This is a genomic window from Acidovorax sp. sic0104 (assembly GCF_019219095.1).
Lineage (GTDB): Bacteria > Pseudomonadota > Gammaproteobacteria > Burkholderiales > Burkholderiaceae_C > Acidovorax.
In genome coordinates this window covers 57,672-114,651 of sequence record NZ_JAHUWH010000016.1, presented here as the reverse complement: position 1 = coordinate 114,651, position 56,980 = coordinate 57,672, and the positions used below count along the sequence as shown (strand labels likewise).

Here is a 56,980-nt window from a genome sequence, read left to right as displayed (position 1 = left end):
GCCCAGCAGTCGATGCTGGTTTGAGAAGACACACATGGAGTTCGAACACGTCACCTTCGACCTGCCGCACGGCAGCTTTCACGCGCTGCAGGGGGGTGATCCCAACGGTCGGCCGACACTTGTCTTGCACGGCTTCCCGGACCATCCGCCGACCGCAAAGCCCTTTCTTGCCGAGCTCGGTCGCCGTGGACGTCGCGTCCTCGCCCCCTGGCTTCGCGGTTACGCCCCGTCCCCGACTGCGGGGCCGTTCGACATGGCAGCCCTCACCGGCGACGTGCTCGCGCTGATCGACCGCTGGTCTTCCGGGCGAGCCGTAGAGTTGATTGGCCACGACTGGGGCGGCGCGATCACCTACGATGTCTGCGTCACCGCGCCGGAGCGGATCGACCGCGCAGTCACGATGGCATTCCCCCATCCACTGACGTTTCTGAGCCAGCCGCGCCTCACTCAGCTACGCCGCAGCTGGTACATGGGGCTCTTCCAACTGCCGGGAAGCGGCTGGATCGTCAGCGCCCGAGATCTCGCCCTCATCGACCACCTATGGCGTCAGTGGTCGCCCGGCCTCTCGCTCCATCCAGCTGTCCAGGCGGAGCTGCACGAGACCCTGCGGGCGAGCATGCCTGCGCCCTTGCGCTACTACCGAGGGCTGCTGCGGCCCGGCATGCTTGGGGCGATGCGCCGCCTGTCTCAGCCGATCGCGGTGCCCCTGCTGCAGCTCCACGGTGCAGACGACGGCTGCATCCTCCCCCAGCAGGTCGACGACCGACATCGGTTCGCCGCATCGCACGCGCTGGAAGTCGTCCCTGACGTCGGTCACTTCCTGCACATCGAGGCCCCCGAGACGATCGCACAACGGATCGCGGCATGGGGCGAGTAGTGTCCTTTCAGCCCTGCGAAAAGAAGCCTCGAACGAAGCCCCTCCACGACGGGAAGTGACCGGGCTGATGCTCGGCCTCACTAAAGAAACGTCCATCCCTCTGAAAGTAAAGAAAAAGGAAGCAATCCTTATGAATACGACTAATCCTGGCGTCGCCCTGGTGACCGGCGCATCCTCTGGCATCGGTCTCGCCACTGCCAAAGCCTTGCGGAATGCGGGCTTTCGGGTGTTCGGAACGAGCCGCCGCGCCGCCGCGGAGAGATCCGACGGTATTACTATGCTGGCCTGTGACGTTACCGACGATGAGTCCGTGGCGAAACTGGTCGAGCGGGTCATGGCCGAGGCCGGCCGCATCGATCTGCTCGTCAACAATGCCGGCATGGGTTTGCTTGGCGCCGCAGAGGAGTCCTCGACGGCCCAGGCGCAGGCGCTATTCGATGTCAATGTCTTCGGGGTTCTACGCGTGACCAGGGCGGTGCTACCGGCCATGCGCCAGCAGAGAAAAGGCAGAATCATCAATGTGAGTTCGGTGTTGGGTTTGATCCCGGCTCCCTATTCCGCCGTGTATGCGTCGACCAAGCATGCCATCGAAGGCTATTCTGAATCGCTTGACCACGAGCTTCGCTCCTTTGGCATTCGTGTCGTGTTGGTCGAACCCGCCTATACAAGGACGGCATTTGAAGACAACCTCGCCAAGCCAGACCTATTGCTTGACATCTATGACGCCACGCGCGCCAGCATGGATGTGATCAATAAGAAAGCGATAGAAGCCGGCGACGCCCCGGAAGTCGTCGCCGGGACGATTGTCGAAGCGGCGACCACGATCGTTCCAAAGACACGCTACGCGGCGGGAAAAATGGCGCGACGGGTCAGTCTCCTGCGCCGTTTCGTCCCTGAATCCGCGTTCGACAAGAGTCTTCGAAATCAGTACGGATTGCCGGTCTGACAACGATGAGGTGATAGCAGCGACCGGATTCCGTCCTAAGCTGGGCGCGCTGAAGATCGATGGCGATCAGCATCGAGGTCAATCGGAAGGACCCAGATGCAAGCCGTGCGGCGATGTGCAGCGAGCCGCTGCCGCCCTGCAAGATGCGCCAGTGCTGCAGTTCGACAATAGGTTGCGTCTGCACATCAGGCGCCGGGCGGTCGTTGCCAAAGAGGGGGCGAAGCGTGGGGACCTCTCTCAGTTCTTCGTGACCAGTCGATAGTCGGCCATGTAGCGCTGCGCTGTCAGCGTGGCGGTATGGCGAAGCTCCTCGCCAAAGTATTCGAAGTCGGTCCAAAGAGTGGCGCTCAGGAAACGCACGCCTCCTATCGTGACTGCGGTGTCCTCCAGGAAGTGCACCTCATGCGCGTACGCAGCTTGTCGGATGTCCAAGAGCGCGACACTTGCTATCGACGCCATGAAGCACATTGCCGCCTTGAGGATGCTCTGCGGCCGAGAGCGCGGCGGCCTTGGCATCACAGAAGAAGACGAAGCCAACCCTTATCTCATCTCCTACCAGTACGAGCCTTGGAGCTCGGGCAAGCACAAAAGTTACGGCACAAGGCCAGTGCCAAGGTCGTACCAAGAAGTGTTGTCCTCTAATCCCATGCTCCTGGACCCGGCGCAGATCACCATCACCGAAGAGGATTTGCGAATCGCGCGAATGATTACGCCAACCTTAAATCCGGATGTTTTCAAGGTAGGGGCCATCTGGCCTTTCGGTTGGCATCAGCTGCGCCGCACTGGGGCAGTCAACATGCAGAGCTCGGGCCAGGTTGATGACTCATCGTTGCAACTGCAACTCAAACATCAGAGCCGTGAAATGACTCTCTACTACGGCCGTCACCACTCGCGCTTGGCGCTCAATGAAGAAGTGCGAATCCTCTATATCCAGACCATATACGAGGAGCAAGCACGTGCCATGCAATCCATCTCAGGCCCCCAGTTCGCCAGTCCCCTGGGTGAGACACGCAAGGCCTCCATCGTCAATTTGATAAGCGAGAAAGATGCCGCCACCCTCATCAAGTCTTTCAAAAGAGGCGAAGTCAGCGCCCGCAGCATCCGAGCGGGATTTTGCTTCAATGCACGTCCCTGCCCGTATGGCGGAGTTGAGTCCATCACGCAATGCCTCGGCGGCAGTAACGGCAAGGGCTGCCCCGACCTGTTGCTTGACGTGACTAAAGTTGACGACATCAATCGCTACGATAAGTCATTGGATGCTCAACTTGCTGTAGTTCACCCTGACTCGCCGCGCTACCGTGCGCTCCAATCCGAGAAGCGTTCAATCGAAAAGTACCATGCCCACGTTCAAGCCCAAAACCGCTGAAGCCAACTTCCGAGAGGCCTTTGAGCGTCTGAAGGCTGGCGTGCCCAACGTCTTGCCAGCCAGCAGTCTGGTAAGCCAAAACAATGTTGCCAAGGAGGCCGGTTGCGATCCCTCGGCGCTTCGCAAGGCAAGATTCCCGGGCTTGGTAAAGGAGATTCAAGCCTACCTTGCGACAAGCGGCCAAGAGCGCCCAATCTCTGAACGCCAGCTGCGTCTTAAAGCCCGCCAAGCCTCACGAAGCAAAATCGAGACCATCGCCAACCTCAAGGCACAACGAGACGATGCTGTTTCGCGACTGGTTGAATCAGACGAACTGATCGTCAATCTTTGGAACCGCGTCCGTGACCTCGAAGCCAGACTAGAAGACCTCCAGCCCAGCGCTAGTATCCTGCCCATGAAACCCTTTGCCAAGCTTAGGGGATGAGGAAGATTCGCTTAAAAAGCGATCCCGTTTAGAGCTTTGCTGCTCAAGCCAGATCACACCCGGCTAATGAATTGGGACATCCGAGTTGGGCACAGGTCGTGGAACATAAACGCCGGAATGTGCCTCCCCAGCATCAGGATGCTCAGTCGAAATCACACCGCAAGCCATGGACATCACCGTCCAGTAAAAATCGCAATCCAGACAACACTATGGACTTTCCTACAATCGTGAGGAGTGAGTGTTTTCAATGCTTTACGACATGTCCACAGTTGAGTACCACGCCGGTACATGGATGCGGGCGGCATCGTGTTCTATGCCAACTACCTCAAGTTCTTCGAGCGCGCGCGCACCGAGTGGCTGCGCTCGCTGGGCGTGGGCCAGCAGCTTCTGCGGGAACAAACCGGCGGCATGTTTGTCGTAACCGATGCGCAGTTGCGCTACCACCGCCCCGCCCGGCTGGATGACGAACTCATTGTTACCGCCGGCCTGCAGGCCGCAGGCCGGGCATCGTTGACAATAGTGCAGCAGGCGCTCCTGAAACCAGAGCAGATGACCGACAAAAGCCCGACCTTGCTGACCGAAGGCACCATCCGCATCGGATGGGTGGACGCAGCGACGATGCGCCCTGCAAGAATACCGAGCACCCTTCTGGAACAACTCACACCATGAACTCCCAAAACATGTCCATCATCTCCCTGGTGCTGCACGCCAGCTGGGTGGTGCAACTCGTCATGCTGCTGCTCCTCGGGGTATCGGTGGCCAGCTGGGCCGCCATCTTCCGCAAGCTGTTTGCCTTGAAGCGCGTGAAGACGCTCAACGACGACTTCGAGCGTGAGTTCTGGTCGGGCACCAGCCTGAATGACCTGTACGCCAGCGCTGCGCAGAACGCCAAGCAGGCCGGCCCCATGGAACGCATCTTCGCCAGCGGCATGCGCGAATATCAAAAGCTTCGCGAGCGCCGCATCGTGGACCCGGGCACCCTGCTCGACGGCGCGCGCCGTGCCATGCGCGCCAGCTTCCAGCGCGAGATGGACGTCGTCGAATCGAGCCTGTCCTTCCTGGCATCGGTCGGCTCGGTGTCGCCCTACGTGGGCCTGTTCGGCACGGTGTGGGGCATCATGCACGCCTTCACCGGCTTTGCCGGCATGGAGCAGGTCACGCTGGCCACCGTGGCGCCCGGCATCGCCGAAGCACTGGTGGCCACGGCCATCGGTTTGTTCGCCGCCATCCCGGCCGTGATCGCCTACAACCGTTTTGCCCGCGACATCGACCGGGTGGCCACGCACCAGGAGACCTTCATCGAAGAGTTCTCCAACATATTGCAGCGCAACCTCGGCGCACAACCCGCGCCCACCGGCCACACGGCCTCGGGCCACTGATCCGGGAGGCGCCACATGCCCGCCATGGCATCCCGCGGCCGAGGCCGCCGCACCATCAACGAAATCAACATGGTGCCCTTCATCGACGTGATGCTGGTGCTGCTCATCATCTTCATGGTGACGGCACCCATGCTTACGCCGGGCGTCGTGGACGTGCCCAGCGTCGGCAAGGGCAAGAACATGCCCAAGGTCGTCGCGCAGGTCATCGTGAACAAGGATGGCACGCTCCAGTTCAAGACGCCAGAGGCCACGCGAAGCCTGAACCAGCGCGAAATCGGCGATGCCGCCAGCCGCTGGCAGAAGGCTCAGGGCGCCGATAGCGCCAGCGCCGTGGTCATCAGCGCCGACAAGGGCGTGCAATACGAGAGCGTGGTGAAGGCGATGGACGCCTTGCAGAAGGCGGGCGTGCAGCGTGTGGGCCTCTCCGTCAAGCAGGGCGGTTGAACCGAACCCGCGCCCGCAACTCTCTCACGTCCATGCAAGCCCACAACGACCGCGACCAGTTTGCCCCGCCGCGCCCGCCCGCACGGCTGCGCGCCATCACGCTGGCCGTCCTGGCCCACGCGGTGCTGATCGGCGCCCTGACCTGGGGCGTGAACTGGAAGAGCAGCGCCGACCAGCCCGCAGTGGAAGCCGAACTCTGGGCCGCAGTGCCCCAGCAGGCCGCGCCGCGCGCCGTGGAGCCGCCCCCGCCCCCCCCGGCCCCGGCGCCCACCGAAGTTCGTCCGCCCCCCCCTCCGGCGCCACCGCCAGCACCACGCGCCGTGGAGCCGCCGGACACGCGCGAGGCTGACATCGCCATCGAACGCGAAAAGAAGCGCCTGGAGCAAGAGAAGAAAGCACGCGAGCAGCAGCAAGAGCGCGAAAAGCGCGAACGCGACCGCAAGGAAGAAGAGCGCAAGGACCGCCTGGAGCAGGAAAAGAAGGAACGCCTGCAAAAGGAAAAGGACAAGGAAAAGGAACAGCGCGAAAAGCAGCTGGCCGAGCAAAAGAAAGCCGAGCAGGACAAGCAAAAGAAGCTGGCCGAAGACAAGCGCAAGGCAGAAGAAGCGGCCAAGCGCAAGGAAGCGGACGACAAGCAACTGGCCAAGCTGCGCGAAGACAATCTGCGCCGCATGCAGGGCCTTGCGGGCGCGACGGGTGGCGAGACCGCCACCGGTACGGCGCAGCGCAGCGCAGGCCCTTCCGGCAGCTACGGCGGCAAGGTCGCAGCCAAGGTCAAGCCCAATATCGTCTACCCCGATGCGATTTCAGGCAACCCACGCGCCGAAGTGGAAGTGCGCCTGTCGCCCGACGGCACCATCGTCGGCAAACGCCTGGTGCAATCAAGCGGCAACAAGGCCTGGGACGACGCTGTGCTGCGCGCACTGGACAAGACCGAAACCTTGCCGCGCGATGTGGATGGGCGCGTGCCGTCTTCGCTGACCATTGGTTTCAGGCCCCAGGACTGATACGGGATCGCGCGCCGGCCATTCAACCCGATGAGGGCCGTGATGGGTCGCAACTGTGCTCGGCCTGAACGGATCTTGTACCTGGGACCAAGCCCTGCAGAAGCACCGCTTGAAAAACAAAAAACGCCCGGTGTCTACCGGGCGTTTTTTGCTATTTTCTTGGTTTCTTTTTGGCCTGTACCGCTTTCTGGACAAGCGCCAGAAGCTATCAAAACAGTAGCAAATCGCGTGAACGTCCTCCGCCAGGTCTTTACCGGTCCCTCCGCTCCATGCGGCGGTTCAGGTTCAGGGCACCCAGCGTGCAGGCCACGCCGGACAGCAAATACACCGTCACGGCCAGCAGGCCGAACTGCGACGAAAGGTACAGCGCGACCAGCGGTGCGAACGCGGCACCGATGATCCAGGCCAGGTCAGCGGACAGGGCAGCACCGGTGTAGCGGTACTGCGGCGAGAAGTTGGCCGTGACCGTGCCGGAGGCCTGGCCATAGGACAGCCCCAGCAGCACAAAGCCCAGGAGCAGGAACATGGTGCTGCCCACCTCGCCCGAATTGAGCAGCACCGGCGCCATGAAGCTGAAAACGCCGATCAGAACTGCCATGCCGCCCAGGAGCTTGCGGCGGCCCAGGTGATCCGACAACCAGCCCGACACCATGATGGCGCCAGCAGCGAGGAAGGCACCCACGATCTGAACGCCCAGGATCTGCGTAACGGGTTGGTCGGAGTAAAGCGTGATCCACGACAGCGGGAACACCGTGACCAGGTGGAAGAGCGCAAAGCTCGCCAGCGCAGCGAACGCGCCCAGCAGGACATTGCTGCCCTCGTCGCGCACCACGCGGCTCACGGACACGGGTTGCAACTCGCGCTCCTGCAACAGTTCCGTGTAGGACTGCCCCACCACCAGCCGCAAGCGTGCGAACAGCGCCACGACATTGATGGCGAAAGCCACGAAGAACGGGTAACGCCAGCCCCACGCCAGGAACTCCTGCACGGACAGGTTGCTGTACAGATAGACAAACAGTCCTGCCGCCAGCACAAAGCCCAGCGGTGCGCCCAGCTGGCCGATCATGGCGTACCAGCCTCGTCGCTCCTTGGGGGCCGACATCGCCAGGAGCGACGGCAGGCCGTCCCACGAGCCGCCGAGCGCCAGGCCCTGACCGATGCGCAGGATCAGCAGGGCGACGATGGCGACCATGCCCACGTCCTTGTAGCCAGGCAGGAACGCCATGCCGACCGTGCACACGCCCAGCAGGAACAGCGCGATGGTCAGCTTGGTGCCCCGTCCCCAGCGCCGCTGGATCGCCATGGAGACCGCAGTGCCCACCGGACGGACCACGAAGGCCACGGCCAGCAGCGCGAAGCCCATCAACGTGCCGTCCAGGCGCGTGAGGAACGGAAAGAGGAACGAAGGGAAGACCAGGACACAGGCGATCCCGAAGACGAAGAAGTCGAAATACTCGGACGAGCGTCCGATGATCACGCCCACGGCGATTTCGCTGGGGGTGACGTCCTCATGCGTATCAGCCCGCGAGAGAGAGGCGGCGCTTTCTTCAAAGCCGGCCGCAGGGTAAGTGGCAGTGGCGGGGCTGCTCATGAACAGGGCTCCTTCGTTGTTTGGATAAGACAGCCTTGTTCTACACCCAACTTCAGCCGCCCACAAGTGCGGTTTCACTATGACGGATGCAGGACGAAGCCGTAACCATCTGCTTTCGCACCATGCTGGGGCAGATGTTTTTTGACCTTGGACAAAATGTCCAATGTACAAAAAAGCTAGAGCTATTACATTCGGCGGCACTCCGTCATCCGCGTTTACCCTGAAGCAAACGCCCAGATTGCGTTCTTCCATGCCAAAAACTCCTCTCTCTCGCGTGCCTGTCTGGCTCGCCGCCATCGCTGCCCTGGGCAGCCTGGCCGGCTGCAGCAAGGCGGTCGTCCTCAATCCGGCCGGCGACGTTGCCGCGCAGCAAGGCCACATGGTCATCCAGGCCACGCTGCTGATGCTGATCATCATCGTGCCGGTGATCGCCCTCACCTTGTGGTTCGCCTGGAAGTACCGGCAGAACAACACGGCAAACACCGAGGACGACTACGACCCCGACTGGCACCACTCCACCACGCTGGAGCTGGTGATCTGGACGGTGCCGCTGCTCATCATCATCGCGCTGGGCGCCTTGACCTGGATCGGCACGCACAAGCTCGACCCCTATCGGCCGCTGGACCGCATTTCGGCATCCAAGCCGCTCGACGCGCAATCGACGCCCCTGGAAGTGCAGGTGGTGGCGATGGACTGGAAGTGGCTTTTCTTCTACCCCGAGCTGGGCATCGCCACGCTGAACGAGCTGGCGGCGCCGGTGGACCGCCCCATTCTCTTCAAGCTCACGGCCACCTCCACGATGAACGCGTTCTACGTGCCCGACCTGGCCGGCATGATCTACGCGATGCCGGGGATGCAGACGGAACTCAACGCGGTGATCAACAAGCCCGGCGTCTTCCCTGGCATGGCCACGCATTACAGCGGCTCGGGCTTCTCGGGCATGACGTTCAAGTTCCACGGCCTGAGCCAGGAAGACTTCGAGCAATGGGTAGCCAAGAACCGGTCCGAGGGCAAGCCGCTCACGCGCCAGGCCTACATGGATCTGGCGAAGCCCAGCGAGCGCGACCCCGTGCAGCGCTTCGCCAGCGTGGAAGAAGGCCTGTACGACAAGGTGCTCAACCGCTGCGTCGAGGAGGGCAAGATGTGCATGCACCACATGATGGCCATCGACGAGAACGGTGGCGACGCCTATGTGCGCGCCATGGGACTGAACCTGCCCCAGGACGTGTGCACCTCGCAGAACGCCGCCCAGGTGGTCGCCAGCCTGGAAGCCCGCCACGCCGCGCCCCGCACGGCCCCCGCCGCCCAATGATCCGCCCCTGACCTGCCGTGCTGGCGCGCCGTTCACCACGGCTGCGTCGGCGCTCTCCAAAGAGACTCTCTATGTCCTCCGTCACTGTTACTGACACCCACTGGGCCCTGGGCCGAATCACCTGGGACTCCGTGCCCATGGCGCACGAACCCATCGTGCTGTGGACCTTCGTCGCCACAATGCTCGGTGGCCTGGCCGTTCTGGCCGGCATCACCAAATTCAGGCTCTGGGGCCCGCTCTGGCGCGACTGGATCTGCAGCATCGACCACAAGCGCATCGGCATCATGTACATGATCCTGGGCCTGGTGATGCTGCTGCGCGGCTTTGCCGACGCCGTGATGATGCGCCTGCAGCAGGCCATGGCCTTCGGCGACAACCTGGGCTATCTGCCCCCGCACCACTACGACCAGATCTTCACCGCCCACGGCGTGATCATGATCTTCTTCGTGGCGATGCCGCTGGTCACCGGCCTCATGAACTACCTGGTGCCGCTGCAGATCGGCGCGCGCGACGTGTCGTTCCCGTTTCTCAACAACTTCAGCTTCTGGATGACCACCGCCGGCGCCGTGCTGGTGATGGTGTCGCTGTTCCTGGGCGAGTTCTCCACGGCCGGCTGGCTGGCGCTGTCCAACCTGGGGGCGCAGAACCCGGGGGTGGGGCTTGACTACTACATCTGGGCGCTGCAGATCGCGGGGGTGGGCACGACGCTGTCGGGCATCAACCTGATCGTCACCATCATCAAGATGCGCGCACCCGGCATGAACCTGATGCGCATGCCCGTCTTCACCTGGACGGCCCTGTGCACCAACGCGCTCATCGTCGCGTCGTTCCCCGTGCTGACCGCAGCCCTGGTGCTGATGTCGCTCGACCGCTATGCCGGCACCAACTTCTTCACGAACGACCTGGGCGGCAACGCCATGCTGTACGTGAACCTGATCTGGATCTGGGGCCACCCAGAGGTCTACATCCTGATCCTGCCTTGCTTCGGCATCTTCTCCGAGGTGGTGGCCACGTTCTGCAAGAAGCGCCTGTTCGGCTACACCTCCATGGTGTACGCCACGGTCGTGATCACCATCCTGTCGTACCTGGTGTGGCTGCACCACTTCTTCACGATGGGTTCGGGCGCCAGCGTGAACACCTTCTTCGGCATCACGACGATGATCATCTCGATCCCCACGGGTGCGAAGATCTTCAACTGGCTGTTCACCATGTACAAGGGCCGCATCCGCTTCGAGCTGCCCATGATGTGGACGGTGGCCTTCATGGTGACGTTCGCCATCGGCGGCATGACCGGCGTGCTGCTGGCCGTGCCACCGGCCGACTTCGTGCTGCACAACAGCCTGTTCCTGATCGCCCACTTCCACAACGTGATCATCGGCGGCGTGCTGTTCGGCCTTTTCGCCGGCATCAACTACTGGTATCCCAAGGGCTTCGGCTACAAGCTCGACCGCACCTGGGGCGTGCGCTCCTTCTGGCTGTGGGTCGTGGGTTTCTGGGTGGCGTTCGGCCCGCTGTACGTGCTGGGCCTGATGGGCGTTACGCGCCGTGCCAACCACTTCCAAGATGCATCGCTGCAGCCCTATTTCGTGGTGGCCGCCATTGGCGCCGCGATGATCGCTGCCGGCATCGCCTGCTTCCTGATCCAGATCGTGGTGAGCTACCTGAAGCGCGACCAGTTGCGCGACGTGACCGGCGACCCCTGGGATGCCCGCACGCTCGAATGGGCCACGTCTTCGCCACCCCCCAACTACAACTTCGCCTTCACGCCCGTGGTGCATGAGATCGATGCCTGGTGGGACATGAAGAAGCACGGCTACCAGCGCCCACTCACCGGCTTCGCCCCCATCCACATGCCGGCCAACACCGGCTCGGGTGCGGTCATCTCCGCGCTGTCGCTGGTGCTGGGCTTCGCCCTGATCTGGCACATGTGGCTGCTGGCCGGAGCGTCGTTCGCCGCCGTGATCCTGGTGTCCATCATCCACACGTTCAACTACAAGCGCGACTTCTACATCCCCGTCTCGGAAGTGACGGAGACGGAAAACCTTCGCACCCAACAACTGCGCGCCAGCCATGTCTGATATCCGTACCACCCCCGTCGCGGCCGGCGCCGCGAGCGCGGCGCTCCCGCTGCGCCAGTACCACCCCGCGCACGAGCCGCACCCCGAAAACGGCACAGCGCTGGGCTTCTGGTTCTACCTGATGAGCGACTGCCTCATCTTCGCTGCCCTGTTTGCCACCTACGGCGTGCTGGGCCGCAGCTACGCGGCCGGCCCCACCGGCGCGCAGCTGTTCGACCTCACGCTGGTGGCCATCAACACGGCCTTCCTGCTGCTGTCGTCCATCACCTTCGGCTTTGCCATGCTGCGCAAGCAGCAGAACGACGTGAAGGGCACGCTGCTGTGGCTGGCCGTCACGGGCTTCTTCGGCCTGTGCTTCCTGGGCCTGGAACTGTATGAGTTCCACCACCTGATCCACCAGGGCGCCACGCCCCAGCGCAGCGCCTTCCTGTCGGCCTTCTTCACGCTGGTGGGCACCCACGGCCTGCACGTGACCTTCGGCCTGATCTGGCTGGTGGTGCTGATGGTGCAGATCGGCAAGCACGGCCTGATCCATGAGAACAAGCGCCGCCTGATGTGCCTGTCGATGTTCTGGCACTTTCTGGACGTGGTCTGGATCGGCGTCTTCACCTTTGTGTACCTGATGGGAGTGCTGTAAATGAGCGCACAACACACACACACTCACTCCCACCCATCGCAGGGCGATCACGGCCACGGCCACGACGACCACCATGGCGACGTGGGCCCTCACAGCAGCCTGCGCGAGTACGCCATCGGCTTCGTGCTGTCGGTCATCCTCACCGCCATCCCCTTCTGGCTGGTGATGGCCAAGGTGATCGCCGACCGCAACACCGCCGTGCTCGTGCTGGGCGGCTTCGCGGTGGTGCAGATCCTCGTGCACATGGTGTACTTCCTGCACATGAACGGCAAGGTCGAGGGCGGCTGGACGCTGCTGTCCACCATCTTCACCGTGGTGTTCGTGGCGATTGCGATCAGCGGCACCTTGTGGGTCATGTTCCACATGAACAGCAACATGATGCCCGACCACCCCACGCCCACCCCGCCCAAGCACGAGGCTGCCGGGCACGTCACGCCTTGACCGCAGCCCCGGCCACCCAGCACCCTGCGGACCAGCGGCGCTTTGTACGACGCGCCGTGCTGCTGGTGGTCGGCATCGCGCTGTTCCTGGGCTTCGTGGCCCTGGGCACCTGGCAGGTTCAGCGCCGGGCATGGAAGCTCGATCTGATCGAACGCGTGGACCAGCGGGTGCACGCCGCACCGGTGGCCTTGCCCGCACCGGTCGAATGGCCAGGCATCCACGCCGACAGCCACGAATTCCTGCCCGTCACCGTGACTGGCCACTGGTTGCCGGGCAAGACCGTGCTCACCCAGGCCGTGACGGCGCTGGGCGCGGGCTTCTGGGTGGTCAGCGCCTTGCAGCAGGACGACGGCACCACGGTGCTGATCAACCGGGGATTCATCCCGCAGGAGAAGCGCGCCGAATGGGCCGCGCAGGTCGCTCCGGCTGCGGCTTCACCCAATGCCCCCGCTACCACTGACTCCGCCTCCCCCGTCACCGTACAAGGCCTGATCCGCATGACCGAGCCCAAGGGCGGATTCCTGCGCACCAATGACCCGCCGCAGCAGCGCTGGTTCTCCCGCGATGTGTCGGCCATCTCCCAGGCGCTGCAGCTGGGCCGGGCGGCCCCTTTCTACATCGATGCCGGACTGCCCACCGCCGGCACGCGAGCGCTGACCGCCGAGGCCGTCGAGGTGGCAGGCGCCGCTGCAGCGGCCAGCACCACGTGGCCCCGCGCAGGCATGACCACCATCCGCTTTCCGAACAGCCACCTGGTCTATGCCATCACCTGGTACGGCCTGGCCCTGATGGTTGTGGGCGCGGCCTGGCTGGTGGTGCGCCACGAGCGCCGCACAGACCTGAACGACGGCCGCGTCCCCGACGCAGGCCCCAACGGCGCGGGCCGGTAGACTCCCGCCACCATGCCTCTGCCACGCATCGCGAAAAGCGACGACATCCTGCGCGGCAGCCCACGCGCTGCCGATGCCGCCGCCGGCATCAAGAACCTGCAGCAACTCATCCAGTTGCGTTGGATGGCCGTCATGGGCCAGATCTTCACCATCGAGGTGGCGCACCACAGCCTGCGACTGACCATTCCGCTGGTGCCGATGCTGCTGGTGGTGGCCTGCCTGGCCGTGTTCAACGTGGTCAGCCTGCTGCGCCTGCGCATGGGCGTGGCGGTGCGCAATGTGGAGGTGTTCCTGGCGCTGCTGGTGGACGTTGCCGTGCTCACCACCCAGCTGTACCTGAGCGGCGGCACCAGCAACCCGTTCGTGTTCCTGTACCTGCTGCAGATCGCGCTCGGGGCCATCCTGCTGCGCGGCGCCTACATCTGGACCATGGTAGCCATCACGGCCGTGTGCTTTGGCGCGCTGGCCACCTACCACCTGCCGCTGGAGCTGCCGCAGGACCTGCACCAGGGCCTGTCCAGCCTGTACGTCATCGGTCTGCTGGTGTGCTTCGTGCTCAACGCCATCCTGGTCGTGGTGTTCATCACCCGCATCAACCTGAACCTGCGCGAGCGCGATGCCCGCCTGGCGGCGGCGCGCCGCCGCCGTGTGGAAGAAGAGCACATCGTGCGCATGGGCCTGCTGGCCTCGGGCGCCGCGCACGAGCTGGGCACGCCCCTGTCCACGCTGGCCGTCATCCTGGGCGACTGGCAGCACGACGCAGAGCTGATGGCCGACCCGGTGCTGCGCGAAGACATCGACGAGATGCGCACCCAGGTGCAGCGCTGCAAAGGCATCGTGAGCGGCATCCTCCTGTCGGCCGGCGAGGCGCGCGGCGAGCATTCGGAGCAGACCACTGTGTGCAGGTTCGTGGACGCCCTGGCCGAGGAATGGCGCACCACGCGCCCCATTCCTGCATTCTCATACCGCAACGAATTCGGGGACGACACGCCCATGGTGTCGGACACCACGTTGAAGCAGATGGCTTTCAATGTGCTGGACAATGCACGGGACGCATCGCCGCAGTGGGTGGAGCTGGTCATCTCCCGTGATGAAGCGTCGGAGACGCCCGCTCTGTGCATCACCGTCAACGACGCAGGCCCGGGCTTTGCGCCCGGCATGCTCGATCACCTGGGTGAGCCCTACCAGTCCACCAAGCAGCGCCCCGGCAGCGGCCTGGGCCTGTATCTGGTGATGAACGTGGCCCGCACGCTGGGCGGCAGCGTCAGCGCCCGCAACCGCGCCGCAGAAGGGGGGGCGCAGGTCAGCATCCGGCTGCCCCTGGCGGCCATCGCATTGCCCAAGGCGCACCGCCCGGCCTGAGTCCCAGGCCGCACCGCAGAGACAGGAGCCACCGGAGCACCGCCATGGACACGAGCAGCAGCATCAGTCGCAGCAACAACAGCCCCAACCCGCCGAATGCGGCAACTTCCGCACCCGGCGGCCCCGAAGCCGAGGCCTCCCACAAGCCGCTGCTGCTGATCGTGGAAGACGATGAAGCCTTCGCGCGCACGCTGACCCGCTCGTTCGAGCGGCGCGGTTACCGCGTGCTGCGCGCGGCCAGCCTGGCCGAGGTCGAGGCACTGCTGGTAGAGCACATCCCCGGCTACGCCGTGGTGGACCTCAAGCTCAAGGGCGATGCCTCTGGCCTTGCGTGCGTGCAGAGGCTGCATGCGGCCAGCGAGGCGATGCTCATCGTCGTGCTGACCGGTTTTGCCAGCATCGCCACGGCCGTGGAGGCGGTGAAGCTGGGTGCCTGCCACTACCTAGCCAAGCCGTCGAATACGGACGACATCGAGGCCGCCTTCGGACTGCGCGAGGGTGACACCCAGGTGGATGTGACCAATCGCTCCAGCTCGCTCAAGACCCTGGAATGGGAGCGCATTCACGAGGTGCTGGCGGAGACGGGCTTCAACATCTCCGAGACGGCGCGGCGGCTGGGCATGCACCGCAGAACCCTGGCGCGCAAGCTGGAAAAGCAGCAGGTCAGCCGATAGGGCCGGCGGCCGCCACCATCGCGCCTTCGGGGACAATGACTGCCCCTCTTGCGGACATGCCCGTGCCACATCCCCTCGCCCCGACACCCTCCTCACCGACAACTCCCAGAAGCTGGGCCCGGCAGCGCTTCATCGCCACCCCCGAGCAGCGGCGCGTGCTCGACTCCAAGGCTGCGGCCTGCATCATCAGCGCGCTGGCGGGCACCGGCAAGACGACGACGCTGTGCATGAAGGCCTGCAACCTGCTGGCGGGCCTGGGCGACCCCAAGCGGCCCGCGCGCATCCTGGTGCTGGCCTACTCCCGCGCAGGCGTCACCGCCATCCGCGACCGCATGATGCAGTTGCACGGCACCGTGCCGCGCAGCCTGGAGATCCTCACCATGGAGCAGCTGTGCGAGCAGTTGCTGCGCGAGCAGGGCGACCCGGTGAATACGCTGGACGACCCGGTGCGCCGGCGCTTTCTGATCCTGCAGGCCCACCAGGCGCTGCGCCAGGAGCTTGAGCGCAGCGCTGGCAGCGATGACCTGGGCGAGGAGCTGTTCCCGCACAGTGTGGACATCGACGCGTTCCTGGCCTTCGAGGCACTGGCCAAGAAAAAGCTCCTGGACCAGGAGGCGCAGGACTCGGGGCTGTCGCTGCGCGCGTTTTGTGAAGACCGCGACATCGACTACGGCCTCTACCGCCTTTATGGACAGTACGAGCGCATGCGTGTGGGCATGAACCACGAACCGCGTTTCTACGCGGAGGGCGACTGCACCTTCGAGCTGTGCCGCCAGTTGGGAGAGCTGGGCTGGGAGCAAGCGTTCGAGGGCTTGGAGAGGCGCTACAGCGCGGTGCTGTTCGACGAGCTGCACGACCTGGACGAAGGCGCGCTCACCGTGCTTCGCGCGCTGGTGCGGGGCGACAACGGTTTCTTCGTGGGCGCCGGGGACTTCAACCAGCACATCCACGAAGGTTCGTTCTCCGTGTTTGGCGGGGGCATGCAGCACATCCTGGCCTGCCTGCCCGCAGAGACCGAGGTGTTCAGCATCAACACCACGCGCCGCTTCGGCGCCGATATCTGCGCGGCGCTCAACCCCCTGTTCGGCGTGGAGTTCGCGCCGGTGGCGGGCAGCTCCGACGCGTTCATGCACCTGGCCTACGACAGCGACGAACATTGCGCCGCGCAACTGGTGGAGCTGCACGCGCAGATAGTGAATGGCTGGGGAGCACTGCAGGAGAAAAAAGGACAGGAAAGGCAGGAAGAAGCGAAAGCCCGCAACGGCGCACAGCGTCTGGGCGCGCAGCACAGCTCACTGAACGTGGTGCTGCGCAACCCGCAGGACAGCATCCTGCTGGAGTGGGTGTTCGGCCATGAAGGCGTGCACTACGGCACTCAGGGCATGAGCCCCTTCTACCTGCGGCGCGAGGTGGCGCTGGCGCTGGTGCTGATGTGGGCGCTGCACGCTGGACCCGGCGGCCAGGACGGCCCTGCGGGCGGGGAGACCTACCTCACCCCCGGCATCGTGGGCGCGGCAGTGGAGGGCCTGCTGCACTACGGGCGGCGCGCACCGCGCACCGATGCGGTGGACATGGACGTGCTGGCGCAGGGCCAGTTCGACAGCGCGGGCTGGACGGACCTGCCTGGCGCCGACGAAGGTCAGAAGCTCGCAGCCACGCTGCACGGCAGCAGCGCCCGCATGCGGCGCTACATCGCACACGGCGGGCTGGCCCCCACAGCGCCCGAGCTCACGGATGCCTGCGCACTGATCTTGGCGCTCGCGCCCGGGGCGCGGGCCGAGGTGCTGGCCGATGCGGGCCTGTTCTGCCGGCACCCGCTCGTGCAGCGCATCTTTGCCGACGCTCCCATCAACGAGCGCGAGCGGCGCGCGTGCCTGGCCAGCCTGCACGCCCTGGACCGGCTAGCGCGGCAGATCCCGGTGGCGGAGTTTCTGGGCCGCCTCACGCTGATGGCCACCGGCAGCATTGCCATGCACCAGCGCAACGAACCGGTGAGCCTGCGCCTGCTGACCGTGGAGGCCTGCAAGGGCCGCGAATTCACCTTCGTGGCCGTGCCCTTCGTGGAACGCGGCCGGTTCCCCGCGCCCGCCCCCCAGCAGGAGGCCTACCGCGAGCGGAACATGCTCTATGTAGCCACGACCCGAGCACGCGCCGCGCTGTGGGTGCTGGAGAGCGCGGCCAAGCCGGTGTTGCCCGGCCCGGTTTGAGACATTGGACAGCCAGGGCTGCGAGCATGTCCAGGTTCTGCAAAGACGCCAGTCCCCCGCCCGTCAAGCGGTTGGCAAAGCTCAGCGCAGCGGTCCTGGCTAGGCGTTGGGTCGCAGACAGTACTGCAAGTACGGCAAGACCCGACAACGACGCCAGGAGAGCTTTGCCAGCCGCCGTCACGAAGACGCAAAGCCGTGCCAGGCGAGGACATCTGCCACCATGTAGACGCCCAGGGCCAGCAGCCCCACCATCAGGCAGCGCCTGAACCACACGGCGGACATGCGCTGGCGGATGCGCGCACCCAGGGCCATGCCCAGCAGCGCGGGCACCAGCATCCAGGCCGACAGGATCAGGGTGGGCAGCGGATAGCTGGCATTGAACGCCAGCCCGCCCGCCAGCGCCAGGGTGGACACGGTAAAGCACAGGCCCATTGCCTGCACCAGCGCGTCGCGTTGCAGGCCCAGGGCCTTCAGGTAGGGCACGGCAGGCACGACGAACACACCGGTGGCGGCCGTGACCCAGCCGGTGGCCAGGCCCACCGCGGGCGACAGCCACGGCTCGGCCCGCGCAGGCACACTGAGCCGCGCCCCCATCAGTCCCCAGACCCCGTAGGCGATCAGCGCCACGCCCAGCATGGCACGCGACCATGCCCCCGCAGGCGCTCCCAGCAGCCAGGCCCCAAGCCAGGTGCCCCCGCAAACACCCAGCTGCATGCCGCCCAGGCGCCGCAGCAGCGGGCGCAGCGCGGCAAAGGGGCGCAACTGCCAGAGGTTGGTGACCAGCGACGGCACGATGAGCAGCGCGGCCGCCTCGGCCGGCACCACCAGCAGGGCCAGCAAGGCCATCGACACGGTGGGCAGACCCAGGCCCACCACCCCCTTGATGCAACCCGCCAGGGCAAACACCATGGCTGCCGCCGCCAGCCACGCCCACGGTTGGTCACCCAGGCTGCCGCCCGTCATGGCCGCCACCCCGCACGCATCTTCACGCCCGTACGCCCCCCCTGCCGACATGTCCTTCGTGTCCGATCCATCGCTGGCCCTTCTCCTGCCCGCTCGACGCGGCGGGCCACGAGCGCATTCTTCGCAACGCGGGTGTGCCTGGAAATGCGGAAGCTGCGCAGCCAGCCTCAGGCACAGCCGAAGCCACCCGCGGTGGGTCGATGTGGTAGGTTCGCGCCCATGCGCTTTGACCTGACAGACTTGCGGCTCTTCGTGCACGTGCATGAAGCGGGCACCATCACCGGCGGCGCCGAGCGCAGCCACATGGCGCTGGCATCCGCCAGCGAGCGCATTCGCGGCATGGAAGACGCCTTGGGCGTACCGCTGCTGGTGCGCGCCCAGCGGGGCGTGCAACCCACCCCAGCGGGCCACACGCTGCTGCACCACGCCCGGCTGGTGCTGCGCCAGATGGAGCATCTGCGCGGCGACCTGGGCGACTTCGGCAACGGCCTGGCCGGCCATGTGCGCATGCGTTGCAACTCGTCGGCCCTGAGCGAATTTCTGCCCGCAGCGATGGCGGGCTTTCTGCAGCAGCACCCGCGCATCTCGGTCGATGTGCAGGAAGCCCCGAGCCAGGACGTGGCCGACGCCGTGCGCTCCGGCCTGTGCGACATGGGCCTGGCCTCGGATGCGGCGGACCTGCAGGGGCTTGCCGCCTGGACGCTGAAACCGGACCCGCTGGTGCTGGTCGTGCCGCGCGGCCATGCGCTGGCCAGCCTGCGGCGCATGGCGCTGGCCGACGCGGCACACCTGGACTTCGTGGGGCTGGACGAAGGCAGCGCATTGCAAAGCCATGTCGCACGGCACGCGCAGCGCACAGGCCAACGGCTGCGTTTCAGGGTGCGGCTGCGCCACTTCGAGGCGGTCTGCCAGCTGGTGGGCATGGGCGTCGGCGTGGGCATCGTGCCCCTGGCGGCCGCCCGGCGGCACAGCCGAGCCCACGGCATCCAGGCGCTGCGCCTGACGGATGGCTGGGCCCGGCGCAGCCTGGTGCTGTGCACCCGCAGCCCCGACGAGCTGCCACTACATGCACTGCAGTTGCTGCAGCACCTGATGCCCCGCACGGCGACGCCCAACGACCCGGCATGAGCCCCCGAAGACGGCCGGCGACCCAGGATTTCAAACAAAAAAATAGGCTCTACCGCTTGATGGATAAGCGCAAATAGCTACCAAAAATATAGCAACGACGAGTGAAACGCGATCCCGTGGCGGCATTCACCGCCACCGCTCCCACTCAGCCTGCCAGGCCCTCCTCTGCCAGCGGCGCCGTCATCTGCCGCTCGAAGGCCCGCAGGCGCTTGTAGACCGATATCTGCTCCACCACCGTGCTCCAGTTCAGCACAAGGAACTGGAACGACTCGAGGACCTTGTCGAAAGCCCGCGCGATCTGCTGCATCACCCCCAGCGTGATGGCCCCGGCCACCAGCGTGGGCCCGAGCGCCACCAGCGGCACGAGCACGCTCACCTGCAGGTACGACCATTTCACGACGTCGAAATACAGGTAGTGGAAGAACAGCCGGAAGTAGTTGCGCCGCACGTCCTGGAACAACGCGGCGGCAGTGGGCGGGGATGCGCGGGCAGCGTCGTCCTCGCCCAGCACCAGCTCCTTGCGGTAGGCCGCCTCCACGCGCTGGTTCTGGAACTCCAGCCCCGGCAGCTTCACGCCCACCAGCGCCAGTAGCAGCGTGCCGCCCAGCGACCACAGCAGCGCCACCCAGACCAGCGAATGCGGCACGGCACCGAGGACGGGCAGCGCCGTGACCTTGTCCGAGAGCATCCACAGGATGGGCAAAAACGCGGCCAGCGTCATCAGGCTGCGCATGAAGCTGAGCCCCAGGTCTTCCATGATGCGGGCGAAGCGCATCGTGTCCTCCTGCACCCGCTGCGCTGCGCCTTCGATGTGGCGCAGCCGGGGCCAGGCGGCCATGTAGTGCTCGTTCATGGCCTGTCGCCAGCGAAAGATGTAGTGCTTGGAAAAAAAATCCACCAGCACCGCCGTGGTCACATACAGCATGGCCACGTGCGTGAAGGTGGACAGCTGGCGCCAGAACTCCTGCATCGTGATGCTGCCGGGCTGGCTCAGCCCCTTTTGCACCAGGTCGTAGAAGCTGCCGAACCAGTCGTTGATCTGCACGTCGAGCTCGACGCGGTACCAGGTGGCCAGCAGGATGACGATGGAGCCCAGGATCGACCAGGCCCACCACCGGCGGGAGAAAAAGAAGGACTTGAACATCGTGGATGCCGAGTTGTTATGGTTCTGCGGACTCTGATCGCGGCGTCGCGCGAACGTTCCGTGGCTTGCTCTCGGACCTTCCAGGCCTGTGTCCCTGTCGCGGCCTCGCTGCCTGCACCTTCTTTACGCCTGCACCTTCTTTACGCCTGCATTTCCATCGCGTCGGCCCAAGATCGCATCGCACCACATCGAGCCGCGTCAGCGCTGGCGCTCCAGCAGCCAGCGCTCGGCGTCGGCCTGCTGGCCAAAGCGTGCCCAGTCCAGGGCCGTCTTGCCCTGCGGGTCGCGGCGCCACAGGTCGATGCCGCGGCCCTCCATCCACTGCAGCACCGCCACCCGGCCCTTGGCGGCCGCCAGCATGGCGGGCGTCTCGCCGCGGCTGGCGGGAGCGGGCTCGTCCAGCGGCTGGCCCTGGTCGGCCAGCCATTGCAGGCACGGCACGCACCCGCTTTGCGCAGCCATGTGCACGGGGCCCCAGTCCCAGCGGTTGCGGGCTTGCAGGCTGGCACCGGCGTGAACCAGCCGCTGCGCCACCGCCAGATGGCCGCCCCAAAAAGCGCGCAGCAGCGCGGTGTCGCCCCGCTCGCTGTCTTTCTGCGTCTGGCGCAGGTCCGGCTGCGCGCCCGCCTTGAGCAGCAGGTCCACGTGGGCCATCTGCCCCCGGTGCGCCGCCAGCATCAACATGGAAGACCCGTTGTCCGCGAGCAGGTTGGGGTCGGCGCCATCGCGCAGGGCCTGGTCCAGCGCAACGGCATCGCCCGCGTTCTGCGCATCCATCAGCCGGCCGTCCGGGCCCGACCAGACCCGGTGCGACGCGGCACCGCCGGCTGCGTTGATGGTGGCGACGCCCACGGGACTGCGTGGCGCCCACCACAGGGCGGCGAGCACTGCGCCGATGAACAACCAGCCCCAGGCGGGGCGCGACACATCATGGCGCTGCGAACGCCGTGCGCCCGGCGTGAAGCGGCCGCGGCGGTCCTGCCAGGCCTTGGCAATGGCCCGGCCTACGCCGGCCGCAGCCTCGGGCCCGCTCAACGCCGGCGTGAGCTGCACCAGCGTGCCCTGCGCGTTGCGGCCGTACACCGCATGGTGGTTGTTCTGTGCGCTGCCGCTGCCCGTGGCATACACGACCTTGTGCACCAGCGACTGGCTGGCATCGCCCGCCACCGATGTCACGGTGGTCCACATCCAGGAGCTGCAGCGCGCCACCACGCCATCGTCCTGCACCCGGGTCACCCAATTGCGCGTTGCCGCGTGCAGCGCCACGGCCAGCAGCCCCGCCGTCACGGCCAGCCCGCCCCACGACCGGGGCAGCACCACGCCATGCAGGCCGATGCGGTCGTTGACGAGCCATTCGATGGCCAGTGCGGCCAGCGCGATGCCGGCTCCCCAGCGCCAGGCTTGCTGCGCAAAGCTGATCTGCACCGCCTGGGGCAACTCCTGCAATACAGCGCCTGCAGGCCACGCGGGGACAGCACCGCCCCTTTGCGCACCTTCTGGCGGGATGATGGGCTCCTCACGCGTCCACACGGCGCGGGGGTCAAAGCGGTCCTCGGGCAGCGAATCACCAGGTCTGAGGGGTGCGGCCTGCACGGGCAGGTCGTAGGACAGTTCGACGGAACCGTCGGGGCCCAGCAGTTCGACCCGCCAGTCAACCCGCTCCCGGGACCGTTGTGCACCATGGGCGGGCGCGTCCTGGGGCACATCAAAGCGTGCGACCAGCCGCAGGCCGCCGTCGGGCGTGGGCTGCAGCGCGGCCCGGGCATCTACAACTTCCACTTGCCGCTCGGGGGAGCCCGAGCTCGATTCATCCACCCGGTACTGCGCCAGCCTCAAGCGCAGGGCCTGGGCGCCGGGCTGTGCCGCAGCGCGGTGCGACAGCAGCAATGTCACCTCCACCATGCGGCCGGCCTGGGGCCGGTAAGGCAGTGCAGTGAAGCCCGCGCCCTTGTAGCGCCACACCATGCGGGTCTGGCGGATGGCCAGTGTCAGCATCAGCACACCGACCACCACGAACACGCCGATGAACGCCTGGGCCCAGCCCGACGCATTGCGGTCGGACCACAGCAGGGCCGCCATCGGGAACGACAGGCCGCACCACAGCAGGCTGAAAATCCAGGCCCCGACCGCCGTGCCGTGCAGTGAATTGCGCGGGGCCGGCCCGCTGGCTGGTGGTTCGCCGTGCGCTGGCTGCGCCATGCCCATGGACTCGCCGCGACCAATGAGCAGCAGCACAAAGACACAGGCCGCCACCACCCCCACTGCGGTGAAGATCAGAGCAAACGGCAAGCGAAAGATCTGCAACCGCCAGCGGATGGAAGGATCGATCAGCGACTGCGCAGGGTTGTCCGGATTCACCCGCACCGTGATGGGCTGGTTGCGGGCCTGCGCCTGCTGCAGCCGGCCGTGCCACTGCTGGTGCCAGTCGCCGATGTTGTCGGACCCGCTCTGCGCATCCAGCCCCACCCGTGTTCCCTCGTGGCTCGCGCCGTTGAACTCGTAGCGGTAGCGGGCCTGCACTTCGTACGTCGTGCCGCCCTTGCTGCCCGGGTGCTGCTTGAGCTCGGCGCTGATCACCTGCGCGGGTGCCTGCTGCCACTGCCCCACCTGCCAGGCGGTCCACAGTGTCTGAGCCAGAGGCTTCAAACCGAAGAAGTAGCCCCCCAGACCGAAGGCGACGGCAAAAATCGCGCTGAACACCAGCGCCCCTGCGCGCCCCATTGTGTTTTTCATGAATCCCTCCCTTGTCGTGGTGGTTGTTGTTATGCCGCGAGCTTAGCTGCCAACATATGACAAATCAGTGACTGTCATGTTGCCGACAAACCACTGTCACGAGCCCCCCCTCCCACAACGCGGGCACCCATAAAAAAAGCGGCCCCGAAGGGCCGCTTGGCAGGCAACGGACTGGCCGCCGCCGCGGTATCAGCAGGCCACGGCCGCCGACGCAGGTGCAGCCTTGGCGGCCTCCGCGTACTCTTCGATCTGATCGAAGTTCATGTAGCGGTACACGCTCGCCTTGTCGGCATCGATCACGCCCATTTCCTTGAGGTACTCTTCCTTGGAAGGCAGGTAGCCCAGGCGCGAGGCGATGGCGGCGAGTTCCGCCGAGCCGAGGAACACGTTGGTGTTCTTGCCCAGGCGGTTGGGGAAGTTGCGGGTGGAGGTGGAGATCACCGTCGCGCCTTCACGCACCTGCGCCTGGTTGCCCATGCACAGCGAGCAGCCGGGCATTTCGGTGCGCGCACCGGCCGTGCCGAACGCAGCGTAGTGGCCTTCCTTGATCAGCTCGCTCTCGTCCATCTTGGTGGGCGGTGCCACCCACAGCTTGACGGGAATGTCGCGCTGGCCGCCCAGCAGCTTGGCTGCAGCGCGGAAGTGGCCGATGTTGGTCATGCACGAGCCGATGAAGGCTTCGTCGATCTTGGTGCCCGACACTTCGGACAGGAACTTGGCGTCGTCCGGATCGTTGGGGCAGCAGACGATGGGTTCCTTGATGTCGGCCAGGTCGATCTCGATCACGGCGGCGTACTCGGCGTCCTTGTCGGCTTCGAGCAGGTCGGGCTTGGCCAGCCAGGCTTCGACCTTCTCGATGCGGCGCTGCAGCGTCTTGGCATCGGCGTAGCCGTCGGCGATCATGTTCTTCATCAGAACGATGTTGGAGGTCAGGTATTCCTTGATCGGCTCGGGGTTGAGCTTGATGGTGCAGCCGGCGGCAGAGCGCTCGGCCGAGGCGTCCGACAGCTCGAAGGCTTGCTCGACCTTCAGGTCTGGCAGGCCTTCGATTTCCAGGATGCGGCCGGAGAAGGCGTTGATCTTGCCGGCCTTGGCCACCGTCAGCAGGCCCTGCTTGATGGCGTACAGCGGGATCGCGTGCACCAGGTCGCGCAGGGTCACGCCAGGCTGCATTTCACCCTTGAAGCGCACGAGGATGGATTCAGGCATGTCCAGCGGCATCACGCCGGTGGCGGCGCCAAAGGCCACCAGGCCAGAACCTGCGGGGAACGAAATGCCGATGGGGAAACGCGTGTGCGAGTCGCCGCCGGTGCCCACGGTGTCGGGCAGCAGCAGGCGGTTGAGCCAGCTGTGGATCACACCATCGCCAGGACGCAGGGCTACGCCGCCGCGGTTGCTGATGAACGCAGGCAGTTCGCGGTGCGTCTTCACGTCCACAGGCTTGGGGTAGGCGGCCGTGTGGCAGAAGGACTGCATCACGAGGTCGGCCGAGAAGCCCAGGCAGGCCAGGTCCTTCAGCTCATCGCGCGTCATCGGGCCGGTGGTGTCCTGCGAGCCCACGGTGGTCATCTTGGGTTCGCAGTAGGTACCGGGGCGCACGCCCTGACCTTCGGGCAGGCCGACAGCGCGGCCAACCATCTTCTGCGCCAGCGTGAAGCCGGCATTCGTCGCCACGGGGGCGGTGGGCAGGCGGAACGCGTTGGACGCTGGCAGGCCCAGGAACTCGCGAGCCTTGCTCGTCAGCGAGCGGCCGATGATGAGGTTGATGCGGCCGCCGGCGCGCACTTCGTCGAACAGCACGTCGCTCTTGAGCTGGAACTCGGCCACGGTGGCGCCGTTCTTCACGATCTTGCCGTCGTAGGGCAGCACGTCGATCACGTCACCCATTTCCAGCTTGGACACATCCACTTCGATGGGCAGCGAACCGGAGTCTTCCTGCGTGTTGAAGAAGATGGGGGCGATCTTGCCGCCCAGCGTGACGCCACCAAAGCGCTTGTTGGGCACGAAGGGGATGTCCTGGCCGGTGGCCCAGACGATGGAGTTGGTGGCCGACTTGCGCGAAGAACCGGTGCCCACCACGTCGCCCACGTAGGCGACCAGGTGGCCCTTCTTCTTCAGGTCATCGATGAACTGCATCGGGCCGCGCTTGCCGTCTTCTTCGGGCTTGAATGCCGCGTCGGGACGGGTGTTCTTGAGCATGGCCAGGTAGTGCAGCGGGATGTCGGGACGGCTCCAGGCATCGGGCGCGGGCGACAAATCGTCGGTGTTGGTTTCACCTGGCACCTTGAACACGGTGACGGTGATCTTCTTGTCGACTTCGGGGCGCGAGGTGAACCACTCGGCGTTGGCCCAGCTCTGCATCACTTCCTGGGCCTTGGCGTTGCCTGCCTTGGCCTTGGTGGCGACGTCATTGAAGAAGTCGAACATCAGGAGCGTCTTCTTGAGCGCCTCTGCCGCGACGCCCGCCACTTCGGCGTCGTCCAGCAGCTCGATCAGGGGGTGCACGTTGTAGCCGCCGACCATGGTGCCCAGCAGCTCGGTGGCCTTGGACTTGGAGATCAGGCCGACCTGGATGTCACCGTGGGCCACGGCCGCCAGGAAGCTGGCCTTGACCTTGGCGGCGTCATCCACGCCAGGGGGCACGCGGTGCGTGAGCAGGTCCAGCAGGAAGGCGTCTTCGCCCGCAGGGGGGTTCTTGATCAGTTCGATCAGCTCGGCCACTTGCGAGGCGGTCAGCGGCAGCGGGGGGATGCCCAGGGCGGCGCGCTCGGCCACGTGGTCACGGTAGGCTTTCAACATCATTTTTCTCCGGTTGCGTTCTAAAGTGGGGCGGCGTGCGGTGTGGTGGTTGCCGTCGTTCCGACGGCGCAGCCAGGCTGCACGCAGTTCAGTTTTTGTATCTGTTGTTCTGAGGTGGCTCGCTCGGCCGGGCACTACTTGGAGATGGGCTCCAGCACGCTCACGGGCGGGTTTTTCTTGATGGCTTCGGCCACCAGTTGCTGCTCGGGACTCATGCACTCGTCCGCCAGGCGCTGGCCGAGCTTCTGGTTCATCAGCATGGACTTGTTGGCGATCTGCAGCCACACCGCGCCACCCTTCTGGTCTTCCAGGCGCACGGTGCCGGTGGTGGTGGCCACTGGCGACATGAAGTACTTGAAGCCCTTGCCTTCCACATGGAAGTGGCCGGGCGAGGCGGGTTCCGCCGTCACGGTAACGAACGCGCCCAGCTCGCAGGCAATGCGGCCGGTGTGCACACGATCGGCAATGGCCAGCTCGGCCGGCGACAGCGCGGCCTCTGCGGCCATGATGCCCGCCGCCACCTGGTTGGTCGCGCTCTTGAGCTGCGTGCGGCTGCTGGTGGGCTCGCTCTTGGCCACTGCTTTCTTGGCAGGGGCTTTCTCGGACGATTTGGCGGACTTCGCGTCCTGCTTGGCCGCAGGCTTGGCGGCCGCCTTGGAGTCGGACTTGGCTGCAGGCTTGGACTCCGACTTGGCCGCCGGCTTGGATTCGGTCTTGGCGGGCGTCTGCGCCAGGGCAAAGGCTGGGGCCAGCAGCATCAGGGCAGAGGCAATAACGAATTTCATGGAAGATCCTGCGTGGGGAAAAAGGTGTTGGCGATGATGTTCACGACGAAGCAACGGCCGGGGCGTCAAACCAATGGCGCACGGCCAGGGGAAGCGCGCGTCCCGTGCTGTGCGCGCGCTCTATGACCTGCCAGAAGAAACGGTAGCTGGCGCGGTCGTGCAGCGTGCCATCCAGGCTGATCGGAGCCCAATCAGCATCAGCGGCAGCTGCTATTATTTTGGAAGCATGTTCGATGTCGTCCTGCTGCGGCGCGAACGCCTGCAGGATGGGGCGGATCTGCGCGGGGTGGATGCTCCACATGCGCGTGTAGCCCAGCTCATTGGCAGCGCGTGTGGCAGCGCTCTGCATGGCTGCCGTGTCGGTGAATTCCGTCACCACACAATGCGACGGCACCTTGCCATGGGCGTGGCAGGCTGCGGCGATCTCGAGCTTGGCGCGCACCACCAGCGGGTGCGTGAACTGCCCGGCCGACGTCATGCCATGGGCCGGGATCGCACCGGCATGGGCCGACACGAAGTCCATGAGCCCGAAGCTCAGGCTCTGCACGCGGGGGTGGGCCGCGATCTCGAAGGCGCGGTGGACGGCCGCCGGGGACTCGATGAGCACATGAATCGGCAGTTGCGAGGGCGACGTGCGGTCGATGGCGCGCTCGACCAGCAGGACATCGTCCACCGACTCGACCTTGGGCACCATGATGTGGCACAGCCGGTGGCCAGCCTCACCAGCAATGACGGCAACGTCGTTCGCAAACGCAGGGTGGTCCACCGGGTGGACACGGGCAGCAACACGGGCTCCGGGAGCCGCGGCAACGGCCAGTTCAGCCACCAGCCGCGCGTGCTCCGACTCCAGGCCTACAGGCGCGCCATCTTCGCAATCCAGGGTGACGTCGAAGACGCAGGTTCCGAATTCCTGCGCCATCTCGGCCTGCAGCTGCAGGCTTTTGCGCATGCGTGCCTCGACGCCGCTGTAGTGGTCGCAGACCGGAAGGAAGCCGGCCTGCGCCTGGGCGCCGAGCAGCACATCGCGCGGATGGGGTTGCGCAGCGCCCTGCCCCTGTGCAGAGGCCGGGGCGGCCCGAAGGCCCGATGCCTGTGGCGTCGGCTGCATGGTGTGCCAGGTTTACAGCAGGTGCTTGACGCCGTCCTGCTCGCCTTGCAGCTCGGCCAGGGTCTTGTTGATGGCTTCTTGCGAGAAGGCATCGATCTCCAGGCCTTCGACGATCTTGTACTCGCCGTTTTCGGTGGTCACGGGGAACCCGAACACGATGCCGGCAGGAATGCCGTACTCGCCGTTCGATGGCACGCCCATGGTGACCCACTCGCCATTGGAGCCCAGGGCCCAGTCACGGATATGGTCGATGGCGGCGTTGGCAGCCGAAGCGGCCGACGACAGCCCGCGTGCTGCGATGATCGCCGCGCCGCGCTTGCCCACGGTGGGCAGGAAGGTCTCGGCGTTCCAGACCTGGTCGTTCACCAGGTCCTTGATCGACTTGCCGTTGGTGGTGGCGAAGCGGTAGTCGGCGTACATGGTGGGCGAGTGGTTGCCCCACACGGTCAGCTTCTTGATGTCGCCGACCTTGGTGCCGGTCTTGGCGGCCAGTTGCGAAGCCGCGCGGTTGTGGTCCAGGCGCAGCATGGCTGTGAAGTTCTTGGCAGGCAGGTCGGGCGCGGACTTCATGGCGATGTAGGCATTGGTGTTGGCTGGATTGCCGACCACCAGGACCTTGACGTTGCGCGAGGCCACGGCGTTCAGGGCCTTGCCCTGAGCGGTGAAGATCTGGGCGTTGGCGGCCAGAAGGTCGGCGCGCTCCATGCCGGGGCCGCGTGGACGGGCGCCCACGAGCAGGGCGTAGTCGGTGTCCTTGAAAGCCTGCAGGGGGTCGCTGTGGGCTTCGATGCCGGCCAGCAGGGGGAATGCGCAGTCTTCCAGCTCCATGATCACGCCCTTGAGCGCGTTCTGGGCCTTCTCGTCGGGGATTTCGAGCAGTTGAAGAATGACGGGCTGGTCCTTGCCCAGCATTTCGCCGGAGGCGATGCGAAACAGCAGGGCGTAACCGATTTGGCCGGCGGCGCCGGTGACGGCAACGCGAACAGGCTTCTTGCTCATGGTGAAAACTCCAGGAAGTGAAAAAACAGAAGGTGATGCAAACAAGCACCAGCCCTGTTACCAGCAGCCTGTGCCCCGCAAAACAGCCTTGGAGTGTACCGCCGATTGGAAGCCCCGGTCAATTTGTCTTATGTCTTATATAAGATATGATTGAGGTCTCTTCGTCGTACCTCAGCCCCTGCTGCAACGCGGGGCGAACCGCGCTCGCCCACCATGTCGTCCCTTCCTTTCGCCGCTGACAACCCAGCCGCGCCCCAAGGCGCTGCGGGCAGCGCCACGCCGGCCTTCAGCCCGCTGTACCAGCAGATCAAGGGGCTGATCCTGCAGAGCCTGCAACAGGGCGAATGGAAGCCCGGCGAGGCCATCCCCAGCGAGATGGAGCTGGCAGCGCGCTTTCGGGTCAGCCAGGGCACGGTGCGAAAGGCGATCGACGAACTGGCAGCCGAAAACCTCGTCATGCGCCGCCAGGGCAAGGGCACCTTTGTGGCCACGCATGCCGAGCAGCACGTGCAGTACCGCTTCCTCAAGCTGCTGCCCGACACTGGCGATGCACGCGTGGAAGGCCCGGCCCAGCGCCGCGTGATCGACTGCCGCAGGGTGCGCGCCAATGCCGAGGTGGCGCGGGTGCTAGCCCTGCGCACGGGTGACGCCGTCATGCAGGCCCGACGCATCCTGGCGTTTGCGGGCGTTCCCACCATCCTGGAAGACATCTGGCTGCCCGGCCAGGCTTTCAAAGGACTGACGGCCGACCAGTTGGCCAGCTACCAGGGTCCGACCTACGCAATGTTCGAGCTCGATTTCGGCGTGCGAATGGTGCGGGCCGAGGAGAAAATCCGGGCAGTGCTGCCCGACGCCGAACAGGCAGGCCTGCTGGGCATCGCGCCCGCCACGCCCCTGCTGAGCGTGGAGCGCATTGCCTATACCTACAACGACGTTCCGATGGAGTTACGGCGCGGCCTGTACCTGACCGACACCCACCACTACCGTAATGAATTGAGCTGACTGCAAGCTGGCACCCGAGCGTTAATGTCGAAAATACCGACCTGCTCATAACCCCTCTTGTTGCGTTGCAATAGAATTTTGCGTTCTTTGCATCTCCGAATTACAAAGAAGTTACATCCACGAAAGCACTCAACATGACCGAGCTCGCCAAAAAACGGCCTGAATTTCGCAACATCAATGCGTTCAAGGACCTGACCACCTACCGCATGACGCCAGCCGCGTGGGTTTCGATCCTGCACCGCGCCAGCGGCCTGATCATGTTCCTGCTGCTGCCTTTCATCATCTGGATGTTCGACACCTCGGTGTCGTCCGAAATCTCCTTTGCCCGCTTCACGTCGGCATTCACCGCCGGCATCGGCTTCGTGCCCGGCTGGTTCGTCAAGCTCGCGGTGCTCGCCCTGATCTGGTCGTACCTGCACCACTTCACGGCCGGTCTGCGCCACCTGTGGATGGATGTGAGCCACAGCGCCGTGAACAAGCAATTCGGCAAGACCTCCGCGCTGACCGTGCTGGCAATCAGCATCGCGCTGACCGTGGTGCTGGGCGCAAAGCTGTTCGGCCTGTACTGACCGAACAACTACCCCCCAAAAAAGCAGCGGCCGCTGCTCCAAGTGCTCCACGCAGAACAAGACAAAAGGAAAAACATCCATGTCCGTCAATTACGGTTCCAAGCGCGTCGTCGTCGGCGCCCACTACGGCCTGCGCGACTGGCTCAGCCAGCGCGTCACCGCCATCCTGATGGCCCTGTTCACCCTGGCCTTGCTGGCCCAGGTGATCTTCTCCAAGGGACCTATCGGCTACGACAAGTGGGCCGGCATCTTCTCGGCCCAGTGGATGAAGGTGCTGACCTTCGCCTTGATCATCTCGCTGGCCTGGCACGCCTGGGTTGGCATGCGCGAAATCCTGATGGACTACATCAAGCCCGTGGTCCTGCGCCTTGCGCTGCAGGTGTTCGTCATCGTCTGGCTCGTCGGCTGTGCCGGCTGGGGCGTCCAGGTTCTGTGGCGTCTCTGATTGAATCCCCCGCGACTGAAGGCAAACAACAATGAGCTACACCAAAGCTAACATCACCAAGCGCAAGTTCGACGTCGTCATCGTAGGCGCCGGCGGCTCCGGCATGCGCGCATCGCTGGAACTGTCTCGCGCAGGCCTGAACGTGGCCTGCCTGTCCAAGGTGTTCCCCACCCGTTCGCACACGGTGGCGGCGCAGGGCGGCGTGTCCGCATCGCTGGGCAACATGAGCGAGGACAACTGGCACTACCACTTCTACGACACCATCAAGGGCTCCGACTGGCTGGGCGACCAGGACGCCATCGAGTTCATGTGCCGTGAAGCACCCAACGTGGTGATCGAGCTCGAACATTTCGGCATGCCGTTCGACCGCAATCCCGACGGCACCATCTACCAGCGCCCCTTCGGCGGCCACACCGCCAACTACGGTGAAAAGCCCGTGCAGCGTGCCTGCGCCGCAGCTGACCGTACCGGCCACGCCATGCTGCACACGCTGTACCAGCAGAACGTGAAGTCCAAGACCAACTTCTTCGTGGAGTGGATGGCGCTGGACCTGATCCGCAATGAACAAGGCGACGTGGTCGGCGTGACCGCGCTGGAGCTGGAAACCGGCGACCTGTACGAGCTGCAAGCCAAGGCCGTGCTGCTGGCCACCGGCGGCGCGGGCCGCATCTTCGCGGCATCGACCAACGCCTTCATCAACACCGGCGACGGCCTGGGCATGGCGGCACGTGCCGGCATTCCGCTTCAGGACATGGAGTTCTGGCAGTTCCACCCCACCGGCGTGGCTGGCGCGGGCGTGCTGCTGACCGAAGGCTGTCGTGGTGAAGGCGCCATCCTGCTCAACAGCAATGGCGAGCGCTTCATGGAGCGCTATGCGCCCACCCTGAAGGACCTTGCACCCCGCGACTTCGTATCGCGCTCGATGGATCAGGAAATCAAGGAAGGCCGTGGCTGCGGCCCCAACAAGGACTACATCCTGATGAAGCTGGACCACCTGGGCGCGGACACGATCCGCAAGCGCCTGCCATCGGTGGAAGAGATCGGCCACAACTTCGCCAACGTGGACATCACCAAGGAACCGATCCCCGTGGTGCCCACCATCCACTACCAGATGGGTGGCATCCCCACCAACATCAACGGCCAGGTGGTGGTGCACGACGGCCAGCAGAACCATGTCGTCAACGGCCTGTACGCCGTGGGCGAATGCTCGTGCGTGTCTGTGCACGGCGCCAACCGCCTGGGCACGAACTCGCTCCTGGACCTGCTGGTCTTCGGCAAGTCGGCCGGCAAGCACATCGTGAGTTTCGTCAAGGAATCGGGCGAGCACAAGCCCGTGCCTGCCGACGGTGCAGACCGCACGCTGGCGCGCCTGAACCAGCTGCAGGACTCCACCGAGGGCATCTACGCCCAGGACGTGGCCAACGACATCCGCTCGAGCATGCAGTTGCACGCCGGCGTGTTCCGCACGCAGGCCAGCATGGATGAAGGCACGGTCAAGATCAACGCCATCCGTGAACGCGTGAGCGGCGTGACGCTGAAGGACAAGTCCAAGGTCTGGAACACGGCCCGCATGGAAGCCCTGGAAGTCGACAACCTGATCGAAGTGGCCCAGGCCACCATGACCTCGGCCGCTGCCCGCAAGGAATGCCGTGGCGCACACACCGTGTACGACTACGAGCACCCGGCCGACCACGCCGAGTTCCCGTTGGGCCGCAACGACAAGGAGTGGATGAAACACACCCTGTGGCACAGCGCGAACAACAGCCTGACCTACAAGCCCGTCAACCTCAAGCCCCTGACGGTGGACAGCGTGCCTCCCAAGGTCCGTACGTTCTGATGACTCAGCAGCCTCACGAAAGAACAACATGAAGCGCACCTTTCAAATCTACCGCTACGACCCGGACAAGGACGCCAAGCCCTATATGCAGACCATCGAGATCGAGCTCGATGGCCACGAGCGCATGCTGCTGGACGCCCTGGTCAAGCTCAAGGAACAAGACCCCAGTCTGTCGTTCCGCCGTTCGTGCCGCGAAGGCGTGTGCGGCTCGGACGCCATGAACATCAACGGCAAGAACGGCCTGGCGTGCCTGACGAACATGAACACCCTCAAGGGCACCATCGTTCTCAAGCCCCTGCCCGGCCTGCCGGTGATCCGCGATCTGATCGTGGACATGACGCAGTTCTTCAAGCAGTACAACTCGATCAAGCCGTACCTCATCACCGAGGACCTGGCCCCCGAGAAGGAACGCCTGCAGAGCCCCGAAGAGCGCGAAGAGCTCAATGGCCTGTACGAGTGCATTCTGTGCGCCAGCTGCTCCACGAGCTGCCCCAGCTTCTGGTGGAACCCCGACAAGTTCGTGGGACCCGCCGGCTTGCTGCAGGCCTACCGCTTCATCGCCGACAGCCGCGACGAAGCCACGGGTGCGCGCCTGGACAATCTGGAAGACCCGTACCGCCTGTTCCGCTGCCACACCATCATGAACTGCGTGGACGTGTGCCCCAAGGGCCTCAACCCCACGATGGCCATCGGCAAGATCAAGGAACTGATGGTGCGCCGCGCCGTCTGACCCTCTTCAGACCGCAACACTGCCATGTCCGAGACCTCGCCCCCCCTCGCCCACGCGCCGGCGCCGACTGACCTGCTGGACGATCGCGAACGCGCCAAGCTGCACTGGCGCTCACGGCGCGGCCTGCTGGAGAACGATCTCTACATCGAGAACTTCTTCGCACTGCACGGGGCGCGCCTGAACTGGCGCCAGGCCTATGGCATGAATGAGCTGATGAACCTGGCAGACAACGACCTACTGGACCTGGTGCTCGCCCGCCGCGAGCCCGAGGGTCCGCTCGATACAGAAGAAGTGCGTGAAGTACTCGGCATGCTGCGGCTCAGTGGTGGCGCAGCGAGGCCCAGGGCCTGACCTGGAGACAGGGCCCCTTACCACCGGAATTCCGGCAACCTACCCAAGGAAAGTAACAATGAAGCTAGCTGACAACAAAGCCACCCTGTCGTTCAGTAACGGCAGCCCCAGCGTGGACCTGCCGGTCTACCAGGGCAGCATTGGCCCGGACGTCATCGACATCCGCAAGCTGTACGCGCAAACGGGCATGTTCACCTATGACCCGGGCTTCCTGTCGACGGCGGCGACCCAGTCGGCCATCACCTACATCGATGGCGACAAGGGCGAACTGCTGTACCGCGGCTACCCCATTGAGCAATTGGCGCAGAACTGCGACTTCCTGGAAACCTGCCACCTGCTGCTGTACGGCGACCTGCCCAACCAAGCGCAGAAGACCGACTTCACCAGCCGCGTGACCAACCACACCATGGTCAACGAGCAGATGCAGTTCTTCCTGCGTGGCTTCCGCCGCGACGCGCACCCCATGGCCGTGCTGACCGGCCTGGTGGGCGCCCTGTCGGCCTTCTACCATGACAGCACCGACATCAACAACCCGCAGCACCGCGAGATCGCTGCCATCCGCCTGATCGCCAAGATGCCCACCCTGGTGGCCATGGCGTACAAGTACGGCGTGGGCCAGCCCTACATGTACCCGCAGAACAACCTGAGCTACGCGGGCAATTTCCTGCGCATGATGTTCGGCACGCCCTGCGAAGAGTACAAGGTCAACCCCGTGCTGGAACGCGCGCTGGACCGCATCTTCATCCTGCACGCAGACCACGAGCAGAACGCATCGACCTCTACCGTGCGCCTGTGCGGCTCGTCGGGCACCAACCCGTTCGCGGCCATTGCCGCCGGCGTGGCGTGCCTCTGGGGCCCCGCCCACGGCGGCGCCAACGAAGCAGCCCTGAACATGCTGTACGACATCCAGGCCCAAGGCGGCGTGGAGAAGATCGGCGACTTCATCAAGCAGGTCAAGGACAAGAACTCCGGCGTCAAGCTGATGGGCTTTGGCCACCGCGTGTACAAGAACTACGACCCCCGCGCCAAGCTCATGCAAGAGACTTGCAACGAAGTGCTGGCCGAACTGGGCCTGGAAAACGACCCCCTCTTCAAGCTGGCCAAGGAGCTGGAAAAGATCGCCCTGGAAGACGACTACTTCGTGCAGCGCAAGCTCTACCCGAATGTCGACTTCTACTCCGGCATCGTGCAGCGCGCCATCGGCATCCCCGTGAACCTGTTCACCGGCATCTTCAGCCTGGCCCGCACCGTCGGCTGGATCGCCCAGCTGAACGAAATGATCGGCGACCCCGAGTACAAGATCGGCCGCCCCCGCCAGCTGTTCACGGGCTCCGAGCGCCGTGATGTGCCGCCTATCAGCAAGCGTTGATCGGCAGCCTGGTTCCTCGAAGGCTCCGGTCTTCGGGGTGCTGCTCCGGAAAGCCCGCTTCGGCGGGCTTTTTCCATGGTGGCCCGCTTTTACCTTGCATCGCGGGCCTGCGGGCGACGCAGCAGCCAGCGAGCCGGTAGGATGGGCACGGGGCCCACGCCGTGGCCCCTCCCGACACGGTACACATGGCCGACGGAGCCCACCCCATGCACCCCATGAAGCGCATCAATCACCTGAACTCGGTGGCCCTGCTGGCCCTTGCCGTGCTGCTCGCGGTCATCCTCGTGCTGCCGGAGCTGGGTATCGCTGCAGGGTGGAAGCCCAAGACCACGCCCTACCGGCTGGTCAGCAACCCGTTCATCGGCTGGTCCCTGGTCGTCGTCCTGGGCGCTGGCCTGGTGCTGATCCGCGCGGGATCGGAGCTTTCGCAGTGCATGAGCGCGCTGGTGTTTGTGGGCCTGGTCTTCGGCCTGGCCATCGCCACCGGACTTTTCTGGGACCCATGGCTGTCACCCGCCCTGGTGTTCGCCGTGCTGCCGATCCAGAAAGCCGCGACCCAAGGGCTTCAGTCGCTGGCAAGCTCACGAGTTGCGGGTTCGAAGCGGTAGCGGGCGACGGCAGACCTCGCAGCCGTCAACGCCGCCCCTGGCCGCCGAACCGCTCCCGATAGGCCTGCGGCGTGACCCCCACATGCCGCACGAACAACTGTCTTAGCGCCTGCTCCGACCCCATGCCCACGCGCGCGGCCACGGTCTTGAGCGGCAGCGCGGCCTGCGACTCCAGCAGCCGCCGCGCCCCCTCCAGCCGCGCCGCATCGACAAACGCCGACGGCGTCTGCCCAGTCTCCTGCACGAACACCCGCCGAAAGTGCCGCTCGCTCATCGCTGCGCGCGCAGCCAGGGCGGGAAGGGGCATGGGCTCCTGCAAGTTCTCCACAATCCAGGTCTGCACGGCCTGGATGTCTCGATGGGCGGTGCCCTGGCTGGCCAGTTGCACGCTGAACTGCGATTGGCCACCGGGGCGCTTGAGGTACATGACCAGATCGCGCGCCACCTCCAGCGCCAGGGCGTGGCCAAAGTCGTCTTCCACCAGGGCCAGCGCCAGATCGATGCCGGCCGTCACACCGGCAGAGGTCCACAGCGGGCCGTCGCGCACGTAGATGGCATCTGGGTCCACGTCGATGGCAGGGTAGCGCTGGCGCAGCAGGGCGGCCACGCTCCAGTGGGTGGCGGCGCGGTGGCCGTCGAGCAAACCAGCCGCGGCCAGAAAGAAGCTGCCCGAGCACAGGGCGATCATGCGATCCACGCGCGGTGCGACGCGGGCGGCCCAGGCCACCAGGTCGGGCGAGGCGGCCAGCACCTGTTCGATGTTGCGCGAGCCGACCAGCACTACGGTGCAGCCGGGGCCACCCTCGCATTCTTCTCCCGCTACTTCTTGTTGTTCCAACTGAGCCAGGGTGTGGGTGGCCGTGAGGGCCATCAGGGTGTCGGACTGCACGGCCCCGGCCTGGGCCGCCACCACGCGCACGGCGTAGCCGTCGGGCCGCCCGTGCTGCTGCAGGTGCACGTTGGCGTAGTCAAATACGGACATGGGGCCCACGGCCTCCAGCGCCTTGAAGCCGGGGTAGACGACGAGATCGATGCGGTGGGGCTGGCCGGCGGGGTGGCGGTGCGGATGGTGGTTGTCCATGGGCGAACGGGTGCAGGGAAAGGCAATGGACTATACGGGAGGGGATGTCCGCCAAGACCATGAACGATGGAATTCGGCCATACCCCCAAGGTCTGCGGCCATGCGTTTCTGCGGACTGTTCAGATGACCTACAGTCACGCGGTCAATTCGCACGCGATGCCGGACACAGAGCCCGCTCGCCCTCCCCTCTACCAACCTATACCCCGACACCATGACCATCAAATCCAAAGCCGCCGTGGCCTTCAAGGCCGGAGAACCCCTGCAGATCGTCGAGATCGACGTGGCGCCGCCCCAGAAGGGCGAGGTGCTGATCCGCATCACCGACACCGGCGTGTGCCACACGGACGCCTTCACCCTGAGCGGTGACGACCCCGAGGGCCTGTTCCCCGTGGTGCTGGGCCATGAGGGCGCGGGCATCGTAGTGGAGGTGGGCGAAGGCGTGACCAGCGTGAAACCCGGCGACCACGTGATCCCGCTTTACACCGCAGAGTGCGGAGAGTGCCTGTTCTGCAAGAGCGGCAAGACGAACCTGTGCGTCTCGGTGCGCGCCACTCAGGGCAAGGGCGTGATGCCCGATGGCACGACGCGTTTCAGCTACAACGGCCAGCCGATCTACCACTACATGGGCTGCTCGACCTTCAGCGAGTACACGGTGGTGGCCGAGGTGTCGCTGGCCAAGATCAACCCCAAGGCCAACCCCGAGCAGGTGTGCCTGATGGGCTGCGGTGTGACCACGGGCCTGGGCGCGGTGAAGAACACGGCCAAGGTGCAGGAGGGAGATACGGTGGCAGTGTTCGGCCTGGGCGGCATCGGCCTGGCGGTGATCCAGGGCGCCAAGCTGGCCAAAGCGGGCCGTATCATCGCCGTGGACACGAACCCCTCCAAATTCGACCTGGCCCGCACCTTCGGCGCCACCGACTGCATCAACCCCAAGGACTTCGACAAGCCGATCCAGCAGGTGATCGTGGAGATGACGACCTGGGGCGTGGACCACAGTTTCGAGTGCATCGGCAATGTGAATGTGATGCGCGCGGCGCTGGAGTGTGCGCACCGCGGCTGGGGCCAGTCGGTGATCATCGGCGTGGCAGGCGCGGGGCAGGAGATTTCCACCCGCCCCTTCCAGCTGGTCACGGGCCGCAAGTGGATGGGCACGGCCTTTGGCGGCGTGAAGGGCCGCAGCGAGCTGCCCGGCATGGTGGAGGACGCGATGGCCGGCAAGATCCAGCTGGAGCCGTTCGTGACGCACACCATGGGGCTCAAGGACATCAACGAAGCGTTCGACCTGATGCATGAGGGCAAATCGATTCGCTCGGTCGTGAAGTACGCCGCTTGAGGATCTGCTGACCATGTCCACGTCGTTTGAACTGCTCAGCGAACACGCCTGCTTTGGCGGTGTGCAGCGCTTTTACCAGCACGCCTCCACCGAGATCGGGCTGCCGATGAAGTTCTCTGTCTTTCTGCCGCCAGCGGCGCAGCAGGGGCCCGTGCCAGCCGTGCTGTACCTGGCGGGGCTGACCTGCACCGAAGAGACCTTCATGGTCAAGGCTGGGGCCCAGCGCCTTGCGGCCGAGCTGGGGCTGGCGTTGATCGCGCCCGACACGAGCCCGCGTAGCGCCAACGTGCCGGGCGAGGCTGAGAGCTGGGACTTTGGCGTGGGTGCGGGCTTTTACCTCGACGCCACGGCCCAGCCCTGGGCGCGCCACTGGCGCATGGAAAGCTACCTTATGGAGGAGCTGCTGCCGCAGGTGGCGGCGCAGTTGCCCGTGGACGGCGAGCGCTTGGGCATCTTCGGACATTCGATGGGCGGGCATGGCGCACTGACGCTGGCGCTGCGCCACCCTGGCCGTTTCAAGAGTCTGTCGGCCTTTGCACCTATCTGCGCGCCCACGCAATGCCCCTGGGGCGAAAAGGCCTTCGCCGGCTACCTGGGCGCAGACCGCACAGGCTGGATCGAGCACGATGCCACGGTGCTGATGCAACACCAGCCGGTGGCGCCCTACCCTGCAGGCATCCTCATCGACCAGGGGCTGGCCGACAAGTTCCTGACCACGCAGTTGCACCCCCACCTGCTTGACGCCGCCTGCCAGGCCATCGGTCAACCGTTGACGCTGCGCCGGCACGAGGGCTACGACCACGGGTACTACTTCATCCAGACATTCATGGCTGACCACTTGGCGCACCACGCGGCGCGGCTGACTGAGCGTTGATCGAACGCGCACAGCAGGTGCATCGCATGGCGGCAGCGCATTGAAGTTGGCTGCTGCCAAATTTGGCTTGCGGTGCCTGCACAGGGGCGCCAGCATGGGAATGCATGGGAGCTCCCCCGGCCCATTCGCGGGTTAATGTGCATTTAAGCCTGGGGCAGGAGACTGCAACCATGGCCTTCATCCTGCTTCGATCGCATCTCGCATCCTCCAGCCCCGCCAATCCTGCCCGCAGCCGCGCTGCGAGCCTGCAGGGCATCCATCCCGCCAAAGTGGTGCTGCTGATCAGCGTGTGGCTGGCCACAGTGTGCAATGCCCCCCTGTGGCGCGAGGTGATGCAGTTGCCCGGGCAGGGCAGCCCGCGCGGCTGGCTGTTCATGGCGGCTTTCATGGCTGTCGTGACCGCTGGCAACGCCGCGTTGCTCAGCCTGCTGGCGTGGCGCTGGACGCTCAAACCCGCGGCGGCGCTTTTTGTCGTGATGGCTGCTTTCGGTGCCTACTTCATGCTGGCCTACGGCATCACCATCGACGCCAGCATGCTCGTGAACGTGCTGCAGACCGATACCCACGAGGCCGCCGACCTGCTCAACTGGCGCATGGCCGGCACGGTGCTCGCCCTGTTGGCGCCTGCGCTCGTGTGGCTGTACCGCACGCCCGTGCGTGCCCTGCCCGCGGCGCGCCAGGCGCTGCACAACGGCGCACTGGTGCTGGGATCCATCGCAGTCATCGTGCTGTGCCTGCTGATGGTGTTCCAGGACTTCGCTTCCACCATGCGCAACCACACCAAGCTGCGCTATCTCATCAATCCGCTCAACAGCGTCTATGCGCTGGGCAACATCGCCACCAAGCCTTTGCGCATAGACACCAGCAAGCTCCTGCCGCTAGGGCGCGACGCGCAGTTGGGCGCGAGCTACGCGGGGCAAAAAAAATCACCTCTGCTGGTGCTGGTGCTGGGCGAAACGGGTCGCAGCAGCAATTTCGGGCTCAACGGCTACGAGCGCGATACCACCCCGCTGCTATCGGCCCGCACCGACCTCGCAAGCGCCGGAAACGCCTGGTCTTGCGGCACCAGCACGGCCGCATCGGTGCCGTGCATGTTCTCGCATCTGGGACGCAGCGGTTACGAAGCGCGCGCGGCCAACTTCGAGAGCCTCATCGATGTGCTGCACCATGCCGGCCTGGCCGTGCTGTGGGTGGACAACCAATCGGGCTGCAAGGGTGTGTGCGACCGCCTGGGCGACGTCAATACTTCGGCACTGAAGGACCCTGCTCTGTGCGCTACCCGCGGCGAATGCCTGGACCGCATCATGCTCAAGGACCTGGACGCGAACATCGCTGCGCTGCCAGCTGAGCAGCGTCAGCGCGGAACGGTCGTGGTGCTGCACCAGCTGGGCAGCCATGGCCCCGCGTACTCCAAGCGTTCGTCCCCAGAGCTCAAGAAATTCCTGCCCGAATGCACATCCACCGCCTTGCAGGAATGCCAGCGCCAGCAAGTGGTAAACGCCTATGACAACAGCGTCCTGGAGACGGACCTGTTTCTCGATTCGGTGCTCAAATGGCTTTCTTCACGCGCTGAACAAGCGCAGACCGCTATGATTTATGTAGCAGACCACGGCGAATCGTTGGGTGAGAACAACATTTACCTGCACGGTCTGCCCTACGCCATCGCACCCGATGTGCAAAAACACGTGCCCTGGATCACCTGGCTGTCTCCCGCCATGCAGTCGCGCGCCGGCACGCCCACAAGCTGCCTGCAGCAGGACCTGGCCCAACGGCGCATCACCCACGACAACTATTTCCACTCGGTGCTCGGCCTCATGGATGTGACAACCGGGGCCTACAACCCGGACCTGGACATGTTCACCGCCTGCCGGCAAAAGGCTTTGTCCCTGGCGGCAGCAACCGCGCCCTTTGACCACAAGTTGTGAATTTGATACGGCGCAGTAGTGTCTAGTAGCCAACCCAGAGATTTCCTGTGTGCCCGAATCATGCAGGTCTTGCACTGGCGACCACTCGGCCCGATTTGTCACAAGTGATTCGATAGCTGCGCCGCTCCGAATCTGCACTTTTGCTGTCCTCTGAACAGTTCGGTGACAAGGGCGCTCTTCGTGGCCAAGAGTACCTTGGTCAAGGCACATTCCACGTGCCCTACCTGGCATGGGGGCAAGCCAGAACGGGCACAGGGCGGCAGCGGATGACAGCATCCAGGACATGTGCCGCCCGTGAGCCACTGGCGGCCGGCAGGAGCCGTCAACCGGGCCTAGGGCACTGGCCTGTACTGACCAAGGAACGCATCGCACCGCGGGAGATTCCGCGATGCCATCGCGGGGCTCTGAGCGTTGCTCAGATGCACGGAGCATTCATCCAGAAAGCCGCTTGAAGAGCCTGCGCACCAATCTCGTGCGCACCAAAGTGGATCCAACAGCACGATATGCCGCCAGACATCCAACAACCACTGCCCTGCGCGGACCGCACTGAAAAAAATAGCATTGCCTTGTCAAGAGTAGGGTGTAATCTTGGCGTCAGCAACGGTTGTAACCAGTCTGCACATTCGTTTCGGTCTATTGCTTTCACGGACCGCTGTCATCACCCTTCGCCACCTGTACCAATTGCAGACAACAACACCTACTCAGGCAACAGCGGATTGGCCAAAATGTGCCCAAAGCTTCCATCGATCTGGGGAACACTTTCTGCAAGCGGCCCCACGTGTTGAAGGCCGCTGCAGACCATGTGCCGCGCTCGCCCGACGCGCAGGCCAAAGCCCATGTCGACATCAACCAGCACGCCTAGGTCCATCAACTGGCTCGCTGCAAATCCTGGCCACCGCACCGCCACCATGGCTCTCTCCGGCTCACAGGGCCCCTGCAACTTGCCCTACGGGCGGGAGGATCGTGCAGTGGCAAAGGGCACTCCCTGGAATGGTCTTCAAGGCTTGCGCCGTCGGCCGTTCGCTTTGCCCTGAAATTTTCCCGTTTTACGCAGTGCTGGCCAAGGTTGTGCCTGCCGCCATCGTTTGCGCTGCGCCCACGGAATGATCTCAACCAGCCGTCGCCCAGCAAGGTGACGCAATCTCCCTCTCGCCTGCACATCAAGATGAACGAAGCATTCAAGATCGATAGACTGGATCTGCGCATCCTGGCGCAACTGCAAAAAAACGGGCGCATAACCAATGTGGACTTGGCAGATGCCGTAGGCCTTTCACCAAGCCCCTGCCTCATCCGCGTGCGCCGCCTGGAACAGGCCGGTTACATCGCAGGCTATGGCGCCCATCTGCGCCTGGAGAAACTTGGCGACACGCTCACCGTGTTCACCGAGATCACCCTGGCCGACCATCGCCGGGAAGACTTCACGCGGTTCGAGGCTGCGATGCGCGAAGTGGACGCAGTTCTGGAATGCCATCTGGTCAGCGGCGGCTACGACTACCTTGTGCGCTTCATCACCCGCAGCGTGACCCAATACCAGGAAATCATCGATGAATTGCTGGAACGCAACCTGGGCATCGCCAACTACTCCAGCTACATCGTCATCAAGTCACCGTTCATCAAGACATACTGTCCTGTGGAACGCCTCTTCCCCAGCCACCGCTGAGGCCCTGCAACGTGCCCTCCCGGCTTGCCTGCGGCAGCTTCGTCGACCGACGCGCGGCCTCCAGCACAGCCCGGCTGCTTATGCGAATGGATGTGGAAGCCACTCTGCCGCCAGCCTTGAGCCTCGCGATCAAAGTCTGCACTCACAGCGATGAGCGACCATCGTCACGTTGCGCGCGCTCCAACGATGGCAACCCAAAGACTTGGGCCGATCGCACCGCATTGCGGCACCGATCGTCATGGACCAGCCTCGAGAGCGTCGGCCATTTGCGCCCGCCTGCGAAAATGGTAGTCGGCATGCTCGGCTCCATCTCCAGCAGACAGCCCTGCTCACTCTGGTCTCGGTGTAGATCGATCCCGCAAGTGGCGATGCCCAGCCGTCTTGCGATGCCGATGTACAAGCGGTGACTTTGCGCCACGTGAAGATTGTCAGTCTGCCCATGGCCGCAGCAGCCCTCACAGCGACCGCGCGCATGTACGAAGTAGGAGGGGCCAAGCTTTTCACACAGCGCATGGTCGCAACTGATCAGCATGTCGAACGGATGGCCCGGAGTCTTGTCACAGTGCGCGGGAGTCCAGCTTGGGCCTTGACCACGGTCACCATACGAAAGAGCATGCCCAACAGCCGCAGGCCCGAACAGAGTCGGGAAACGCTGGCCAGAACGCTGCTGAATACCTCAAACCACCACCAAGCCCCTCAGAATCTGGCAGACCCAACTGCATTGCACTCCCATGCCGGCAGCGCTCGAGGTCTTCCGGGTAGGGCTTCGCACACAATTGCTGGCGCTCCCCCCCGTCAGGCATAAAGAAACACGCCGTCCGCCACTGACGTGCCCGGCAACGCATGTGGGGGTAGGCGAGCATTCCTCGCTCGCGGCCGATCAGTTTTCCGACCGCATCGAAAGTCAACACCCGAAAATCGCGCCAAGCCATGCGGGGGTATTCCTTTGCGTCGCGCGCCATGCGTGCAGATAGCAACAGGGCCAGCCTGACGCGTACGCTGAACTTCTCAGCCTCGGACCGAGGAATCTAAAGCCAACCCTGAAAAGCGCGCGTGCATCCACAACAAATAGCGTTCTCAAGCCAGAAATCGTCGGCCTGGGAGACAAGCTCAGCCCCCGGGCTACAGCACAGGCGCCCTCCACAACGAACCCTCCGCAGGGCAGCAACCCAGCCCAGCCGCGACAGCGGATCAGAACAAGCTGCCCTGCCCCCGCGCCAACCCCGGCCGGAACTGGGACAGGTCCAGTTCCACCCGCTCACGGTTGAGCCCCAGTCGCCGGCATGCCCCGGCAAAGCGTTGGCGCAGCAGGTCTGCCCACAAGCCACTGCCCTTCATGCGCGTGGCAAAGTTGCTGTCATAGCTCTTGCCCGCGCCGCGCTGTGCTGAATCGATGTTGTGCAGATCCTGCACGCGGGCCATCACCCGGGCGGCGCGCTGCGGATAGTGCACCCCGAGCCATTCCTGAAAGACGGCGTCCAATTCCCAGGGCAGGCGCAGCACCGTATAGAACGCGCTACGGGCACCCGCTTCGCGCGCGGCCTCCAGCACCTGCTCCATGTCTTCCGTGATGAATGGGATCTGAGGGGCCACGCTCACGCCCACCGGGATGCCAGCTTCGGCCAGCGTGCGCAGGGTGCGCAGGCGCCGGTGGGGCGCTGCGGCACGCGGCTCCATGCGGCGGGCCAGTACCGGGTCGAGCGTGGTGATGGTGACGTACACCGCCGTCAGGCGCTGCTCCGCCAGGGGCGCAAGCAAATCCAGGTCACGCTCCACACCGCTCGACTTGGTGATGATCGAAAACGGGTGGCACGCGTCCCGCATCACTTCGATCAGGCTGCGGGTCAGCCGGAGTTCGCGCTCCACGGGCTGGTAGCAGTCTGTGGCCGAGCCGATGTTGAGAAGGCGCGGCACATAGCGCGGCTGCGCCAGCTCGTGGCGCAACACCTCGGCGATGTTCTGCTTGGCCACGATCTGGGTCTCAAAATCGAGGCCGGGCGAAGAGTTGAGGTAGCTGTGCGTGGGCCGCGCGTAGCAGTAGATGCAGCCATGCTCGCAGCCCCGGTAGGGGTTCACCGACAGCTCGAAAAAGATGTCTGGCGAATCATTGGCGCAGATGGCGCTGCGCGCGGTCTCCAGGTGCACGATGGTGGCGGGTGCCGACGCGCCGCCGCCCTCTTCGTCGCCCCACCCTTTGCAGCCCTGGCCGACACGCCCCCAGCCATCGTCCGCCGCCTCCCGCACATAGCGCGTGAACCTGTGCGGCACGGCGGTGGCGGTACCCCGGCCGCGAATGGCCTGGATGGGGACACGCACCTCCACCGGCATCTCAGCCTGGTCGGGGTCGAAGTCGGGTTTTGGCGTCATGACTGTATAAATATACAGTTTTTTGAAACGCCGTGCATGCAGTGACCTGTCCAGGCTTCCGAGGCCGCAAAACCATCGGCCACCGGATGACCCTGCCGCCCTATTCCCTGAAGAGCGTCTCGATCAGCCCGCGCATCCACCGATTGCCGGGGTCGCTTTCGAATCGGCGGCTCCAATGCAGCGACACGGTGAAGTCGCGCAGCGGGAAGGGCGGCTCGATGAGGGCATAGCCGCCGTCAGTGGCAAAGGTGCGCGCGATGTTGCGCGGCATGACCACCGCCAGGTCTGTCGCCCGCACGATGGCGGGCAGCACCATGAAATGCTCGGTGGTCAGCCGCAGCCGGTCTTGCAGCTGCAGCATTTCCAGGATGCGCAGCGTGTCCGAATGCGTGCGCACACCCACGAACTCCAGTTGCCGCAGATCCTTGAGCAGGGCTGAACCACTGCGTTTGCGCGCCGCGAACGGATGGCCCGCACGCAGCAGCACCACGTAGCGGTCCTTGATCAGCTCGACGCGCTGCGTGTCCTTCACCGTGGGCAAAAATCCGAAGGCGAAGTCGATGCGGCCACTGTCCAGCCGCTGCGCGATCTCGCTGCGCGGCACGGGCAGGGTCTCCAGGCGCACGCCCGGTGATTCGCGCCGCAGCGCCACCATCAGGTCCGGCAGAAAGCGCCCTTCTCCGATATCGCTCATGTGAATGCGGAACACCTTGCGCGAGTCGAGCGGATTGAACAGCGCGGACTCGTTGAGGGCCTCCTCCAGCAGGCCCAGCGCGCTGCGCACCGCATCGGCCAGCCGGTCGGCCTTGGGCGTGGGCTCCACGCCGCCACCTGCGCGCACGAACAGCGGGTCCTTGATCAGAAGGCGCAGCCGCGTCAGCGCCTGGCTGGCTGCAGGCTGCGTCAGGTCCAGCAGCTCAGCGGCGCGGCTGACGTTGCGCGTGCGATAGACGGCATCGAACAGGCGCAGCAGATTGAGATCGATGTCCTTGATATGCATGAAATGAATACCGCTTAGTCACTTCATTGTATTGATGGATGAATCACCCGCCCCGATGATCCAGGGATGCCTTCAGAAACCTTGCTCCCCACCGTGCGCGAGGCCGTGCTCGACTTGCTGCGCTGCTTTCACATCAACACCATCTTCGGCAACCCCGGCTCCACCGAGCTGCCGCTGTTCCTCGACTTCCCTGCGGACTTCCGCTACATCCTGGGCCTGCAGGAATCGGTGGTGGTGGGCATGGCGGACGGCTATGCCCAGGCCACGCACAACGCGGCCTTCGTGAACCTGCACTCCGCCGCTGGCGTGGGCCACGCCATGGGCAACATCTTCACGGCGCACAAGAACCGCACGCCCATGGTCATCACAGCCGGGCAGCAGGCGCGGTCCATCCTGCCGTTCGACCCGTTCCTGTTTTCGGGCCAGGCCACCGAGCTGCCCAAGCCCTATGTGAAGTGGAGCATCGAGCCCGCCCGTGCCGAAGACGTGCCCTTGGCCATCGCGCGGGCCTACTACATCGCGATGCAGCAGCCGCGCGGGCCGGTGCTGGTGTCCATTCCTGCGGACGACTGGGACAAGCCCTGCGAGCCGCTGCAGGCGCGCACCGTGAGCAGCGAGACGCGCCCCGAGCCGCGCGTGCTGCAGGCCATCGGCGACGCACTCGACGCCGCACAGCGCCCGGTCTTCGTGGTCGGCGCCGCCGTGGACCGCGACCGCGCCTGGGACGATGTGCTGGCCCTGGCCGAGCGGCACAACGCCGCCGTGTGGATCGCACCCATGTCCGGCCGCTGCGGCTTTCCGCAGGACCACCGACTGTTTGCAGGCGTGCTGCCCGCCATGCGCGAGAAGATCGTGGCGCTGCTGGGCGGACACGACCTGGTGTTTGCGCTCGGTGCTGCGGCCTTCACGTACCACGTGGAAGGTTTTGGACCCCACGTGCCGCCGGGCGCGCAACTGGTGCAGCTGATCGACGACCCGGGCACCGCCGCCTGGACGCCCGAGGGCACCTCGGCCGTGGGCAGCGTGCGCCTGGGCGTGCAGGACCTGCTGGCACGGCCCGCCCCCGCAGTGCGCGCCCTGCCCCCGCCCCGCGCAGCACGCCCGCGCGCCGAACCGTCGGCACCGGGCGCGCTGATGAGCGTGCCCTACGTGATGCAGACCCTGGCCGAGGTGCGCGATGCCGCATCCATCGTGGTGGAGGAGGCGCCCAGCTCCCGCGCCGCCATGCACGCCCACCTGCCCATTGTGCAAAGCGAAACCTTCTACACCATGTGCAGCGGCGGCCTGGGTTACGGCCTGCCGGCCTCGGTGGGCGTGGCACTGGCAAAACCTGGCCGCAAGGTCATCGGGCTCATCGGCGACGGCTCGGCGATGTATTCCATCCAGGCGCTGTGGAGCGCTGCGCAACTCAGACTGCCCATCACCTTCATCATCCTGAAGAACCGCCGCTATGCGGCGCTGCAGGAGTTCGCGCCCACCTTCGGCTTTCACGAAAACGACAAGCTCGAAGGCACCGAACTGCCCGACCTGGACTTTCTCGCCCTGGCGCGGGGACACGGCTGCGACGCCGTGCGTGTGAGCGAAGCCGCCGAACTGCCCGGAGTGCTGCGTCAAGCCCTGGCCCATTCGCGCGCCATCCTTGTGGAGGTGGACGTGGCCTGACACCACATGCCGGCGGCGCGCAGCGCGTTGCCACTCTCTGAGAGTTCAATGCACAAGACCCGGGGCACCCGGGCATCACAGGAGACAAGCCATGCATTCCACACCCCATAGCACCATCCGCCGACTGCGCGCCGCGCTCGCACTGGCAGGCACCGCAGCCGCGATGCTGCTGCCTGCAGCCAGCCTGGCGGACACATGGCCAAGCAAGCCTATCAAGGTCATCGTGAACTTCCCGGCGGGCGGTGCCGCGGACCAGATCGCCCGCGCGGTGACGGTCCCGCTGCAGGCCGCGCTTGGCCAGCCGGTCGTGGTCGAGAATCGCGGCGGCGCTGGCGGCAATATCGGCGGCGAGGCCGTTGTCAAGTCACCGGCAGACGGCTACACGCTGCTCATGAGCTCGGGCGGCATGGTGTCGGTCAACCCGCACCTGTACCCCAAGATGCCGTTCGACCCGACCAAGGACCTGGTGCCCGTGGCCGCCGCCGCGCGGGTGCTGGTGTTCCTGGAGGTGCGCCCCACGCTACCGGTCAACAACATCGAAGAGTTCATGAAGCACCTCAAGGCCAACCCTGGCAAGCTCACATTCGGCACGCCGGGCAATGGCAGCTCACCACACCTGGCCGCCGAGATGCTCAAGGCCCAGGCCAACGTGTTCGCGGTGCACGTGCCTTACCGCGGCGCGGCGCCCGCCATGCAGGACCTGCTGGGCGGGCAGGTGGACTTCATGTTCGATCCCGGCATCGGCCTCGCGCACGTGAAGGCCGGCAAGCTCAAGCTGCTGGCCGTGGGCAGCTCCAGGCGTTCGCCCCTGTTTCCGGACGTGCCTACGCTCGAAGAGGTGGGCCTCAAGGGTTTCGATGCCGACACGTGGTTTGGCTTCTACGCCCCGGCCGGCACGCCGTCGGAGGTGGTCACGCTCCTGAACCGCGAGATCAACAAAGTGCTGGCCTCGCCCGCCGTGAAGGAACGCATCACCGCACTGGGCGGAGTGCCCGCCCCCATGTCGCCGGCCGACTTCAATGCCCGCGCAGCCATCGACAGCACGCGCTTCGGCGCATTGATCAAGGCGCGCAACATCACGGGGGACTGAACGCCGGCAGCACCCTGCCGAATGCCCGCGCGCGGCAGTGCGAGATTCGCGATGGTCTACAGTCCCGCGCTTTGCCACAACCACCCCGAGGTACTGCCATGGCGCGCAAGCCCCAGATCATCCTGTCGTCTCTTGACGTTGACCGCATCGAAGCCCTGCTGGCCGCGATCCCGGCCAGCGTCTTTCCTGGCAAGGCGGATCTGCAGGCAGAGCTCGACCGGGCGGACGTGGTGCCGCCCGAAGAGATTCCCCCGAACGTGGTGACCATGAACTCCACCGTGCAGTTTTCCATCCTGGAGACGGGCAAGGAGTTCTGCCTGACCCTGGTCTACCCGCGCGACACCGACGGCAGCGCCGACCGGCTCTCGATCTTTGCACCTGTGGGCAGCGCCCTGCTGGGCCTGTCGGTCGGCGACGAACTGGCATGGCCCGGCCCAGGCGGCAAGTCCATGACGGTGCGGGTGAAGGAATTGCTGTACCAGCCCGAAAGCGCCGGCGAATTGCACCGGTGACTTGCCTCTGATGCAGCGCTGCCGCCATGGCTTGATGGCCATGCGCCACACGCGGTTTGGTGCATACGCGGTGAACATGGACAATGACACTTGCCATGACCACCCCGCCCCCACCGCGCCCGCTTGACACGCCCCCGTCCATCGATACCTTCGATCCCGACTCGACGCTGGCTTTCCAGCGCCGCATGGAGAGGGCTCCCGAATGGTTCTGCTCGTTCCTCGCCGGCAACAGCCGCGAGAAAAGCCGTCTCAAACGTGAAATGGCGACAATGAGGGGGTCGGTGGTGTGGCTGGTGCAGCAGCGCCGCCAGGGCAACTGGACCGCCGCCGAGCGCACCCATCTGCGCGATGTGATGCGGTCGGCGTCGTCCGTCAGCCCCTATCTTTTCATCTGGGTGATTCCAGGCTCGATGCTGATCCTGCCCTTCATGGCGTGGTTCCTGGACCGGCAGCGCAAGCGCCGCGAGCGGCTGCCGCCCGCCTGACCCTGCTAGGCCCAGTGACTCGACATGGCCACCAGCATGCCGGCCCCCACCAGGCCCAGTTGCCAGCGCAGCGCTGTGGTCCACGAGGGCACGTGGCGCTCCACGCGCAGATAGAGCTGCCGCCCTGCCGCCAGCGACAGCACAAACGCCAGGAGCATGCCCAGGGCATTGGGTACGGGCGAATCCGGCCACAGGTGGCTCACCACCGCATTGACCAGCAGGCACACGGCGAAATGCACCAGGAACACCGAATACGACATCTGCCCCAACCGCACCAGGGGCTCCACGCCTCGCCATGAACGCACGCCTTCGGTGCGCAGCGCGGCCACCAGGCACAGCGCCGTCGCCAGCGCCACCAGGATGCGGCCGCGGTGGTCGATGGCCAGGGCAATGCCCCCCAGCGCCAGCATCAGCACCACCCAGCCATGGGCCCGCGGAGCGCGCACGGCCCAGAAGGCCAGCATGCCCAGGCCGTAGGAGCCGAAGAAGTAGACCGCCCACATGTCGAGTTCGGGCATGCGGTTGAGCACCCACAGCGACGCGGCCATGCCCGCGACGATGGCGCTTTGAGCCAGCAGCGCCGCATGCCTGCGGGCCCCCGGCACGGCGCGCACGGTCGCCCAGACCAGCACGCTCAGCACAAACAGTTGGAAGTCGATGGCCACGTACCACACGCCGGCGGACAGTGCGCTCTCGCCCACGATATCCTGCAGCAGCAGGGCATTGGCCAGCAGTTGTGACAGGGTGGGTTCGTCGGGCACGGAGCCGTGATCCATCCAGGGGCGCACCAGGGCAGCCACCACCACCGTGAGCAGCAACGCCACGGCATAGGGCACGACCAGCCGCACGAAGCGCTTGGCGATCACGTGGCCGGCGAAGTCGAAGCGGGCCACACCCAGTGGCGCCAGGCTGGCCGCTGCCAGATAGCCGCCCAGTACCAGAAACACCTGAACCGCCATGCGGCCATAGTCATACAGCCAGGCCATGAAATCCGGTGCCAGTGGCTCGGCGATGTCCGACATGGGTCCGTAGAAAGCCAGGTGATGCCAGACGATGGCGATGCACGCCAAGCCTTTGGCCATATCGATGACAGGCGTGCGGGATGTGGGTGAGGACATGCTGGAAAAGGTAGGCCGTATGGCGCAGGTTGCGCCTGCGCCTACAAGGACACAGGCCAAAACCTTCTATTTTCACCGTTTGCAGGCCGAATGCTCGTCGCACAGGCGTCTTTCCCATATGCCGCGCCGCATCTGGTTGGGTTACCCGAGCACATTGTTCTGAATTTTCAGTAAATACTGAAACTTCAGTAAATACAGGCACAATCCTCCCCATGACCTACATCAACCATTTGCCGCCACTCAACCGCCAGTTCGTCGCCCACTTCGGAGAGATGGGTAGCCGCTGGGGCATCAACCGCACGGTGGGGCAGATGTACGCCCTCATCTTCCTGTCCCCGCGCCCGCTCAATGCCGACGAGATCGCCGAGACGCTGGAGTTCTCGCGCTCCAATGTGAGCATGGGCCTCAAGGAACTGCAAGCCTGGCGCCTGGTCAAGCTCAGCCATCTGCCCGGCGACCGGCGTGAATACTTCGAGGCGCCCAAGGACGTGTGGGAGATCTTCCGCGTGCTGGCCGAAGAGCGCCGCCGCCGCGAGATCGAGCCCACGCTGTCGATGCTGCGCATGGCGCTGCTCGAAGAACCCGGCACCGACGCGGAGCGCCACGCCCAGGAGCGCATGCGGGAGATGCACGAGCTCATCGACCGGCTCATGACCTGGTTCGACGACGTGCAGCGCCTGGCGCCCGAGACCGCCATGCAGCTCATGGGCATGGGCACTGCGGTGACCCGGGTGCTGGAGTTCAAGGACCGGCTGACGGGCAAGGGCTCGCCGGCCAAGGACAACAAGGGGACGTGAGGCCATGGACACCTTCATGCTGTCGCGCATCCAGTTCGCGGCCAACATCAGCTTTCACATCCTGTTCCCGACCATCACGATCGCGCTGTGCTGGTTCCTGGTGTTCTTTCGCCTGCGGTACACGGCCACGCGCGGCACGCCGCAGGCCAAGGGCTGGGAGCACGCCTACTACCTGTGGACCAAAGTGTTCGCGCTCACCTTCGCGCTGGGCGTGGTCTCGGGCATCACGATGAGCTTTCAGTTCGGCACCAACTGGCCAGGCTTCATGGAACACGTGGGCAACATCGCCGGGCCACTGCTGGGCTACGAGGTGCTCACGGCCTTCTTCCTGGAGGCCACCTTCCTCGGGATCATGCTGTTCGGCCGGGGCCGCGTGTCCGAGCGGGTGCACTTGGTCGCCACGCTGATGGTGGCGTTCGGCACCACGCTGTCGGCGTTCTGGATCCTGAGCCTGAACTCCTGGATGCAGACACCGCAGGGCTACGAGATCATCGACGGCAAGTTCCACGCCGTGGACTGGTTCGCCATCGTGTTCAACCCGTCGTTCCCCTACCGCCTGGGGCACAAGCTGCTGGCCTCGGCGCTGACGGCTGGCTTTCTGATCGCAGGGGTGAGCGCCTGGCAACTGCTCAAGGGCACGACCACCGAGGGCACGCACAAGGCGCTGCGCACCGCCGTCGCCGCGGTGGCCGTGGCGATCCCTCTGCAGATCCTGATGGGCGACATGCACGGCCTGAACACGCTGCAGCACCAACCCGCCAAGATCGCGGCCATCGAGGGCATCTGGCACACCGAGAAAGGCGCCCCGCTCACGCTGTTCGGCCTGCCCAACGAAAAGGAAGGCCGCACCGACTACGCGCTGCAGATCCCCAAGGCCGCGAGCCTGATCCTCGCGCACGACATCGACGCGGAACTGAAGGGCCTGAACGAGTTCGCGGGCGCCCACCCGCCGGTGGCGCCGGTGTTCTGGGCCTTCCGTGTGATGGTGGGCATGGGCGTGCTCATGCTGGCGGTGGCCTGGGCCAGCGCCTGGGTGCTGTACCGCCGCCGCAGACAGGCCAAAAGCACTCTGCCCCGCGCGCTGCTGCTCACGCTGGTGGGCATGACCTTCTCGGGCTGGGTGGCCACGCTGGCCGGCTGGTACGTGACGGAGATCGGCCGCCAGCCGTACCTGGTCTACGGCCTGTTCAAGACAGCGGACGCCGTGGCCGCGCACCCGCCGGGGATGGTGGCGACCACGCTGGCGGCCTACCTCACGGTCTATGTGCTGCTGCTCGTGGCCTACATCGGCGTGCTCAAGTACATGTCCGAGCACCCGGCCATGCCCGTACCGGCCGTGCCACCGCCGGGGCAGGCGCCGCTGCCCACACACCCTGCGGCTTGAGGAGAACACCATGGAAATGACCCTGGCCCACACCCTGCCCCTGGCCTTCATGGCCATCATGGGCCTGGCCCTGCTTGCCTACGTGATCCTGGACGGCTACGACCTGGGCGTGGGCATCCTGCTGCCCCTGGCCACCGATGCCGAAAAGGACGTGATGGTCGCGAGCATCGGTCCCTTCTGGGATGCCAACGAAACCTGGCTGGTGCTGGGCGTGGGGGTGCTGCTGATCTGCTTTCCCATGGCGCACGGCGTGGTGTTGTCGGCCCTGTACCTGCCCGTGGCCGCGATGCTGCTGGGCCTGACCCTTCGCGGCGTGGCGTTCGACTTTCGCGTCAAGGCGCGCGATGCGCACAAGGCCACCTGGAACAAGCTGTTCGCCGGGGGCTCGCTGGTCACCACGCTGGCGCAGGGCTGGATGCTGGGCGCGTACGTCACCGGTTTCCAGAACGACGCCTGGGGCCTGCTGTTCTCGGCGGGCATCGCGCTCACGCTGCCAGCGGCGTACGCCATGCTGGGCGTGGGCTGGCTGCTGATGAAGACCGATGGCGACCTGCAGACCAAGGCCGCCAAGTGGGGCCAGCGCGTGCTGTGGCCCATGGGCCTGGCGCTGCTCGGCATCTCGCTGGCCACACCGCTGGTCAGCCACACTGTGTTCGCCAAGTGGTTCGTGCTGCCCGAGCTGTTCGCGCTGCTGCCGATTCCGCTGGCATGTGTGGCGGCATTCTTTGCCATCCGCCACGTGCTGGGCACGCCGCGCGTGGTGCAGGCAGGCTACGGCTGGATCGTGTTCGTGGCCACGGTGCTGATCTTCGTGCTGGCCTTCCTGGGTCTGGCCTACAGCATCTATCCGTACATCGTGATCGACCGCCTAACGGTGTGGCAGGCTGCCAGCGCGCCGGAGTCGCTGGCCGTGATCGGCATCGGGATGGCCATCACGTTGCCGGCGATCATCGTGTACACGGTCTTCATGTACCGGGTGTTCTGGGGCAAGGCGCGGGAGCTGACGTATGGGTTGTGAAGGGTCAGCGATGCAGGCCGCACACCACCAAGACCGTTCGCGCTGAGCCTGTCGAAGCGCCGTGCAAGGCTTCGACAGGCTCAGCCCGAACGGTTGGGGAGAAGCCTGGGCCGCTGGCTACGACCGGCAACGCCACGCTCACATCTTCACGGCATACATCTCGTCCGCGCGCACCTCCAACCGATCGCACCTCCAACCGATCACACTGCAGACCGCTTGCACCCCAGACCCTGACACCCCCAACCGTTCACGCTGAGCCCGTCGAAGCGCTGCGCAGGGCTTCGACAGGCTCAGCCCGAACGGATGGAGGCTGCAGAAGCTGCTCCATCTCGCTACCTCATAGACTCGCCCAACACCCCACCGCTGCAGCCAGCTCAATATCAATACCGCAAGCTCCCCTCCGCGTCCACGATGGCCAGCTCCACATAGGTAGACCCGTTGTGGCTCCTGGGCGAGTACTTGACATTGAAGCGCCCGAACGAGATCTCACCCGCGTCCTCCATGGCCTTGGTGAAGGACTCGGTGGTCAGGTTGCGGCCCGTACGGCGCAGGCCCTCCACCAGCAGCCGGGCGTGCACGAAGCCCTCGAACTGCGAGGCCGAGGGCTGGGCGCTGGGTGACTTGGCGCGCAGCAGGGCCAGGTACTCGGCCACCACGGGCACGGTGGTGTTGCGCAGCGACGGCATGATCTGCGCGAGGATGATGCCGCGCGCCTTGTCCTTGAGTTCACGCTGGATCACGTCCATGCTGGCCACTGAAAAGCCGTAGTACGCCGGCCGCGCCGCCGTGGCCTGCACGGCCTTCACGAAGCTGGTGAACGTGGTGCCCGCCGTGGCCACGATGACGGCCTGGGGCTGCACCTTCTCGGCGGCCTGCGCGGCGGCCGCGAAGTCGGGCTGCTTGGGCTCGACCTTGATCTCGGCGACGAATGCGAGCTTTTCCTCTTCGGAGGCTTTCTTGAGCTCGGCCAGCAGCGTCTTGCCCAGGCCGTCGTCCTGGTAGAAAACCGCCACCCGCGTGATGCCCTGCTGGCGCAGCTGGGACACGATCCTGGCCGCCTCGCTGGCATAGCCCGCGCGCACGTGGAACACCAGCGGGTTCAGAGTTTCACGAAACGCCGACGCGCCCGTGACAGGGCCGAACAGCAGCGTGCGGTGCTCCTTGATCAGCGGCAGGATGGCGGCGGTCTGCGCAGTGCCGGTGCTGTTGTAGATCATGAAGACCTTGTCGGTCTCCAGCAGCTGGCGCGTGTTCTCCACCGCCTTGGCCGTGTCGAAGCCGTCATCCAGCGTGGTGTAGCGGATCATGCGGCCGTGCACGCCGCCCTGCGCGTTCACCGCGTCGAACATCAGGCGCGAGCCTTCGCCGTACTGCGCCGTCTGCGGCCCCAGGGGGCCCGACAGCACGGCCGAGGCTCCCAGGCGGATCTCGTCGTTGGTCACCCCCTCATTGCGGGCATGCACACCCTGGCTGGCGCCAAGGGCCACCATCAGCAGCCCCAGCAAACACGAACGAAGCATGGCACTTTCCCCCGCAACAATGATGGCAGGCACCACGGCACGCGGCGCCCATCTGGTTATTAATCATCATCATTGCGCAGGGCATGCCGCGCCGTCTATTGGGGGTTTGCCCTGTCGCGACCTGCCCACACAACTGCCAGGGCACGCCACAAACGACAGCGCCCGCAGCGCTGTGCACGCTGCGGGCGCGGGGGAGAAACGCAACCGGCCGGCAGCCTGCCGGCCAGGCCCTTGTGGCGCGGCGTCAGAGCTTGAGGCGGGCGCGGGCTGCCTCGTACTCCGCGCGCAGGCGCGCCACCAGGTCTGCCGTGCTGGTCACCGCGTCGATGGCGCCGATGCCCTGGCCGCAGCCCCAGATGTCCTTCCAGGCCTTCTTGGCGTCGCCGCCAAAGTTCATCTTGCTGGGGTCGGACACGGGCAGGTTGTCGGGGTCCATGCCAGCGGCGCGGATCGAAGGCGCCAGGTAGTTGCCGTGCACGCCCGTGAACAGGTTGCTGTAGACGATATCGTCCGAGTTGCCCGCCACGATGGCCTGCTTGTACTCGTCGCTGGCGCGCGCTTCGTGCGTGGCGATGAAGGCCGAGCCGATGTAGCCGAAGTCCGCCCCCATGGCCTGCGCGGCCAGCACGGCGCCGCCGCTGGCGATGGAGCCGCTCAATGCCACCGGGCCGTCGAACCACTGGCGGATTTCCTGGATCAACGCGAACGGGCTTTTCACGCCCGCATGGCCGCCCGCACCGGCTGCCACGGCGATCAGGCCGTCGGCGCCCTTCTCGATGGCCTTGTGCGCGAATTTGTTGTTGATGATGTCGTGCAGCACCACGCCGCCCCAGTCGTGCACGGCCTGGTTCACGTCTTCGCGCGCACCCAGGCTGGTGATGATGATCGGCACCTTGTACTTGGCGCACACCTGCATGTCGTGCTCCAGGCGGTCATTGCTCTTGTGCAC

The 56,980-nt window shown here is 65.2% G+C and carries 53 protein-coding genes (2 of these 53 only partly in view); 38 read left to right on the top strand and 15 right to left on the bottom strand.

Going from position 1 to position 56,980, the window contains the following annotated elements:
* The 3 genes in view from KW835_RS21570 to KW835_RS21560 are tightly spaced (at most 55 nt apart) and all read left to right on the top strand, a layout consistent with a single transcriptional unit that may run on beyond the window.
* Positions 1–24 carry the 3' end of an NAD(P)/FAD-dependent oxidoreductase gene (locus KW835_RS21570; protein ID WP_218386241.1) on the top strand. The gene continues 870 nt to the left of window position 1, outside the view, so 24 of the gene's 894 nt are visible here — the last part of the coding sequence; its start codon lies beyond the left edge, outside the window; the stop codon is at positions 22–24.
* A gap of 10 nt (positions 25–34) precedes the next feature.
* On the top strand, positions 35–877 hold the full coding sequence (locus KW835_RS21565; RefSeq protein WP_218386239.1) for an alpha/beta fold hydrolase: 843 nt from the start codon (positions 35–37) through the stop codon (positions 875–877).
* Between the two features lie 55 nt (positions 878–932).
* Positions 933–1,823, top strand: a complete 891-nt coding sequence (locus KW835_RS21560; RefSeq protein ID WP_370633668.1) for an oxidoreductase — start codon at positions 933–935, stop codon at positions 1,821–1,823.
* Between the two features lie 237 nt (positions 1,824–2,060).
* On the opposite strand, the gene KW835_RS21555 is transcribed toward KW835_RS21560, so the two are convergent.
* Positions 2,061–2,255, bottom strand: a complete 195-nt coding sequence (locus tag KW835_RS21555; protein ID WP_218386237.1) for a hypothetical protein — start codon at positions 2,253–2,255, stop codon at positions 2,061–2,063.
* On the opposite strand from KW835_RS21555, the gene KW835_RS21550 reads away from it, so the two are divergent.
* The 6 genes from KW835_RS21550 (at position 2,248) to tolA (ending at position 6,443) form a co-directional block, all read left to right on the top strand.
* Positions 2,248–3,189: a hypothetical protein gene (locus KW835_RS21550; RefSeq protein WP_218386235.1), complete on the top strand. Its 942-nt coding sequence runs from the start codon at positions 2,248–2,250 to the stop codon at positions 3,187–3,189. The two genes, KW835_RS21555 and KW835_RS21550, sit on opposite strands and share 8 nt — an antisense overlap.
* Positions 3,161–3,613 carry a hypothetical protein gene (locus KW835_RS21545; RefSeq protein WP_218386234.1) on the top strand — a complete coding sequence of 151 codons (453 nt, stop codon included), beginning with the start codon at positions 3,161–3,163 and terminating at the stop codon, positions 3,611–3,613. Before KW835_RS21550 ends, KW835_RS21545 begins: the two co-directional genes overlap by 29 nt.
* 288 nt (positions 3,614–3,901) lie before the next feature.
* A complete protein-coding gene (locus KW835_RS21540; protein ID WP_218386233.1) occupies positions 3,902–4,282 on the top strand; it encodes a YbgC/FadM family acyl-CoA thioesterase in 381 nt (126 codons plus the stop codon).
* Positions 4,279–4,992 (top strand): protein TolQ, encoded by a 714-nt coding sequence (gene tolQ, locus KW835_RS21535; protein WP_218386226.1) that lies wholly within the window; start codon positions 4,279–4,281, stop codon positions 4,990–4,992. Before KW835_RS21540 ends, tolQ begins: the two co-directional genes overlap by 4 nt.
* A 15-nt stretch (positions 4,993–5,007) precedes the next feature.
* Positions 5,008–5,436 (top strand): ExbD/TolR family protein, encoded by a 429-nt coding sequence (locus KW835_RS21530; RefSeq protein WP_218386224.1) that lies wholly within the window; start codon positions 5,008–5,010, stop codon positions 5,434–5,436.
* Positions 5,437–5,468: 32 nt separating this feature from the next.
* Complete coding sequence (gene tolA, locus KW835_RS21525) at positions 5,469–6,443, top strand: cell envelope integrity protein TolA (protein ID WP_218386222.1); 975 nt, start codon at positions 5,469–5,471, stop codon at positions 6,441–6,443.
* Between the two features lie 250 nt (positions 6,444–6,693).
* Here tolA and KW835_RS21520 read toward each other — a convergent pair whose 3' ends face one another.
* Positions 6,694–8,034 carry an MFS transporter gene (locus KW835_RS21520; RefSeq protein ID WP_218386221.1) on the bottom strand — a complete coding sequence of 447 codons (1,341 nt, stop codon included), beginning with the start codon at positions 8,032–8,034 and terminating at the stop codon, positions 6,694–6,696.
* Between the two features lie 250 nt (positions 8,035–8,284).
* Between KW835_RS21520 and cyoA the strand changes: the two genes are divergently transcribed.
* The 8 genes from cyoA (at position 8,285) to KW835_RS21480 (ending at position 17,635) form a co-directional block, all read left to right on the top strand.
* Positions 8,285–9,346 carry a ubiquinol oxidase subunit II gene (gene cyoA, locus KW835_RS21515; protein ID WP_218386219.1) on the top strand — a complete coding sequence of 354 codons (1,062 nt, stop codon included), beginning with the start codon at positions 8,285–8,287 and terminating at the stop codon, positions 9,344–9,346.
* Positions 9,347–9,417: 71 nt separating this feature from the next.
* Positions 9,418–11,424, top strand: a complete 2,007-nt coding sequence (gene cyoB / locus KW835_RS21510; protein WP_218386218.1) for a cytochrome o ubiquinol oxidase subunit I — start codon at positions 9,418–9,420, stop codon at positions 11,422–11,424.
* A complete protein-coding gene (gene cyoC / locus KW835_RS21505; RefSeq protein ID WP_218386210.1) occupies positions 11,417–12,061 on the top strand; it encodes a cytochrome o ubiquinol oxidase subunit III in 645 nt (214 codons plus the stop codon). Before cyoB ends, cyoC begins: the two co-directional genes overlap by 8 nt.
* Positions 12,062–12,502 carry a cytochrome o ubiquinol oxidase subunit IV gene (gene cyoD / locus KW835_RS21500; protein ID WP_218386209.1) on the top strand — a complete coding sequence of 147 codons (441 nt, stop codon included), beginning with the start codon at positions 12,062–12,064 and terminating at the stop codon, positions 12,500–12,502.
* On the top strand, positions 12,499–13,392 hold the full coding sequence (locus KW835_RS21495) for an SURF1 family protein (RefSeq protein ID WP_255593772.1): 894 nt from the start codon (positions 12,499–12,501) through the stop codon (positions 13,390–13,392). Before cyoD ends, KW835_RS21495 begins: the two co-directional genes overlap by 4 nt.
* Before the next feature lie 12 nt (positions 13,393–13,404).
* Positions 13,405–14,754 (top strand): ATP-binding protein, encoded by a 1,350-nt coding sequence (locus KW835_RS21490; protein ID WP_218386207.1) that lies wholly within the window; start codon positions 13,405–13,407, stop codon positions 14,752–14,754.
* Between the two features lie 44 nt (positions 14,755–14,798).
* Entirely contained in the window at positions 14,799–15,428 is a 630-nt protein-coding gene (locus tag KW835_RS21485; protein ID WP_255593771.1) for a response regulator transcription factor, read from the top strand.
* Between the two features lie 62 nt (positions 15,429–15,490).
* A complete protein-coding gene (locus KW835_RS21480) occupies positions 15,491–17,635 on the top strand; it encodes a UvrD-helicase domain-containing protein (protein ID WP_339385460.1) in 2,145 nt (714 codons plus the stop codon).
* Between the two features lie 177 nt (positions 17,636–17,812).
* Here the strand turns inward: KW835_RS21480 and KW835_RS21475 are convergent, their stop codons facing one another.
* Complete coding sequence (locus tag KW835_RS21475; RefSeq protein WP_218386203.1) at positions 17,813–18,598, bottom strand: sulfite exporter TauE/SafE family protein; 786 nt, start codon at positions 18,596–18,598, stop codon at positions 17,813–17,815.
* A 219-nt stretch (positions 18,599–18,817) separates the two neighbouring features.
* On the opposite strand from KW835_RS21475, the gene KW835_RS21470 reads away from it, so the two are divergent.
* Entirely contained in the window at positions 18,818–19,726 is a 909-nt protein-coding gene (locus KW835_RS21470) for a LysR family transcriptional regulator (RefSeq protein WP_218386201.1), read from the top strand.
* 145 nt (positions 19,727–19,871) lie between these two features.
* Here the strand turns inward: KW835_RS21470 and sbmA are convergent, their stop codons facing one another.
* The 6 genes from sbmA to KW835_RS21440 all read right to left on the bottom strand — a co-directional run bounded on the left by sbmA (position 19,872) and on the right by KW835_RS21440 (position 29,294).
* On the bottom strand, positions 19,872–20,870 hold the full coding sequence (sbmA, locus tag KW835_RS21465; RefSeq protein WP_218386199.1) for a peptide antibiotic transporter SbmA: 999 nt from the start codon (positions 20,868–20,870) through the stop codon (positions 19,872–19,874).
* A gap of 198 nt (positions 20,871–21,068) precedes the next feature.
* On the bottom strand, positions 21,069–23,603 hold the full coding sequence (locus tag KW835_RS21460; RefSeq protein WP_218386197.1) for an ankyrin repeat domain-containing protein: 2,535 nt from the start codon (positions 23,601–23,603) through the stop codon (positions 21,069–21,071).
* Positions 23,604–23,792: 189 nt separating this feature from the next.
* Positions 23,793–26,402: a bifunctional aconitate hydratase 2/2-methylisocitrate dehydratase gene (gene acnB, locus KW835_RS21455; protein ID WP_218386196.1), complete on the bottom strand. Its 2,610-nt coding sequence runs from the start codon at positions 26,400–26,402 to the stop codon at positions 23,793–23,795.
* Positions 26,403–26,536: 134 nt separating this feature from the next.
* The gene (locus KW835_RS21450) at positions 26,537–27,187 is read right to left on the bottom strand and encodes a hypothetical protein (RefSeq protein ID WP_218386194.1); all 651 of its coding nucleotides are present in this window, start codon (positions 27,185–27,187) and stop codon (positions 26,537–26,539) included.
* Between the two features lie 40 nt (positions 27,188–27,227).
* Positions 27,228–28,295, bottom strand: a complete 1,068-nt coding sequence (locus KW835_RS21445; RefSeq protein WP_218386191.1) for a CoA ester lyase — start codon at positions 28,293–28,295, stop codon at positions 27,228–27,230.
* Positions 28,296–28,307: 12 nt separating this feature from the next.
* Positions 28,308–29,294, bottom strand: coding sequence for a malate dehydrogenase (locus tag KW835_RS21440; protein ID WP_218386189.1), 987 nt, complete (start codon positions 29,292–29,294; stop codon positions 28,308–28,310).
* 213 nt (positions 29,295–29,507) lie between these two features.
* Here KW835_RS21440 and KW835_RS21435 point away from each other — a divergent pair, with 213 nt between their 5' ends.
* The 8 genes from KW835_RS21435 to KW835_RS21400 all read left to right on the top strand — a co-directional run bounded on the left by KW835_RS21435 (position 29,508) and on the right by KW835_RS21400 (position 36,205).
* Positions 29,508–30,296 carry a GntR family transcriptional regulator gene (locus tag KW835_RS21435; protein ID WP_218386188.1) on the top strand — a complete coding sequence of 263 codons (789 nt, stop codon included), beginning with the start codon at positions 29,508–29,510 and terminating at the stop codon, positions 30,294–30,296.
* A gap of 134 nt (positions 30,297–30,430) precedes the next feature.
* Positions 30,431–30,865 carry a succinate dehydrogenase, cytochrome b556 subunit gene (gene sdhC / locus KW835_RS21430; protein WP_218386186.1) on the top strand — a complete coding sequence of 145 codons (435 nt, stop codon included), beginning with the start codon at positions 30,431–30,433 and terminating at the stop codon, positions 30,863–30,865.
* 79 nt (positions 30,866–30,944) lie between these two features.
* Positions 30,945–31,310 (top strand): succinate dehydrogenase, hydrophobic membrane anchor protein, encoded by a 366-nt coding sequence (sdhD, locus tag KW835_RS21425; protein WP_218386184.1) that lies wholly within the window; start codon positions 30,945–30,947, stop codon positions 31,308–31,310.
* Between the two features lie 31 nt (positions 31,311–31,341).
* Entirely contained in the window at positions 31,342–33,147 is a 1,806-nt protein-coding gene (gene sdhA, locus KW835_RS21420) for a succinate dehydrogenase flavoprotein subunit (protein WP_218386182.1), read from the top strand.
* 28 nt (positions 33,148–33,175) lie between these two features.
* Positions 33,176–33,877, top strand: a complete 702-nt coding sequence (locus tag KW835_RS21415; protein ID WP_137749577.1) for a succinate dehydrogenase iron-sulfur subunit — start codon at positions 33,176–33,178, stop codon at positions 33,875–33,877.
* Between the two features lie 24 nt (positions 33,878–33,901).
* A complete protein-coding gene (locus KW835_RS21410; protein ID WP_218386179.1) occupies positions 33,902–34,228 on the top strand; it encodes a succinate dehydrogenase assembly factor 2 in 327 nt (108 codons plus the stop codon).
* Between the two features lie 58 nt (positions 34,229–34,286).
* Complete coding sequence (locus KW835_RS21405; protein WP_218386177.1) at positions 34,287–35,597, top strand: citrate synthase; 1,311 nt, start codon at positions 34,287–34,289, stop codon at positions 35,595–35,597.
* A gap of 206 nt (positions 35,598–35,803) precedes the next feature.
* Positions 35,804–36,205: a hypothetical protein gene (locus tag KW835_RS21400; protein ID WP_218386170.1), complete on the top strand. Its 402-nt coding sequence runs from the start codon at positions 35,804–35,806 to the stop codon at positions 36,203–36,205.
* Positions 36,206–36,230: 25 nt separating this feature from the next.
* On the opposite strand, the gene KW835_RS21395 is transcribed toward KW835_RS21400, so the two are convergent.
* The gene (locus tag KW835_RS21395; protein ID WP_218386168.1) at positions 36,231–37,286 is read right to left on the bottom strand and encodes a GlxA family transcriptional regulator; all 1,056 of its coding nucleotides are present in this window, start codon (positions 37,284–37,286) and stop codon (positions 36,231–36,233) included.
* Positions 37,287–37,503: 217 nt separating this feature from the next.
* Here KW835_RS21395 and KW835_RS21390 point away from each other — a divergent pair, with 217 nt between their 5' ends.
* The 5 genes from KW835_RS21390 to KW835_RS21375 all read left to right on the top strand — a co-directional run bounded on the left by KW835_RS21390 (position 37,504) and on the right by KW835_RS21375 (position 43,078).
* Positions 37,504–38,619, top strand: a complete 1,116-nt coding sequence (locus tag KW835_RS21390) for an S-(hydroxymethyl)glutathione dehydrogenase/class III alcohol dehydrogenase (protein ID WP_218386281.1) — start codon at positions 37,504–37,506, stop codon at positions 38,617–38,619.
* Positions 38,620–38,632: 13 nt separating this feature from the next.
* Positions 38,633–39,493, top strand: coding sequence for an S-formylglutathione hydrolase (gene fghA / locus KW835_RS21385; protein WP_218386167.1), 861 nt, complete (start codon positions 38,633–38,635; stop codon positions 39,491–39,493).
* Positions 39,494–39,663: 170 nt separating this feature from the next.
* Positions 39,664–41,418, top strand: coding sequence for a phosphoethanolamine transferase (locus KW835_RS21380; RefSeq protein WP_218386165.1), 1,755 nt, complete (start codon positions 39,664–39,666; stop codon positions 41,416–41,418).
* Positions 41,419–42,145: 727 nt separating this feature from the next.
* Complete coding sequence (locus tag KW835_RS26960; RefSeq protein ID WP_255593769.1) at positions 42,146–42,280, top strand: hypothetical protein; 135 nt, start codon at positions 42,146–42,148, stop codon at positions 42,278–42,280.
* Between the two features lie 303 nt (positions 42,281–42,583).
* Entirely contained in the window at positions 42,584–43,078 is a 495-nt protein-coding gene (locus tag KW835_RS21375) for an Lrp/AsnC family transcriptional regulator (protein WP_218386163.1), read from the top strand.
* A gap of 1,191 nt (positions 43,079–44,269) precedes the next feature.
* Here KW835_RS21375 and KW835_RS21370 read toward each other — a convergent pair.
* Positions 44,270–45,445, bottom strand: a complete 1,176-nt coding sequence (locus KW835_RS21370) for a PA0069 family radical SAM protein (RefSeq protein ID WP_255593768.1) — start codon at positions 45,443–45,445, stop codon at positions 44,270–44,272.
* 100 nt (positions 45,446–45,545) lie between these two features.
* Entirely contained in the window at positions 45,546–46,445 is a 900-nt protein-coding gene (locus KW835_RS21365) for a LysR family transcriptional regulator (RefSeq protein WP_218386161.1), read from the bottom strand.
* Between the two features lie 66 nt (positions 46,446–46,511).
* Here KW835_RS21365 and mdlC point away from each other — a divergent pair, with 66 nt between their 5' ends.
* The 4 genes from mdlC to KW835_RS21345 all read left to right on the top strand — a co-directional run bounded on the left by mdlC (position 46,512) and on the right by KW835_RS21345 (position 50,194).
* Positions 46,512–48,107: a benzoylformate decarboxylase gene (mdlC, locus tag KW835_RS21360; RefSeq protein ID WP_218386159.1), complete on the top strand. Its 1,596-nt coding sequence runs from the start codon at positions 46,512–46,514 to the stop codon at positions 48,105–48,107.
* A 91-nt stretch (positions 48,108–48,198) separates the two neighbouring features.
* Positions 48,199–49,197 (top strand): tripartite tricarboxylate transporter substrate binding protein, encoded by a 999-nt coding sequence (locus tag KW835_RS21355; protein WP_218386152.1) that lies wholly within the window; start codon positions 48,199–48,201, stop codon positions 49,195–49,197.
* 98 nt (positions 49,198–49,295) lie between these two features.
* Positions 49,296–49,709, top strand: coding sequence for a nucleoside diphosphate kinase regulator (gene rnk / locus KW835_RS21350; protein WP_218386150.1), 414 nt, complete (start codon positions 49,296–49,298; stop codon positions 49,707–49,709).
* Between the two features lie 95 nt (positions 49,710–49,804).
* Positions 49,805–50,194: a hypothetical protein gene (locus KW835_RS21345; protein WP_218386149.1), complete on the top strand. Its 390-nt coding sequence runs from the start codon at positions 49,805–49,807 to the stop codon at positions 50,192–50,194.
* Between the two features lie 5 nt (positions 50,195–50,199).
* Here the strand turns inward: KW835_RS21345 and KW835_RS21340 are convergent, their stop codons facing one another.
* Positions 50,200–51,312 (bottom strand): acyltransferase, encoded by a 1,113-nt coding sequence (locus KW835_RS21340; protein WP_218386147.1) that lies wholly within the window; start codon positions 51,310–51,312, stop codon positions 50,200–50,202.
* 212 nt (positions 51,313–51,524) lie between these two features.
* Between KW835_RS21340 and KW835_RS21335 the strand changes: the two genes are divergently transcribed.
* The 3 genes from KW835_RS21335 to KW835_RS21325 are packed head-to-tail and all read left to right on the top strand — an operon-like array spanning position 51,525 to position 54,511.
* Positions 51,525–52,109 (top strand): GbsR/MarR family transcriptional regulator, encoded by a 585-nt coding sequence (locus KW835_RS21335; RefSeq protein WP_218386145.1) that lies wholly within the window; start codon positions 51,525–51,527, stop codon positions 52,107–52,109.
* Between the two features lie 4 nt (positions 52,110–52,113).
* Complete coding sequence (locus KW835_RS21330; protein WP_218386144.1) at positions 52,114–53,493, top strand: cytochrome ubiquinol oxidase subunit I; 1,380 nt, start codon at positions 52,114–52,116, stop codon at positions 53,491–53,493.
* Positions 53,494–53,509: 16 nt separating this feature from the next.
* Positions 53,510–54,511: a cytochrome d ubiquinol oxidase subunit II gene (locus KW835_RS21325; RefSeq protein ID WP_370633670.1), complete on the top strand. Its 1,002-nt coding sequence runs from the start codon at positions 53,510–53,512 to the stop codon at positions 54,509–54,511.
* Positions 54,512–54,891: 380 nt separating this feature from the next.
* Here KW835_RS21325 and KW835_RS21320 read toward each other — a convergent pair whose 3' ends face one another.
* Both KW835_RS21320 and KW835_RS21315 read right to left on the bottom strand, forming a co-directional pair.
* Complete coding sequence (locus KW835_RS21320) at positions 54,892–56,031, bottom strand: ABC transporter substrate-binding protein (protein WP_218386140.1); 1,140 nt, start codon at positions 56,029–56,031, stop codon at positions 54,892–54,894.
* Positions 56,032–56,275: 244 nt separating this feature from the next.
* Positions 56,276–56,980: the 3' portion of a nitronate monooxygenase family protein gene (locus KW835_RS21315; RefSeq protein ID WP_218386138.1), read on the bottom strand. Its footprint extends 249 nt past the window's final position; the window shows 705 of its 954 coding nt (coding positions 250–954); the start codon falls outside the window, past its right edge; the stop codon is at positions 56,276–56,278.

Bases quoted from the DNA above. Each gene is read 5' to 3' on its own strand.
- KW835_RS21565 (WP_218386239.1), top strand. From the start codon at position 35: ATGGAGTTCGAACACGTCACCTTCGACCTGCCGCACGGCAGCTTTCAC.
- KW835_RS21550 (WP_218386235.1), top strand. From the start codon at position 2,248: ATGTCCAAGAGCGCGACACTTGCTATCGACGCCATGAAGCACATTGCC.
- KW835_RS21545 (WP_218386234.1), top strand. From the start codon at position 3,161: ATGCCCACGTTCAAGCCCAAAACCGCTGAAGCCAACTTCCGAGAGGCC.
- KW835_RS21540 (WP_218386233.1), top strand. From the start codon at position 3,902: ATGGATGCGGGCGGCATCGTGTTCTATGCCAACTACCTCAAGTTCTTC.
- tolQ (WP_218386226.1), top strand. From the start codon at position 4,279: ATGAACTCCCAAAACATGTCCATCATCTCCCTGGTGCTGCACGCCAGC.
- KW835_RS21530 (WP_218386224.1), top strand. From the start codon at position 5,008: ATGCCCGCCATGGCATCCCGCGGCCGAGGCCGCCGCACCATCAACGAA.
- tolA (WP_218386222.1), top strand. From the start codon at position 5,469: ATGCAAGCCCACAACGACCGCGACCAGTTTGCCCCGCCGCGCCCGCCC.
- KW835_RS21520 (WP_218386221.1), bottom strand. From the start codon at position 8,034: ATGAGCAGCCCCGCCACTGCCACTTACCCTGCGGCCGGCTTTGAAGAA.
- cyoA (WP_218386219.1), top strand. From the start codon at position 8,285: ATGCCAAAAACTCCTCTCTCTCGCGTGCCTGTCTGGCTCGCCGCCATC.
- cyoB (WP_218386218.1), top strand. From the start codon at position 9,418: ATGTCCTCCGTCACTGTTACTGACACCCACTGGGCCCTGGGCCGAATC.
- cyoC (WP_218386210.1), top strand. From the start codon at position 11,417: ATGTCTGATATCCGTACCACCCCCGTCGCGGCCGGCGCCGCGAGCGCG.
- cyoD (WP_218386209.1), top strand. From the start codon at position 12,062: ATGAGCGCACAACACACACACACTCACTCCCACCCATCGCAGGGCGAT.
- KW835_RS21490 (WP_218386207.1), top strand. From the start codon at position 13,405: ATGCCTCTGCCACGCATCGCGAAAAGCGACGACATCCTGCGCGGCAGC.
- KW835_RS21485 (WP_255593771.1), top strand. From the start codon at position 14,799: ATGGACACGAGCAGCAGCATCAGTCGCAGCAACAACAGCCCCAACCCG.
- KW835_RS21475 (WP_218386203.1), bottom strand. From the start codon at position 18,598: ATGACGGGCGGCAGCCTGGGTGACCAACCGTGGGCGTGGCTGGCGGCG.
- KW835_RS21470 (WP_218386201.1), top strand. From the start codon at position 18,818: ATGCGCTTTGACCTGACAGACTTGCGGCTCTTCGTGCACGTGCATGAA.
- sbmA (WP_218386199.1), bottom strand. From the start codon at position 20,870: ATGTTCAAGTCCTTCTTTTTCTCCCGCCGGTGGTGGGCCTGGTCGATC.
- KW835_RS21460 (WP_218386197.1), bottom strand. From the start codon at position 23,603: ATGAAAAACACAATGGGGCGCGCAGGGGCGCTGGTGTTCAGCGCGATT.
- acnB (WP_218386196.1), bottom strand. From the start codon at position 26,402: ATGTTGAAAGCCTACCGTGACCACGTGGCCGAGCGCGCCGCCCTGGGC.
- KW835_RS21450 (WP_218386194.1), bottom strand. From the start codon at position 27,187: ATGAAATTCGTTATTGCCTCTGCCCTGATGCTGCTGGCCCCAGCCTTT.
- KW835_RS21445 (WP_218386191.1), bottom strand. From the start codon at position 28,295: ATGCAGCCGACGCCACAGGCATCGGGCCTTCGGGCCGCCCCGGCCTCT.
- KW835_RS21440 (WP_218386189.1), bottom strand. From the start codon at position 29,294: ATGAGCAAGAAGCCTGTTCGCGTTGCCGTCACCGGCGCCGCCGGCCAA.
- KW835_RS21435 (WP_218386188.1), top strand. From the start codon at position 29,508: ATGTCGTCCCTTCCTTTCGCCGCTGACAACCCAGCCGCGCCCCAAGGC.
- sdhC (WP_218386186.1), top strand. From the start codon at position 30,431: ATGACCGAGCTCGCCAAAAAACGGCCTGAATTTCGCAACATCAATGCG.
- sdhD (WP_218386184.1), top strand. From the start codon at position 30,945: ATGTCCGTCAATTACGGTTCCAAGCGCGTCGTCGTCGGCGCCCACTAC.
- sdhA (WP_218386182.1), top strand. From the start codon at position 31,342: ATGAGCTACACCAAAGCTAACATCACCAAGCGCAAGTTCGACGTCGTC.
- KW835_RS21415 (WP_137749577.1), top strand. From the start codon at position 33,176: ATGAAGCGCACCTTTCAAATCTACCGCTACGACCCGGACAAGGACGCC.
- KW835_RS21410 (WP_218386179.1), top strand. From the start codon at position 33,902: ATGTCCGAGACCTCGCCCCCCCTCGCCCACGCGCCGGCGCCGACTGAC.
- KW835_RS21405 (WP_218386177.1), top strand. From the start codon at position 34,287: ATGAAGCTAGCTGACAACAAAGCCACCCTGTCGTTCAGTAACGGCAGC.
- KW835_RS21400 (WP_218386170.1), top strand. From the start codon at position 35,804: ATGCACCCCATGAAGCGCATCAATCACCTGAACTCGGTGGCCCTGCTG.
- KW835_RS21395 (WP_218386168.1), bottom strand. From the start codon at position 37,286: ATGGACAACCACCATCCGCACCGCCACCCCGCCGGCCAGCCCCACCGC.
- fghA (WP_218386167.1), top strand. From the start codon at position 38,633: ATGTCCACGTCGTTTGAACTGCTCAGCGAACACGCCTGCTTTGGCGGT.
- KW835_RS21380 (WP_218386165.1), top strand. From the start codon at position 39,664: ATGGCCTTCATCCTGCTTCGATCGCATCTCGCATCCTCCAGCCCCGCC.
- KW835_RS21375 (WP_218386163.1), top strand. From the start codon at position 42,584: ATGAACGAAGCATTCAAGATCGATAGACTGGATCTGCGCATCCTGGCG.
- KW835_RS21370 (WP_255593768.1), bottom strand. From the start codon at position 45,445: ATGACGCCAAAACCCGACTTCGACCCCGACCAGGCTGAGATGCCGGTG.
- KW835_RS21365 (WP_218386161.1), bottom strand. From the start codon at position 46,445: ATGCATATCAAGGACATCGATCTCAATCTGCTGCGCCTGTTCGATGCC.
- mdlC (WP_218386159.1), top strand. From the start codon at position 46,512: ATGCCTTCAGAAACCTTGCTCCCCACCGTGCGCGAGGCCGTGCTCGAC.
- KW835_RS21355 (WP_218386152.1), top strand. From the start codon at position 48,199: ATGCATTCCACACCCCATAGCACCATCCGCCGACTGCGCGCCGCGCTC.
- rnk (WP_218386150.1), top strand. From the start codon at position 49,296: ATGGCGCGCAAGCCCCAGATCATCCTGTCGTCTCTTGACGTTGACCGC.
- KW835_RS21345 (WP_218386149.1), top strand. From the start codon at position 49,805: ATGACCACCCCGCCCCCACCGCGCCCGCTTGACACGCCCCCGTCCATC.
- KW835_RS21340 (WP_218386147.1), bottom strand. From the start codon at position 51,312: ATGTCCTCACCCACATCCCGCACGCCTGTCATCGATATGGCCAAAGGC.
- KW835_RS21335 (WP_218386145.1), top strand. From the start codon at position 51,525: ATGACCTACATCAACCATTTGCCGCCACTCAACCGCCAGTTCGTCGCC.
- KW835_RS21330 (WP_218386144.1), top strand. From the start codon at position 52,114: ATGGACACCTTCATGCTGTCGCGCATCCAGTTCGCGGCCAACATCAGC.
- KW835_RS21325 (WP_370633670.1), top strand. From the start codon at position 53,510: ATGACCCTGGCCCACACCCTGCCCCTGGCCTTCATGGCCATCATGGGC.
- KW835_RS21320 (WP_218386140.1), bottom strand. From the start codon at position 56,031: ATGCTTCGTTCGTGTTTGCTGGGGCTGCTGATGGTGGCCCTTGGCGCC.